The sequence below is a fragment of the Psychrobacter nivimaris genome (assembly GCF_009812035.1).
Classification (GTDB): Bacteria; Pseudomonadota; Gammaproteobacteria; order Pseudomonadales; family Moraxellaceae; genus Psychrobacter; species Psychrobacter nivimaris.
Window position 1 is genome coordinate 124195 of sequence record NZ_VZIZ01000013.1, and the last position, 56241, is coordinate 180435.

Consider the following 56241-nt stretch of genomic DNA (forward strand, 5'->3'; position numbering starts at 1 on the left):
CTCACTATTTGGCACTCTGTGCTACCTTGAGCCAATATTCTTGTTTATCTTCTCAATCGCAATTTTAGATCGCAGCCTACATGATGGTGGCTCCATGCTGATGTACAGCATGATTTTCATCGCATTGCTGATTATGATTGCTGATAGCGCATTAGGTTATATGGCGCGTAAACGTGAAGACCGTTTACATGGCTACAATGAGCCACAAGTAGGCAGTTTTCCACCACGTCGTCGTCTGAAAAATCGCCGTATCAAAGGCGTGCTAATCGCGCATCGATTTCGTCAGATCAAAAAATATCAGCAAAAGATAGATAAAATGACGCGCAAGATTGAAGCATTACATTTAGATTGATGTCAAAGAGTACACCGTCTTAGACAGTATCGATACGGTAGGCATTGTTTTCCATCATGTCTGCCAACTCATAGTATTAAAGAAGTAGAAATTACGCTATTATCGAGAGCAGTAGGGCCGCGATTGAGTGAACATATGGCGCTATATCTGAGATATTATGGCTGATTTACTACAATATATAACTAGGACGGTTTATGTTACATCTTCATCATTTAGCAAACTCGCGCTCGTTTCGTATTATCTGGCTGTTGGAAGAGCTCGGCGTTGATTATAAACTGACTTGCTATGAGCGCAATAAGGCATACCGTGCCCCTGATAGCTTAAAGCAAGTGCATCCGATTGGTAATGCACCGATACTAGAAGCAGACGATCGTGTGCTGATTGAGTCAGGGTTTATCATTGAGTATTTGATTAAGCACTATGATAAAGAAAAGCAGTTCAAACCTGACGATAATAACGAAGCAGCGTGGGAAGCCTACACGTTTTGGCTACACTTTGCAGAGGCTTCATTGATGCCACTGTTGGTCATGCGTTTGGTATTCACCAAAGTAGTGTCTCAATCGCCGATGCTAATCAAACCTATCAGCAAAAAAATCCAAGGTCAGATTGAAAAGAACATGATCAGTAGCGGTTTGGAGAAGATGTTAGATATGATGGAGCGTCATCTACATGAAAATCACTGGTTTGCAGGTAGTGAATTTAGCGCCGCTGATATTCAAATGCATCTTGCAGTCTTGGGTGCCAATGCTGGTGCAGGTTTAGATCAGAGTAAATATACTAATCTCTTGAATTGGCTCAAACGCTGCGAAGAACGAGATGCCTTTAAGCGAGCAGAAAAAAAGGGCGGCCGTCTGAATTTTTAGAGGATACTGGTATAATCCTCTCTCAACGCTTAAGTAGCCATATAGACCAAAGGCTTTGTTTATGAATAAACAAAGCCTTTTTTAGGATAATACTATGACAGATCTAAATACCTCGAATAAAGGTAATCTAAAGCAAGATAGCCTAAATAAAGATGACAATCAGTCAGCAACTCAAACATCACTTAATAAGCAAGATACCAGTATGCAAGAAAATAATAGACAACAGATTAATAGCCAGCAAGTCTCTATCAAATCGTGGTCACAGAAAATTCTAGTGGTAATTCTATGTGCAGCGAGCTTTTATGGTGGCTGGAAATCTTACGAATCGAATATGGTAAACGATTGCACCGCCAATGGTGGACAAATGGTTGAAGGTCAAAAAACCATGATATGCCAACTGTCGTAGCTAGGACATATTCTCCGTTTATCTCATTTCTGTTATCGTTTTAGAATGAAGAGACGTTCTCGTAAGTCTGAGCCAGTATTCCTGATAAATAAAAGGCATCACTATGCTAAAGCTAACCTTTTTGGGCACCTCTGCAGGTGTACCGACCAAACAGCGTAATGTGACCGCATTAGCAATAGAGTGTTTGAATCCGCATACCTCTGGCGTACAGCAAGGAAGTCGTCAACAGAATAATCAGAGTAAGAAATCGCGTCCATGGGTGCTGATTGATTGCGGTGAAGGCACGCAGCAGCAGTTGCTACATACCAAGCTCTCCTTACATCAATTGGCTGCTATCTGTATCACTCATGTTCATGGTGACCATTGCTATGGTCTACCAGGGCTGCTAGCTAGTGCTGCCATGTCAGGACGTCGTGAATCATTGACTTTGATTGCACCAAAAGCAATTGCTACTTTGCTTGAAGCTATTACCGCCACTACAGAGCTGTATCTACCTTTTGCTTTCGATTTTATAGCGATTGAAGAGGTGTTAGCTGAGCAAGATGATACGAACAAGGTCAGTATTAGCTTAAGTGACCAACATCAGCTTGATATTGATATCACGCCGCTATCACATCGAGTTGCTTCTCATGCCTTTGGTATTACTCAGACTATTAGCCGCCGCATCCTTAATACAGATAAGCTTGTGGCAGATGGTATTCCAGCAAGTGCACTATGGGGCAAGTTACAGCAAGGCGAAGATGTCACGACTGAGGGTAATAGACAATTGCGCTCAGTAGATTATGTTGACAATGAGATACAGCGGACGCGAGTGGTGGTGGCAGGAGACAATGATGCGCCAAATTTGTTAAGCAAAGCCGTTATCAATGCGGATTTATTGGTGCATGAAGCTACTTATACGCACGAGGTGCTCAATAAGATTCAAGCTAAAAATCCAGACTATGATCCGATGCATAGTAGCGCCCAATTGCTCGGCGAATTTGCCCAAGGGGCTAGACTCAAAAATATAATTTTGACCCACTTTAGCGCTCGCTATCAGGGTTTTGATAACCCTAATAGCAAGACACCAAACATGGCACATATTCGTTTAGATGCTGAGAGCGTCTACAAAGGCAATCTCTGGTTGGCCGCAGATTTCGACCAATATATGGTCGATGGTGCAGTTGAGTTGGCAAGCGATCAAGAGGGCAGTCAAGAAGAGATGCGCGTGCAGTATATAGGCTCTGCACGCAGTGATTAGAGATCGTTAAGCTTAGATATGATTTAGCGTTAAATATGACCTAGCGCTTACTGTCTTCGATAGCCAATTGTGTTTCACCACTCCAAAAGCGGCTGAACTGGTAAGCAACTCGTCCTGAGCGACCACCACGTTCAGAGGCCCAACGTAGCGCATCTTTTCTGATCTTATCAGGCATAGACTGACTTGCTAAAATGTCCTTAGCATCATTATCCATATCAGCTAAGATTTTCTGCTGCTCTAAACTCAGATAATGCTGAACGATTTGCAGATAAGTCTGCTGATCCATAGGATGGAAGGTGAGGGACAAACCGAATCGATCTGATAATGACACGGTTTCATCAATGGCCTCATAGGGGTTGACTTCATCCGTCTGCCCATTATAAATATCGACATTGTCTTTCATCATCTGCGGTAGCAAGCGACGGCGATTGCTGGTGGCGTAGACCAGTAGTTTGTCTTGCTCAGAGTCTAGCGAGCCATCGAGCACGCTCTTTAGCGCACGATAGCTTTCGTCTTGACCATTAAAAGCGAGATCATCACAGTATACGATATAGCGGCAATGACAATCTGCTGGTAGGGCATTAATAGCAGCACGAATCTTGTCCAATACTTGCAGATCATCGCGGGCAACCTCGATAATACGCAAGCCTTCACTATGATGGGCTTGTAGCAAAGCGCGAATCAATGATGATTTACCGGCACCACGTGTGCCTGACATCAATACATGGTTGGCAGGGTAACCTTTAATAAACTGGCGGGTGTTTTGTACTAACTTCGACTTTTGCGTATCGATACCATGCAAGTCATCTAAGCTCAAAAACAGGTTGACCGACAAAGGCTGCAGGTGACCAGTGCGTCCACCAACCCAGCGATAAGCAAGCTGGCTCGGGTCGATTTCAATAGTTGGTGTGACTCGCTCTTGTAAGTACTGACTGAGTAAGTCTAACAACGGTGCGGGTAGGGCATAAGTAGGTTGATCAGATGGCATGGTCGGGATAGTTGGTTGTGACATAGTGGCTCTAGCAATTAAGGTTGTCTTTAATACCATACCCAAAAATACAATTAACGCTGCTGAAATTTCAGTGCCTACAATCTTAGTACCTAGTAATCGTAGTACTTGTAATCATTATTCGCGCTATTATTATCTTTGGAAATGATACGAATGGGAAGGCAATAATCTCACTATATTATGAGAAACAATACCATGGAAAATAGTGCCAGTAATCCGCCTATTACGCAAGCCTTGCAAGCGCAGGCGATGCAGCTATTGCCTATTATTAACCAAGAACTGGACGCACAAGATTTTAGTGAGATAGTGCATCAACGTATTGCTCAGCAAAGCACAGAACAAACGCAAGGTCAGCATGCGCAAGTTGTTAAAACGCAACATATCGACAAGACTTACTTCCAAGGACTAACACGTGCCCAGCATCCACAATTTGGTAGCGTGATGATTAAATGGCAGTTGAGTGATGGCGCTTATACTATTGCTGCCGATTTAACTCATGAAGCGGATATTTTAGCTGCTGTAAATGCTTCATCGAAAATCAAAGATAATGCTATCGTACCTCCGCTATTGGCTCATCATTGCGTGAACGTTCAAATACTAGAGCAGTTGCAGCAACTAGTTATAGTAGTCATGCCTTATTACCCTAATGGTAGCTTGGCGAGTCAGCTGACCGCTTCAAAACATCTGTCATTGATAGCGTCACAAAAGCATCATTTCATCACTCAGGCTGCATACTTGATAGCTAATTTGCATCAGGCTGGTTGGCTACATAATGATATTAAACCTAGTAATATTTTGATTAAAGGTTCTGATGATGAGTGGCCTGTAGATACCATGAGTAATAGTCTGACCCCTAGATTATTACTTACTGATTTTGCTTTGTCACAACGTATGACGGTGGCTAATAGCCAACCAAATCCTGCTGGCACACCAGCGTATCTCGCACCTGAGCGTTGGCAAAGACAGAGTGCCACTGTACAAAGTGATATCTACGCGTTTGGTGTAATGATGGTTGAGATACTAACAGGGAAACGCCCGTTTCAGGTAAATGCCGACAGCCATGATAAATCAAAAGCGTGGGCGATTCAGCATTGCCAACAACCCATTCCAATGTTGTCAGCAGAATATAGTCACTATCAATGTATTGTCGACAAAGCATTGGCGAAGCGGGTAGAGAGACGATATCAGGAAATAGATAAGGCATTGATAGATTTGAAGTTATTAGAAAATAGCTGAATTTATTATTTTATTTTAAAAAGTGATTGTTTGTAGTATTCACATGTTACCTAGTCGTTGTTTTTTATGTTTGAATGGATATTCAGGCTCATTTTACGCAAAGTCGCTATAAACTAATTTGGGTTCCCGTATTTCATTACAATGTTTTATTACAATACAGTGAGAATATCATGGCTAAAGTACTTATCATTACCGGTGATTTTGTTGAAGACTATGAAAACATGGTTCCGTTCCAAGCGCTTCTAGCGATGGGGCATGAGGTTGATGCTATATGCCCAGATAAGGTTGCAGGTGATAGCATTGCTACCTCAATACACGACTTTGAAGGTGATCAAACTTATACCGAAAAACGCGGTCATAATTTTGTCCTTAATGCGTCTTTTGCTGATATCAATGTAGAAGATTACGATGCTTTGTATTTGCCAGGTGGACGTGCGCCAGAATACTTGCGCTTGAATGCTAAGGTCATTGCAATGATTCAGCATTTCGCAAATACTGATAAACCGATTGCCTCAGTTTGCCATGGGCCACAAATGCTGACGGCTGCTGGCGTATTGAAGGGTAAAAAAGTATCTGCTTATCCTGCGTGTCAGCCAGAAATAGAAATGGCTGACGCTGAGTATGTCAAGTTACCTATGGATGGCGCTATTACAGATGGCCAACTGGTAACGGCTCCTGCATGGCCTGCCCACCCAGCTATGCTGAAGCAGTTTGTTGCCTTGCTATAAGCATTAATTCGGGTCTGTTGAATGTTCAATAGACCCCAGTATCGAGAGAGGATATATGTGCCAACTTTTTATTAGTGCTGATGACAGCTTGTGGAGCTCTAAAACCAAATCACTTCGAATTCAGGGCGTTGTCACCTCAATTCGTTTAGAAGTGTTTTTTTGGGATATATTAGAAGAGTTGTCATTTCGTGATCAAATGACGGTTAATCAACTGATCACTAAGCTATACCTTGAATCTCTCGATGCTGATCATGATATTGGCAATTTCACCTCTTTTTTAAGAGTTTGTTGTTCTCGTTATTTATCCTTAATAGCAGATGGCGATCTTTCTCGCGAAACAAGATTGCCTTTAGAAAAAGTCGATGCGAAAAATATCATTCAACGTGAAGCTCTTCGTAAAAATCAACGTAGTGCCTTATTCAATGATAGTGAGGAAAACCTTTCTATTAATTAGTTCTGTCTATGGTAGGTGCATGAAAGCATTGATTCAGAGGGTAGAGTGTCGCTATTAGCGTATGGATGAAGTGTTAAAGGACTTATAAAGGGTAGAAAAGTAGATTAATACTTTTAATAAGATGTTTTATAGTTCTAATACCAAATTTCAGACACAAAAAAACCTGCTAAAAGCAGGTTTTGATATTTGGTCTAAGATGTACTATCCGAAAATGGTGGGGCTGGAGAGACTCGAAACCTCTATGATTATTAATTTTAAGGTTTTGGGGTTTCTAAGTACATGATATTGTTAGAATGTATTGTCGAATTAAGCAGGTAAGGCTATCCCATAGTAATCCCACGTAAGATATAAGCAGATCGTGAGCGTGTCCAGTGCACCGTCTTATTTTGATGTTTTTAAATTTTTGGGGGTAGTGTGCAAACTAGGTAATATAGGTAATCATATTGATTTTATTAGGTTTTTTATGTAATTTAGAGGTAATTATTAAGTAATCCAATACACAGCTAAAAGGTATTAATCAAGAAACTATAAAATGTATATAAATCATATACTTATACTATAGATGTAATAATAATTACTTTTAATTACTATATTAAGGTATTTATAAATAATAATAATATCAAATACTTATAGCTGATTTATTAAACTATTACTATGATTACCTTATATTGCTACCCCTGTGGTATTTTATTACTTGAACCTATAAATGAGGTATAAAAAAAGCCCTATATTTAGGGCTTTTTGCTGATTGCATTATTGGCTGTTGTCTAGTGCATTGGCTAAGTTGCGGATGATATGGCGCGTGTCACTGGGAATGAACTTTGCATAGTGTTTGTGGATCATGTCTGTATTTACGTGTCCCAGTTGATTGGCTAGCCATTCGGCGCTGATAATGCCTGTCGATAGTACTTGGCTTGCATAAGTATGACGACCATTGTTTAAAGCGCGATAGGGTATGTCGCATTTATCAAGATGGCGTTTCCAACGTTTTTCAAGCTGTGGGTATGTGTAATGGCTACCGGTGCGCGGGTTGTACCAAAGCCACGTAAGATGCTGCTCTTCATAGGTGTGATTATCTCGCTCAAGTACTTTGACTGCTTGAGGGGTTTGATCAGTTAGCGATTGGCGTTGATTGACCAAGGCATTCGCTACGATTGGTAGTAGTTCGATTTGCCGTTTGCGTCGCCGGTTTTTAGTCGCCTTATGAATGCCTTTCACAAAGCCACGTCTGATATATGCTGTTGCCTGATCAAAATCAATATCTTCTACGGCCAGTGGCATCAGCTCATGACTGGATAGACCTGACCATAACATGACCGTCCATAAGTTCCGAAAGGTCGTGTCCGTTTCGGTATTGATGATTAATGCGATTTCTTCACGAGAGAATGGCTCGATGTCTTTGGGATCTTTTGCGTTAAGCTTAATGTACTGGCTTGGATCGTTAGGGTTCTTTTGATGACGTGCCCAATAACTCCATATTGATCGCCATAAACCTAGTATATCGACAATCGTTTTCGGTGATAGATTGACTCTAAGCACTTTATATACCCAATATTCGACATCTTCAGCACTGATTTTGCTTATTTGCTTCTTTTCCCAATATGGCGTGATGTGGTTGGCCACTTTGCTGGTGTAGGTCGTCCAAGTCGTTGGGGAGACTGTACTTTGCTCGGCATTCTCCCAAACTGGGATATAATAGCCAAAATATGATGCTTGTCGCTTTGGTGATGATGGGAATACGGCATCACGGTTGAATATGCCCATTTGTATCTGTTGCTCAACCATATCCGCTATTTTTTGGGCGTTAGCCTTGTTTGCTACGGTTGGTGGTGTGTTTAGTAAGGTTTCGCTGTCTTTTTCACCGTTTATATACCAAATAATGCGAATACTGGTTTTGAGTGGTTCAATACTGGCCACTTTGAATGCTCCTATGACGTCAAATGAATGTAAATATCTCTTAAAAGACTGATATAACTAGCTTTTACACGGATTTGACGCTATAATAAAGGTCTGGTTTGGTAACTATTGAGCCACTTAAAAGTTCTTGGTTTGGGGCTTTGGCTCAAATAATTTGAAGAAGCAGCCCTCACAATTGTGAGGGCTGTTTTTTTGTCCATGGTATAGTCATTTGATAAACCTATCATCAATGATGATTGAGAACGGGTTGTCTAGATCCAGTTTCATTGTTTTTGCCTTTTTATGTGCCAATCTGGTCAGTTCGTCTATATCGTATGGCTTGTTGTTATGTAAGATAACGCTACCTTCTGGCATTTTATTTACTGGGGATTTTCTACCCATGCGATCACGGTTTAGATGCTCATTGACCATACCTTCATCAGTTGCTATGCAAACGCTGTCACGACAACGATATAAACTTAGTGGTAATGGCATGACTACCTCCGTCCCTCTATATTGTTTTGACAATCGATACAGCGGGTGACACCGCCTAAGCGCTGCCGGCGCTCAGGAATATCTTCGCCACAATCGATACACTCTGCCAGTGATGGCTGATCAAAACGTGCAGCCTTGGCTAAGTTACGTTCTAACTCTTCTTGCGCTTGGTCGTTGGCGCGGTCAATAATGTCGCTCATTTAGTTTATTCCTATTTTGATTTCAGTGAGTGATTCAAACTTACGTTCTTGGTAGACTTCGACCTTGCAGCGCATTTCAATCTTGCCTTTGTTGATGCTGTAATGCTTGCCTTGATAGAGGTCTCGCTGTTTGTGCGTTGGGTGCATCGAGCAGTCAATCATCTGACCGCTCAACGTGTCGAAGGTCAGCCAATGTAAAGGGCTTTCACGGTTGTAAGGGAATAGGGCGCGGACTAGGTTCATGACTTAACCCTCATAATTTTTGCAGACTCACTCAATATTCTTTTAACTTCCACTTTCGCGAGGTTAGCGATCGCTTCAAGTTGTTCCATCTCGCCATCGCTAGGCTTACAGTCGCTTTTGAACATTTGCAGCGTTTTATCAGCACTTTTTTGCAAAGTTTTATCGAGAGCGTCTTGATTCACCAAGTCGTTAATCGTAGTCGTCATTATCATCATTCGAAACGTTTCCATTACTTTGCTAGACTCTTGAGCCTGTCTTTGTCTTTCAGCATGTTGTGCGGCGTGTTTCATTAGGTTTTGAATGTTCATTAGTTGATTTCCTTTTAAGTGAGACTTAGGTTTTTAGGCATTTCAAACACCCAGCAACGAATGCTACGGCCTGTGATTTGAGACGCTACGGTCTTGTTTGCTGCCACAAACTTGAACTGTCTAGACTGGCGTAGCGCGTGGTGCATGTCGGATTGTGGCGGTAGGTCATAGCGGTACTCATTCGCAAGCTGATAGATCTCTGGCATACTGATCGCCAATAGTTCTGGGTTTTTACTGTGGTTGATATGCAAGCGGCGAATATGATGACCAGCACCTTCGATTGCGTTGGGCGCTGCATTCAATCGTTCGAGTACATCAAAGAATTGGATATTGAGCGGATGCTCGGTATCAAGCGTCTGATCGCGTTCGGTTGCCATATTGAATACTTCCTGCTTTACCGCACCGTCCAAGCGTTGCAAGTCTGGCAATACCAGTTTCATCGCATCAAACATGGCGAGTATCTGCGCGTGGCAATGAGCAACACGGAAAGCTTTGACACCGCTGTCTTTTAACCAATTCTCATGCGCTATTTTGGTATCAAAAAATACCTGCAGTATCTTGTCTTCCATCTTGAGAATATCGACTAAAAAATGACTGACATCTTCGGTCTGTAAAGCCTCGATGCGTCTGGCTGCTGCTTCAGAATCTCGGGTCTGGTTGTCCAATGCAAAGAATAGGTGGCAGATACGGCTTAGTACTGCTTTGGACGCCACCACGGGCAAATTCTGACTGATGACGATAGTGCCGCGAAACGGTGGCTCATAGACTTCGTTGCCGGCTGATTTGACGCCGCGTGTACCAATCGTGCCACCGTCATATAGGTTTTTTAGTTCGTCCCAATTGAACTGACTGTTGCGACCAGTGCCGGCACCGTCACGGTCAGACTCAATAAAGACACTAGGCATATTTGAGGTTTGTGATAATGAGCGCAGACGACCGGCTTTGGTAGTTTTGTTGGGATCGATACCCTCGTAGCCGTCACGACCTATCAAACGCCAAAAAAAGCTAAGTAGGGTTGATTTACCAGTACCAGGCTCACCAACGATTTCTAGAAAAGGAAAGGACTTTTGACGATCGCGTACTTGCTGGGCAAACAAGCTGCCCATGAAGCCGACCAGACTAATGACGCCTTGCACACCCCAGCCAGATATGATGTCCGCTAACCAGTTAGCTGGATCTTTGGGGCGGTCACCGATTCTGATATTTGGACTGGCAGCGAGTGTCTTTAGGCTTTTATTATTTGGCAGGTCAAAATAATCATCAGCATTGAGCGGGTAGCTCTGACCATGACGGATGGCTACATCGTTAAAAATGTAAGTCTGATGGTCTTTGCTATAACCAATAAAATCGATGGTCTCTACTGTCTTGATGCCATTAATCATGCGTCCTAGCATGACATCTAGCTGCTTTGAATTGCCTTGATAAATGACGCCTGGCGCGACTGATAATAGGCGCTTTTTGAATTCACCCGCTGCAGAGAGTTGGCTACCGGTAAAAGTGTTCTTGGTGTCGCCTTGTGGTGTGCGAATACGAAAAAAATACCACGACTCATCGGTGACAAGGTTTTGCTGATAGTAGAGCGCTTGCGGTTGACAGTTCATGATCTGAGTGACGGTCATGCAAGACTGCATTAGGTCGTCATGCCATAGCTGTACGGCCTCTTTTAATTCTTCTTCAGTATTGAATAGATCCTCTGTCGGTTCGCTGTCCGCGTCCATTTGCTTGGCTTTATCAAAGCTCTCGCTGTCTACTTTTACCCAGTAGGTGCAACTGTTGAAAAACATATAAAAGCTAGTGGTACCATATTGGTTGTACGTCAGTAGCGCCTTGTCTTTTGCTGTCTCAGCAATAAGCAGCTCACCATAAAAGCGGTAGCGTTCAAGGTCTGACTTAGTGAGTTTGCCCGCTTTGTGTAGGTCGTTCCAGTCATCACCGTTAGCGTATTCGCTCGACTGAGCGGCGGTAGCGTCCCAACCGTTTTGACGTGCAGTGGCCACCAGCTTATCAGTGGCTTTGCGTCCGGCATTATCAGGATCTAATGCGATTACTAGCTTGGGTAGAGGCTTGCCAAGCTCAATCATTCGCGCTTTGATCTGCGCTAATGTATGCGCTGGGAAGTTACCAGCGGTGATATTGCTGATAGCATGTAGACCGTTCTCAGTCAGTGCCATGGCGTCAAAGATACCTTCGACTATCCATAGCTCTTTCACATATGACCAGATGCCATGCTGTAGGTGCAGCTTTGGCGGTAACCAAGCATGACCTTTAAATTTAAAGCCTGTTTGCACGCGTGCTTTTTTTATATTTGCGGCGGGTTCTATCAGCCGTTCCCAATACCCTAGAGTTTGCCCTTCGCTGGTGATGTTGAAACGGACACTAGGACAAGTAAAATCAGAATAGAAGTCTTTGAATACTTCTTGGGTATAGCTGCCTTGCCATTTGACAATATCAAAGCCACGTCCCGACTGAAGATAAGCGTCAGCCGTGGCATTTGGGTTGCTGGGTGTTGGTGGGTTTTTCTTCGTCCAATTGGCGAATATGTCTGGGTAAATATCGCGAGTAGATGCTTGGTAATTGCATTTATTAGCGCGGCCACACTGGATCGTCCACGGCGCATCTGCACCGGTGAATAACTCTTTTTTATTACATGATGGGCAGCGGCCATAACGCAAAAACTGACGGTCGCTGGAGAATTTGAGACCATAATCTTGTACGAGGCGAGTGATTAGCTCGCTACGGGTATCATCTTGCATGGGTTGCATAATATTGCTCGTCTGGTTTGGTAGTTTGGTTAGGCATTTGCGCTGATTGGTTTGTCTTTCTGCACGTCTGGCTTGACTATCGAGCGTACATACTCTTGCTGAGTGACGAATATATGTCCGCATTCATCGTTTTTGCAGCTGTGTTCTATATCGCGTAAGTAGTCAGTAATGACGCGGGTACGCAGGATTAAACAGTTGGAATGACAAGCTGGACAGCGCATATATGACCTCTTTTAGTGTTTGACGATGAGTTGTAACTCTTTATCTGTTTCAGCGAGTGCTTGTCTCAGTGCCCAAGCGACAAACTCATCGACGCTTACTCCATGCTCGGCAGCCTTACGCTCAAGTAAGCGCTGCTCTGCAGGGGTTGGGTGGATATAGACATCGTTAGGCATGGCTGGTGACTCCTGAGGTACTGACCGGTGCTTGTGTCATCGCCCAAAAGTGACCTAATGGCATCTCGACTGTGTTTTGTGATGGCAGTATCATAGCGATAGGTTGTTCATGAAATACCAGGTCATGGATCTTGCTCATGGCTAGCTGTCTGACCAGTGTGGCCATCTCGATACCCGAACGCTCGGAGTGGGCTAGTAATATCTGGTAGTCGTAGTGATCGACACTGATTTTGATCGGGTTATCGCGTAGTTTTTTGGTGTTTGGGTTCATGGTTTGGTTTCCTTCTTGGTTTGGTTTTAGTGTTGCTTGGACTGCTCTAGCTGTAGACCAGCCTGATAGCGACGGTATGCAACATAGCTCATGGATCGAACTTCATTACCAGCTGTGCTTACTAGCTCTTCATGTTCATTTGGCGTTAGCCGTAGCTGTATGGGTTTGCGTTTACCATCTTTTAGATGTGGCAGCTCTCCCTTGGGTGTTGCCTGTAATGTTGTTTCAGTCATTTGGTGTTATCCTATAGCTAATTGAAAGCGTGTTAACGTGGTACGGTTTAATAATACAGTCAAATGAACGTATTTGCAATCATATTATACATTCAAACGAAAATATAAGGGGTGTGCTGTGGAGTCAATTGAAGTGGGGAAGCGCTTAGAAGCAGAGCGTCAGCGTTTGGGCCTTATGGCAGTTGAGGTCTATGAAGAGCCAACTATCAGAATTGCTCAAACAACGTATAAGAACTATGAGACAGGCAAGCGTGATATGCCCTCATCACTACTAATTAAGCTATGGAATATTGGGTTTGATGTGATGTATGTCTTGACTGGTCAGCGTTTAGAGGATATTGCGCTTGACGTAAGATCTCATAAGGATCTGCCGTCATATCATCAGAGATTGATCAATCTACCCGATATACTGGATCTAGAAAGCCCTTCAGATAGGCTGTTGGGTGCGATGTATCACGCAGAGGAAGCGTTGGTACAAGCCGGGGCAAATGCCAATGAAGACTATGACTATAAGATACTAGCAACATTAGGACTGGGTTTAATTGATACAGTCAAATGAGGCAATTGATTAAATGGTAGGCACAAAAAAACCAGTCACTCGGACTGGTTCCTTATACTATTGAGCTGTTAAAACGCATTGTCTGACATATCTTTTTGACTGTGTACCAAGTCCAGTAGGTCGCTGCTGGTCATACTGATGCGAGCGCTAGGGTCTGCAACATGCAATGTCTCTGCCATGTCAATAATGATGGTACGTAGCGACTGAATCGTGTCTCTGTCGATGGTTTGCTGCTCATACAGCTCGAATGCTTTGGTTTTCCAGCTTTGTTCTGAGTCTGTCTCAGGCTGCGTTGGCAGAGCAAGATCTACTTGTGACAACTCTTTTGCGAGTTTGTCTGTGCCAGTATTACTGTTTTCTGAGCCTGAACATTTATAAATCAGACGTATCGCAGTGATCCTTTGACCATCCAGTTCTGAATCCAAATGGACAGTCGATGGTTGTAACAGCTGTGGATCTGTTAAATCATATAGAGCATCAATGATCTCCATGTGTGTAATAAGCTTGTGGCAGTGCGTGTTTATAAGCTGCTGCACTTGATAGATATCAATCGTCCTTACATTGGTATCACTAGGACTATGATCGGTCTTGATACCATCTGCTTTGGCAAGTGCCAATGAAAAGAAAAACTCACTGATTATCTTGTCGTGCTTTTTACTGATATCTTTTTTGGTGCGGTGGCTATAAACATTGTCTCTTTCTATTGCTGTACTGGATTTTATTTTCGTTTCTTGTGCTGTGTTATACTTTGACATACTGATTAACTCCATGAGTTATTTGGTTAAAAGAGTTAACTTTAATCAAGTTAATTGTTTTTGTGGTGAAGGCAGACCGAGTACTTTGGCGAGTGCGGTCTGCCTTTTTTATGCGCTGACATAATTGCAGGTGACGATATAGCAACTGCTGACTGCGTAGGTAAGTATTGATCTGCTGGGTGGTGTTAGGTCTATTTAACATTGCCGTCTTCTTTTTGTTGTTTAATCATTGCTTGCTCAAGGTGCATATGCATTTCAGTAGCTAAGGTGCGATAATTTTTAGCTGCATTGTCTTTGAGCCATTGGTGTAGATCTTTAGACATTCTCAATTTGTAGGATGAAGGACGACTGCGATTAACTTCCATAACTAAAACCTTTTTTGAGTAAATTAAAAACATATCCACTGGATATGTTTTAAGATTATACCCAGTGGATATTATTGTCAATACCCACTGGGTGTGGAATACTGACTTTATTTTGAGAGTGTCTATGACTGACCAACATACAACGGTTCAATACCAGCTTCGATTACCTGAAGAGCTAAGAGATAAAATAAAAAAATCCGCAAAGGCGCATAGCCGATCTATGAACGCTGATATTGTTGCCCGTCTTGAATCTAGTTTTGCGATAAATGAAGTATATTTCCCTGGGTATATACCTGGTTATGACAGTGGCGAACGTTATACTATCGGCAATGATTTGTTTGATGAAGCTGGATTAACTAAAGAAGAATTTGTTGAGTTTGTTCGTCTATTCATTAAGAAAGGTCTACATGAAGAAGGGAATAAATAACTGTGATTTACTTTAGGAAAGAATTTTTTGTGGGAGTTTTGGCACTTGGCGTGATTGGCTGTAGTGATCCTGAACCTCAAGTCATCGATATGAACGAGGTTGCCGCAGAAGCTGGACTGTCAGAAGATGATTACGTTGTTCATGAAAATGGGGCAATTGAGATTAAAGGGTCTGAAGATAATTCAACGGCAGAGAACAAGGTTTTATGGTATCAAGATGATTTAAGCGAGCCTGTTGAAACTGTGGGCATGCTTGATGGGAAAGCTATTTTGGCTAGTGCAGGATTAGAACCGGCCGAAGTGGAAGACTCTGTTGATACTGAAGGTAAGCCTAAAAAACTGTACATCATGAATGACGAAAGCCCTCTATCCGCTTGGTTTTCTCATAGCCCAAACAATATCTCATTAAACTGGTATATGTATTCAGACGAACCTAAAACTACTGAGTACAGCCAACAAAGTTTAAAAGATGCTTATAAATTGGCTAGGGCTATGGCAGGTCGTGAGGGTGCGGATGCCGTTATGTACTTGTCAAATGGAGGTAAATACCGTAGTAAACCAGTAGGTGGGCATCCAGCTACCGGCCAATGCAATAATGGGATTTGCTTCATTCATATAGATTTAAAAAGTTAAAAAATATTATGAATTTACAAAATATAATATGGATGACGCTTTGGCTTGAGCACTTTTTGCAAAATGCTGAGTTAGTTGAAGAATTGCCATTTGGCTGGTGTGTCTATTGTGAAGCGGTTGATTGGGACTGACAAAAGTTAAATAGTTATTGATGAAAGCGTGTCACGATGGTACGCTTTAGTAAATAATGGTCTACAACTGTAACTATTCGTCCAAACGAACATATTCTTGTGCTATCCTCATATGTGACAAAAGAAAATATTTAGTAAAATTAACTATTTAGAGTCCATCATGTATAAAAATGACAAGCAAGCAAATAAGAGTGATAAAAGCAATTCAGGTATACCTGAAAACTTTTTGCCGTCTTTTTTGTCTGAATTCAGTGACCGCTGGAAGCGCTTTGATAAAGAATTTGATGAGATGGATGAGCGAATAAAAGAGCGAAAGAAACTAAATGGCAAAGCAACAAACCACGAAATCGATTTATGATTTTATATATCTAGATATAGATAGAATTCATTCTTATTACGCTCAGCTTATGGATGGCGTTCCTAATCAGAAAACATCTTCTAGTCGTGAACAGAAAGATTTTACTTATAAAGTAACAGCTGGTCCTCGCGATATTTTGCATACGGAAGGTATAAAAGGAGATAGTAAAGAAGAGTCTCTTGACCAGTTGATGGATATGCACCATGTTTTACCACGAGATATGATCAACCTCCTTGATGAATACAATCTAATTTCTAAAAAACTAGCTGCCAATAATTTAGGTAGATTAGTCATGATTCAAGGATTAATCAATTTTGCGGATTTTGAAACGCTCGGTAAAAACTCCGATAATGCATTAGATGCTCATAGACAACTTAATCAGGAAGCTGGAGAAGAGTTTTCAGATGAAGAAGAGTCTAATATGAAGACCGTTTTTAATGTCATCAATGCATACCCAATTGGCGTTCAAGCAACTATGCAAGTGAACAGTGGTACAACACAACATGCTTGGATGGCGTTAGATAAAAAATACTTAACATCGGCTCATTTGGTGTCTGCGCTTAAACATAAAACTCTATCTTCGGAAGAGTTCGTAGTTCTAGGTATCTTAGATGCTATACCTGATAGATTCGTTAAAGAAGATGCGAAAGATTTAGAGAAGTTCAAGGGTAATCTAGTTAAAGCAAACCCTTTCTTTCATGCTCTTTTTTCAATGAGCGATGCTTACAAGGAAATTATCGGCAGGCCGGATGATTTTTATGGGATAACTCCGATCTCTATTTTCAGAGTAATGAGAGCTAAAATAGAAAATTAAACCCCAGCCTCACACTTAATACCAGTACTGTAATCGCCAACCGATAAACCATGACTGACCTCAACGACCATCCATTGATGCTGATCGATATATGGTCTAAAGCCTCGCACTGTCGTAGGGCTATCAGCAATAATATCAGGACGCGCTACTGCTAACGTCAAATCAAAGCTCGCCACTTGGCGGGCTTTTTTGTTTGCGCTCGCTTTTTTTAAGGATGAATTCTATTAGATTTTGTTGAACTTAAAGCTTGAATGAACAGAAGTTAAATACTGATTGATGAAAGCGTGTCATAGTGGTACGCTTTATTCGTTATCAATCTATTGTGAGCCAGTTGATACTGGCTCATTTTTTATTTTTGCATACGACAAATAGTGACGAGTCTTACCCTTTCGCTCTTGATGCCAAGCCACATGTACAGGATAATAAATGTCTACCACGGTCGAGTTTTATAAAGTAAGTTTTTTTGAAGAGCCTGAGCCAGATGAGCAGGGTAATACTATAGCAATCAGTGATTGCTTTAAAAAATTACTTATAGGCAATCATAGCTTTCAGGACAGTTATGACCGTGATTTGTATAAGTTCCAGTCAATTGATGAAAAGTATGTATGTGGCGTTTTTAGAAAAGTAAGAACAGGCGAACCCATAAAGGTTGGAAAGGCATGTACTGATGGTTGGGATGTAGCTATGAGTGATGATGAGGGAAAATTTGAAACTAATCATCTGGTTTACATTCCTAATAAGTGTATAGTTGCTTATATTAGGAATCATCATGGCAACCATTACAAAAGACTTGAAGATTGTTTAAATAAAGCATTCGGTGTTCAGGTTGAACTTTCACCCTTATTGACAAAGGGCACTTTGGAAACGCTTTTAAGTAATAAATCTGTCACAAAGCTACAAGCAAATATTCCGGTGAAACCTGACCTGATACCTGAGTATGGAGATAACTGGAGCACAGAAGCTATACAGGCACTGAGTAAGTCTGGAGCAGACACAGTAAGAATCGAAACTAATATCAATCTAAGAACTAGGATGCCAGGATCTATCAGTAATCCCCTGCTTGCTATACGTAATTTTTTAAATCTTGGGGCTACATCTGCCAAAGTAGAAGTGATAAACATAGACGGTGAGAAAGATTGGATAGACCTAATTGCAGATAAAATTGAGTACACTTTTAAGGACTACAAATATTCAAAAGAAACATTGCCCGATAAGAGTGTGTACGAAAAAATAATTAAAGCATATTTGGATAGACTCGATGAGATTAATGAAGCGTATTAAACCTTATAGTTGGCTGCTTTATGGTGCAGTAGCTGGGGGGCTCATATGCTATTTTTTAAGAGGTTTTTTTTTCGCTCAAGAGGCTGATTTTATCAAGGATATATTCAAGGTTTTGATACCTTTGTACGGTATCTTGTTAGGTTTTTTGCTTACGCTTATTGCAATAGTTGTGAGCTTAGTCGGAACTAAGCTAGTTTCCAATCTGATAAAAACAAGTCACTATAATAACTTGTTGAGTAACAGCAAAATTTTAGCTTTGCTTTACTTTTTTACTTTGATTATTGCTGTAGTAGGATTATTTGTTCAAAAATATCAAATTCCTGTATTCATCCTAGTTATTTTTTTATCAATAATGATTATAGTTTATTCATTGCGTACTGCTTATAAGTTTTTCCAAATATTTCATAATGTTGGGCGTTAAGTAGCTAAACTGTTTCGGTTAAACCCGCCTCGCACTTAATGCCAGTACTATAACCACTGCCTGATAGGTCATGTGTCACTTCTACGACTGTCCATTGATGCTCATCGATATATGGTCTAAAGCCTCGCACCGTCGCAGGGCTGTCAGCAATAATATCAGGGCGTGCCATCGCTAACGTCAAATCAAAGTTCGCCACTTGGCGGGCTTTTTTGTTGGCACTCGCTTTTGCCTTGGATACCGCCTCATTTTTTGACTTGGCCGGTTTAGTCAGTACATGAGATTTGTCATTGGGTAGGGCATCTAGTGGTTTGGATTTACCATCCTTAACGCTGATATGCTTAGTCTTACCAGTCTTATCATCATGATAGCTCGATGTCGTCTCGTCATAGTCGCTGGTACGATCGGCGCGACTATAACGATGACTGTCCCCAGACTGACGAGTGATAGTGACTGCTCCCAATGCCGCCCCTGAAGGTGATCTTGCATTGGCAATCGGTTTAATAATCAGCCGTCCCGCCTTAATCGTACACATCAAATCATGGTCATCACAAAGCCTGGTCAATAGATTGATATCACTCTCACGGTGCTGATCGATATGATCGATCATTATTGCTGACACTGCATTATCAATGGCCAATATCAAGTCATGACGTTTGGCCACACTCAAAGCTATTTCACCAAGCTTGTGCTGATGATAGCTGTCACTGCGTTTTACTTTCAGAGATGATTTAAAGTCAGCGGACTTGGCGCGGATCTGCAGCTGGTCAGGTGTGCCACTGTGCTCGGCTTGATCAATGGTAAATGTGCCTTTGTCTATCATATCGCCAGTATCAGGCATCGCGAGCCATAGCCTTATCTTATTACCATTGGTAGGTAAGGGCAGCGCCGCGTCATGATCAGATAGTGTGAGTGATAATTCATCTGCTTCAGTACCCCGCTTGTCTGTCATTGAGAGACTAATCAGACGCTTCTCAACCTGCGCTGTGCGATCAATGCCTTCGATTGTCAGCTTGAATAATTTTCTCATACGTCAGCTCGATCCTGGTCTAAGATGGCCACTTGCTCACGCTCGCTATCATCTGCCAGCTTGAGTGCTAAGCTAAAACTAATTTTGCGAGCAGTACCATCTGATAATAAGTGTGATTGAGTCTCACTGATGTCAGTGATATAGCACATGCCATAGTAGTAACCATTGCCATTCATGAGCGCGTAGGTTTTACCAGTCGCCGCCATATCTCGTAATTCATCTAATGAGACGATGCCCTTCGTGATCTCTGGATAGAGCGTACCTGATAGCGATATGTCGTCGTTATCTTGGCCGATATACTGCATATGCGGTCTGGTACCGACAGCGTTGCCGGTACCAAAACGATAGCCTGATTTGCGCGATATCTCATCAAATGCCGCGCTGGTGGTCTCAAATACAAACAATCCTAAACTGGCTAACATAAAATAATCCTTATATGCCCTTAATCAATATCAGATAAGCGGCTACGCTCACGTGCCATTTGATTGCGTTGCTCACCAGCCAATACGCGCTGGACTTCACGCGCTACGGCTTGCGGATCGGTTGCACCATGAATGTTTATAGTGATATTGCCACTGCTCATACCGCCCATCATCGCCATACTAGACTGACCGCGAGGTGGCAAGATAGATTTTCGGCTGTCGATACTGATCGGTGCATAATCATTGATTTGGCCAGCGATAGATTTGGTTGCACTGACGGGAATACCAGCATTGGATAATATGCCACGTCCTAAGCCTTGCATCATATAACCGCCATAGCTGTCAAAGACTCGGCTAGGGCTGTGAATGTCCATCCCTTTTGAACCCGTAAATGCACCCTTGATACGTCCAACGATATTGCTGATTGAATTGATAACCGCTTGCGCCCTGCCTAAGATGCCGTTTTTTAGTCCTTCGAGCATATTGGCGCCGTACTGCCTAAAAGTAGCTCCTAATCCAGCCAAGTAACCCCAAACGGCAGCAAATGCGGTCATGAATGACGCGACTGGATTGAAATTAGATATGAAGGATCTAAGTGCCTGAATACCCATATTAAATATGGCTTTGATACGTTCCCAAAGCGCCGCAAACATCGGCCCTAGTGTGTCCCAGTTCTTATAAATGGTAAAAGCCAGTACTGCTAATGCTAGGCACAGTGCCAAAATAGGGTTGGCCATTAGCGTGAGCGTCAATGCTCTGACAGCACCACCAATCATACCGAATGCTTTGGCCAACAACCCCAACGGTGTCAGTGTCGTTGGTAGCCCCATCGTGATCAGTGATGCACGTAGTAGTGCCATAGGTCCTAAGATGGTTAGCATGATTGCGCCCAGACCACCAATGACGACTGCACCAATGGCTAACGTGGCGAACATTGTCCCTAGTACTGACATTAGCTGTGGATGAGCATTGGCGAACGCGGTCAAACGTTGGGTCATCGCCGTAATAGACTGAATGAACTCACGTAGCGCACCGCCGTTGGCATCAAAAATAGAGGTTCTAAGGGCATCAATGGCCGACGTCATCGCTTTGTAGTCACCTGTTGTATTGTCGCCCATCGTTTTTGACAATCCAGCGGCTTCTCCTTGAGCGTTTTGCAAGTCAGTGATTAATGTTTGTAACTTGCCATTGCCAGCTTCAGCAACCAAGACAGCTAAAGCGCCACCGGCTTCTTCTCCCGCAATGCCTTTGAACAATTCTGATTGTTCTGCATTACCCAAATTTTTACTTTTATCGTGAATCTCTTTTAATATATCTGGCATTTGGCGCAAGTTGCCATTTGCATCGGAGGTCTTGATACCTAGTCTATCAAGTGCCTCAATCGTCGCTTTTGGGCCTGCTGCCATTCTAGACATAATAGCCCGCATCGCTGTACCGGCCATACTCGCCTGGATACCTGCATCGCCCAACTTACCAGCCATTGCTGCTGATTGCTCTAATGACACACCTAGTAGTGCGGCGCCTGGCGCGGCATACTTCATGGTTTCGCCAAGCATTTCAATATTTGTGTTTGAACGGGTAAAAGTACCTGCTAATACATCACCAAGCTTACTCATCTTAGAAGGGTCGATCTTCATGCCTGAGAGAATATTTGACGCGATATCAGCTGTTCGGTCTAACTCCATGCCACCAGCTAAAGCAAGATCAAGCATCCCCGGCATAGCAGCTTTTACAGATTCAGGGGTAAAACCAGCCATCGCTAAGAACGTCTGTCCAGCCGCGGCATCGGCTGATGTAAAGCTGGTAGACGCTCCTAGCTCTTTGGCTTGTGCAACCAGTGCTTGATACTGTGGACTGTTTTTATCTAGACGGGTGACCGCCTGAACTTTACTCAAGTTCTGTTCCAACTCAATACCGGGCTGAATGAACCGTGCACCGGCATAGGTTGCTGCTGCACCGCCTACGGCCAGTCCCACAGCCTTATTACGCATATCACCCATTTGCTGTGATTGACGTTCAAGCTGTCGAACCTCGCTCATTCGCCGGCGCTGCTCTGCCAGCTGTTGATTGGTGCGCTCGATATTACGCGCAAGATCACGCTCATGATCAGATAGATTATTGGTGCTAATACCTGCATCTGATAAACGACCGCGTAACTGCTGTAAATGCTGCCGTTGACTATCAAGGCGAGTATTCAAACGATGAGACTCACGCCCTGCAGCCTCGAATTGGCGTACCAAGGCTGCGCTAGGATTGGCCGTATCGCGCATTTGCTGCTCTAACTGCTGTAGTCGGGCACGGCTACGCACAGCAGCCTCTGAGGTATCAGCTAGCGCTTGTTTTTGTTGTCTGAAGCTATTAATCAAGCCTTGCTGTGACTGAAGTTTACGCGCTGCTTGTGCTGTCTCACCAAACTGACGACCTAAGCGATCGGCTTGGCTACTGAGTGAGCGCATGGGTGCAGTCATGCGGTCGATAAGTTCTATCTGTGCTCGAAAGCTTAGGTCTGCCATGTATTTGCGCCCACTTTATTGTTGATATCAATGATGCTGATGTTGTCTTGGTTCCCTCATTGGTGAAGGAACCAAGCTATCATTCATCAGGGTTATTACGGATACGCGCTCGTTCACGCCAATCAGCAAGCTCTTCGATCGTCATGTGATACATCGCGTCTGGTGTCCAGCCGAACACCAAGGCGATGTCTGCCATGCAGTCTTCTACGCGGTTGGGATAGCTGCGGTTTCGGTTTCGGCTTGCAACTGATGTTTCGCTTTGGTAAAAAAACCTGCAATAGTTAACCCCACATCCATCAAATCAGCGGCATCCATGTTTTTGACTTCATGCTCATGGATGACTGGATTACTGATACGAGGGAGTACTACGGCTAGGGCATCGACTTTGGCCATTGAAATATCAATCAGTGATTGGCCACGCAAGTCACCACCCATCGGACGACGCAGGGTAAATTCTTTAATCTCTTTTTGCTTGTCGCCAGTACCGCGAATGATAGGGTAGTCAAGTTCGATCGTTGGCATTTCTACGTTGTTACTCATGGTGTATCCTTAATCAGTAATTTTTAGTCGATGTTTTAATCAAATAGGTGTCTGGTTTGGCCACTTAATTTGTATGATCAATTTAGACGGTGGCAAACATTCCCATGGCTTCACGGATCTCTTTTAGTCGGTCTTCGCCATTGACGATACACTTCATGGCCATGGCATCAATTTCAATGATATCTTCACCGTCTACGACCAGCTTGTAATACGCCAGTGCATACTTGAACGACTCTTCTGTGTCGTCGCCTAGCTTGGCGCTACCAGGGTCGATCTCTTCTAAGCGACCACGGCAGTAGATATCGACAGCTGACACACTGCAGTCATCATCACGCTGATAAGCACCTGAATAAGACAAGACGACCTTATCAATACCAGCACGCGCAAAGTCGCGGTACAAATCTGCTTCGTGGCCACCGCATTTGATGGTCATCTCCATCGCTTCTTGGCCCAAATCTACCTTGACCGGCATATCCATACCACCAGCGCGATACTCTTCGAGCACGCGAGTCAGTTTGGGCAGCTCAATCTCTGGGATCTGACCTTGATAGCGCTTTTGGTTACCAAGGCCTTTGTAAGCCATGAAGTTCTTTAATTTACGAGGTAACATAGGGGTTCCTTTTTAGTAATAGGGTCGTCAGGTGGCTATTAGGCCGCTGCTGCTACCAAGTCGGCAAAGTTGACCAGGTATGTATCGGTGATCGTCTGGTTCAGGTTAAGGTTTTCGAGGTTAGGCACTGGGGTAAAGTCATAATCAAGATATAGCTTGCCTTGCATCAAAAGCGTTTCGCTGTTTAGCTCAGTGTTGTACCAACACTTTGCACCGATTAAATAACCGAAGTTAACCATCTCCTGCAGCTTGGCATTGATGGCACGAATGATGTCACGCACAGTCGTTGGTGATAGCGGCTGATCGATAAACTGAAAACAGCCATTGATAATGGTATCGAGCAAAAACTGTGAGGTACGCACGACTGGCTCAAACATATACTCAGGCTGATCAGAGCAAGTATGACTGCCCCAAAATCTAAAGCCGTTATGCTGAATCAGGCTGGTCACGTCATTGGCATTTAAATATCCGACTTCAGTATCAGGATCTTCTAGATCCCAGGTACGTGGATATTTGATGCCACTAACAGTATCAATGGCAACGTTGGACAGCGACTTGACGAAACTATACTGGTGCGTCTTGTCTAAGTGAGCACGTAGAGCTGCGGCCACGGCGATGATAGGGGTTACTTGGGTCATGGTTCTTTCCTTAATACATAAAAATTAATTTAAAATTAGCTATCGCTCAGTCAAACGCCATACAACGCCGCCCGTACACCAACATCGTCGTAATTAGTCGTGCGCGAACCATTGAAGCTGACATCCCAGAAGCCCGAGAGCGCAAAGTTACTCCAATTGCCACCCGACATCGGGCACAGATCGTCAACGCGATTGTTATAAAAACGGTCATGACCAAATAGATCTGTGCCAGACGTACTATTAACGCCAGTAGCAATAGGAATGCCCGCGCATGAGGCTTGCCAGTCTTTACCTGTCATCGCACTTGAGAATACTTGCTGTGTACCGTTGCCCATCTTCATACCGCGAGACGTACCTGTGAGCGCACCAATACTAGCACCCAGTGACTCATAGTTTGCTGCGATACCCGCTGCACCCCATGCGTCATTAGCAAGCGTCGCGCCACTGGTTAGCGCTGACGCCTTAGCAGACGTTTTGAGCGCGTAGAATGTACCCGACAACTGGGTCACGCCTAAGCAAATCTCGTACATATTGCCGTTAAGGTCTGCTACACCGTTGCTTTGTCCGTTATGCGTAGTTTTAGCAAACGGCAACGCCGAACCCGTCTTACCTGCTTTTAGATAGCCTGTGGCTGTGTACTTAACCGTTGCATCGTTAACGTCACCCAACGCGTCGTTGTTACAACCCTTCGGATAATTAGCAACGCCCGTTGGGTCATACCATGCACAGTTATCAATACTTGTTGCTGCTTGCGCGTGTGCCATACTGAGTAATGATAAAGCCCGCTGAACAAATAGCGTTGTAACAAAAAACTCTGAACCCCGCGTCTTAACCGCATCAATCGCCCCCGCGTAAGTGTTCGCTGGTGAGCCTGTTAACGCACTAAATGGGGCATTTGAGCTAGACGATGATAAAGGGATGCCGTTTTTGATTGAGCTAGCAATACCGCCATTATTACTTGCTTGATATTTATCAACAAAAAATCCGTCTTTGATTTGTCCGCCGTCATAAAACGCTCGATGTAGCGCATACCCTGCCGCATTAGCAGCCTCTACGCTATCAAAGTCATACTTAGATTTAACATCGCACGCATTTAGACCGTATTTAGTAGCGCGTGGGCTGTCTGCACCCCCCCAACGATAATAAAACATAGGTATCCAGCACATAATAGAACCATCACTGTGTTGGTAATTACCATAATTTTCATGACCTGCCGTGGTTGTACCTTCCATCTCGCTCATGCCAAGCGGTAGTATGTCCGTAATGCCTACCCCAAATAACGCCGTGCCCTGTATACCGATATTGTTCACTGTTGCATCAACTGCTGGCGTAGCAGGTTGCACGGCTTCGCTTGCTACGCTGGTCGCATTTTCTGCATAACCATCATTATCTGTAAATACTGCCTCAACGGTGATAGCCTTGCCGACTTGTTCGGTTTTTAGAGTGTACGTTTTAGCGGTTGCGCCGGGTATAGCGACATTATCAGCAAGCCACTGATATGCAAAGTTAGCGGGTACGCCGTTTGGGTCTATAGCGGTAGCAGTTAGCGTTTCCCCGACCTTAGCTGTTCCTTCAATGGTAATACTAGCGTTTTCATTACCAGGGGTTTCAGGAACGGTAGGCGGGGTCTCTACTTTCCCGGCTCACCAAAAGCCCCTTCAACTAGCATCAACTCACGAGCAGCGAACGTATCGCGATACGCGGCAATATCTTCTTTGACCGTAATCAACGTGCCGTCTTCAGCTCGCGGTGATGCATACACAAAAGCGCGGCGTTTTTTGGCGATCTCAATCAGCTTACGTGTCATATCTGGCGTATCAATTTCAGGCGCGATCAAGATCTTTGGCGTCACACCAAGGCGAGATTGGCAGCTCAGTAGCGTATCTACTGTCGTCAGATCGACCGGCTCAGATACTCGCAGAACAACGACAGTCGTATTCTGGATAGATTTAATCGTGCGTAAGCATTGATGCAATAACTGGTCATCACTACCTGCGTTAGTGACATCAGTCGTGGTAATGCCGGTCAGTAGTACCGGCGTATCAAGAGGATAAGCGGTGTCATCAGCGTCCGCACTAGTACTGATAAGTGCTATCGTGCTCGTGCTGACGGACTTGATGATCGGTGTGATATTGCTACTCTCAGTAGCGGTAATACCGTGGTGGTACGTGGTTAATGCCATGATTATTCCTTTGACTTGTTGATTGATTAAATTAGCGACCTTTAGTGACGCCGCCTGATAAATTGTTGATAGTGACGTTGCCTTCTTTGATATAACCTGCGAGACCGCCTGTGGCTGAATCTAAAACTTTAAGCATGTTAGCATCTGTTTTTTGCACTTCAGCGCCATTGGCGTTAAAGTATTTGGCGATGTTGCCAGCCTTACCAGACTCACCCAAGTCACCGCCATCACCGCCTTGATTACTCACTATGTCCGATGAAGCAATGACAGTTATAAATCTAGCTCCTTCATTGTCACCTAATTTATAACCACCTACGCCATTGCTACCACCGATGCCACCCTTGTCTATAGTAGCCGGTTGTGACATAACCAAATCGCAACTAATACTTCTACTTTGACCACTGCCATTGTTTACTCTTATTTTGTGCTTTGTGCCTGTAACAGAGGTTGAAGCATAAAATACATAGCGTTTATCGGCAGATGGCGAAGTACTAGCGCCAGTGCTATCTATAGTTGCATCACCACCAACCGAAGAAATGCTGGCACTATTCACAAGGATAGCGTCTAACTCTCCGGTATAACTAGCTTTAACAGGGAATCTATCATCCTGTAGATACGCTAACAAAGATGACTCATTAGGACTGTTTAATCCAAGTGGTGCGCCACCGCCTGAGCCACCGCCACCACCGTTTGTTTGATTGCTATAATTATGGTTTTCAAAATTTTCGTGTACCCACGCGCCCATACCACCACCGCCGCCGCCGCCGCCCGAAATAAGAGAGTAGTTTTCAATATGAATAGCTCGGCTTAGAGATTTGATAGCAGTACCGCCATTGCTACCATCTATAGCCACATCTTGGGCAAACGGTAAATCATACTTATACACACCAAAGATTCGAGCACTACGCCCACCATTACCACCACGGCCTAATATCCGACCATGATTTTCGATAATAGGAATTGCACCTACTGGCCAGTTGTCACCTTCAGTAATTGCTGGTTTTGTTGTATCTGGTGCAATAATGTCAACGCCTTCGTCTACGATAAATCGCACTGTCTCATTAGAGGAAGGATAGCTACCTGATTGGACTCTGTAATACTCAGCTAGATCAATACCATTGATGGTTGATTGACCAATATGCATAACAGTTTCGTGATGGCCAGCATCGTTAATAGGGACATTGATTGACAAATTAGCCGGTGCACCGACAGACAGACGTACGTGCTTTTGTGATTCTTCGGTGTTGTCATCAGATGTGGTTATGAAATTAATAACGGCTTGGCCATTCTGTAAAATAACTGTACCGCTATCTGTTTTCTCAGGCGTAGTAATGTCATTACTACTACTATTCAGAGCACCTTCTTTTACTGACCAATTAAGAATCTGGCCATCAGGAAGATTATTAGCCGTTACGGTAAAGCGGACAGTATCACCTTCATTGATTGAATTTTTATCAGCAACTACTTTCCAGACTGTTTCAATGACTTCATCTGGATTGTAGCGTTCAAACTTATGTGAAGTTTGCAGTGGATAGACGTGAGGACGCTGCGCATTGGCAAGTTCAGTCATACCTAGTTGACCTAAGATCACGCTGTGATCTTTGATAGCATCATCATTCGGATCAGTGGCCAACATAATCTTGCCGGTAATGCGCCGCCAGTAAGTAGCGATGCCTAACAGCTCATCGAACATAGGCTTAGGGTTTGTAGCCGTGTGAGTATCATACTGATAGCCAAATGGTATCAGCGTCCGCAGTAAAAACTGGAAGCGTTCATTCACCCAATCACGAGTAGCACTAACTACATTGCCGTCCATCTCAATAACGACAGTGGCCAAATTATCAGCGGTAATAGTAAATACCAGCTCCATATCACCACCAGCGCCCTCTGTCAGCGTTGGGCGATAGCCACCATGAAAGTTACCAATGTAGACAAGCTTGCCGCTGCTATCCGTGATACCAACCTCATGCAGGTTAAAGCCGCCTACGTTGGACGGTACAACTGCAGATACTTCAGCGGTCGTGTTATTGATAACTTTGACTGATGCAACTGGCAGCTTTGATGTTTGATGGACAAGCTTTGTTTGATTTAATCGTGATTCGGGCAGATATGGCTGATCATTAGCATCACCTAGGACAACGTGAGTTAGTGCAAGCTGTGAGTTCGCTTGTGCATTGGCAATAAAGGATTTGCCATGGTCAGTGAGTAATACATAATAGTTGGCCATTATTAATACCTAAGTGTTTGGAGTTGATAGATAAGTAGTATTGCCAGTCCGACAGGCCCCAGCGATAAAGAAATTCGTGGTAGTAACTACGCTTGCATCGATAGAGAATTGATCACGCGCTGACTTGACGCTATCTAGTGCGGTATAGATCTCTTGTTGCTGTTGAACGCTCACGCGACCGCTAGTTATTTTTACTGTAAAGGTATAAGGCGTGCCTTTTGGATATAGCTCATGCCATGCAAGCAAACTATGACCTATTCCTAGGTTTTCCATCGCTTGCGTCAGTGTGTTTTTAGTACCGCGCTGCGCGTTAAAAGCTCTTGCGCCTTTCACAACGTCACGCTTTTTAGCTTCTGTCCATTGACCGTCCCAATATTCGACACGGCGTGACCAAGCAAGCCACGGTAAAAAAGCTTCAGGGCAGCTATCAGCATCAATCAAACGAGCAAAGGTAACAGGTAACGCATCAATACGCTGAGTTTGAGTATCAAGCGCTTGCTCAAGCTTGGTACTGTTTTTTGGTAATAGCGCATTAGACATCACGGTACTCCACAGCACTGATCGTCACGTCGATACAGTTGGCATATTTGCCATCTGGCAAACTGATATCAGCAGTAGGTTGTAAGAGGCTGACACGTTGGACACCCGCTTGATGTAAGGCGTGATATAAACCAGATAGCGTGACGTCATAACCCAAGTAGCGTACTTGCTCGATATATTTATCAAGCTGTGCACGGGCTGCAGCAATGACCACGTCTTTGTCTGGGCCCGGATAGAGTGTCAGTTCCGCTTGTAAGCTCCAATCCTCTGGCTGACCAGCCGCAATACGCACGCTATCGGTAAAAGGCCGGCGCTCATCCGTATCAACGGCCAGTCTTACTTGTTCACGTAGTGCATCGCTAGCGATCGCATCATTATGGCTTTGAACATAGACCGTCACGCGACCAGGGGAGGCGGTAACGACACTTGCATCACGAACATCGCCATCAGCAGACAGTGCCCAAAATAAATAAGCGCCTTTACTACCTGCAGAGGCTCGTTCAGGTTCTAATTGGACACGGCGACGTAAGGCAGTATCAGATTCCATGACATCAGGGATCGGTGGGACAGCATTAGGATTACCAGGCTCAACCAATAGACGAGTCACACCAACACCAGCGGCAAGATGATCAAGGGTTGTACCAGTGGTATAAGCAAGCAGCATTGATTTCGCTGTCTGGTTAATATGATTGGTCTTAGACATCAGACGATAAGCAAACAGCTCAAGGATCTTGGTCAATGGCTCGCTTTCAAGCGTTAATGCAGCGGCAAGTTGTGGATCTTTGGCTGTCAATTCAGCTTTAAGGTCGGCAAGCTCTGCTTCAAAATCTAAAGGCGTTAAAATATCAGGGGCAGGTAGGCCAGATAGATCAATACGGCTCATAGCGCACCGCCTAATGACAGATAAGTACGTTCAATCTTTTTACTAATCACATAACGATATTCAATCATCAAACTGGCAACGCCTTGTGAGGCACTATCGTCAGTCATCAGCTCAATGCGAGTTGGTGTGACACGAGTTTCCCAGCGCATGAGCGCATGAATGACGGAGGCGCGAAGCTGCATAATAAAATAGGCATTAATAGGTGCGTCAATTAAGAACGGTAGCAATGAGCCGTAATCGCGGCGCATGACACGACTACCGATAGGCGTCATCAATATATCGCGGACGCTTTGTAAGATATGATTGGTCTGGTCAATACGCTGACCAGTACTGCGTGACATGCCTTTGACATTAATCACAGTGACGTTGTTATCTTGATTAAGCATTAACGCCCCCAGTAGTGTCTGAGCCAGACTTAACGTTTTTATGACCGTGGTCTAAATACGGTTGGTCATTAATAATTAATTTTCCGTTTTGATTGATGGTTTGACCATTTAATTTGTAATTGCTACAAGAAACCTCATAGTTATCACTAGCCACACGATAATTAGTGCAATGAACACCAATATCGATAGCAGACAATAAAATGTAACTTGAATTAATATTTGTAGTAGATTCATCGGGTAGGCTCACTGATAAGTTATGTGTAGCATGGTTGTAGGTAAATGTCGCGCCATCGTCGCAATGGATCTCAAACGTATCAGCATTGGCAGACGGCATTGGCTGATCATCATAATCAAACGATGTCGTTACCAGTCCAGTCGACAGCTCACCAGTCTCGCTAATAACGAGAACTTGCTCACCAACACACGGTGGATTCCAAATTTTGACCTTACCGATGCGAGCTGCTGAAAACTTTAGCCAGTCGGTCTCTAACCCATCTATCTGCACCCGGCAACGAGCATTAGCATGATCGACGTCTGTGACAATGCCTCGATTGATAAAACTTTGGAGCCGGCGCTCGTTTTCGATAGGGGATGTATTCATGACGTTATCGTCACTCATTGCGATTCTTGATACAAAACAAAAAAGCGTGGATTGAGTAAATACACGCAAAAAAGAGCAGGGCATCTAATCAGCGGTTAATGACTCGCGTAGTACTCGAATAATGATATGTCTGTCAGCACGAGAGATACCGATCAGCTCGCGTTTGGGGTAGGGGAACTTCTTAGAACTATCAGGACGGACAGTACTGCGTTGGCCCTCGTGATGGATGCGTGCGATCTTAGCGGCACTACCTTTAAAACCAATTTGGGCATAGCGACTGGTTGCGTTAAATTTAAGATGGCGTGCCTTGGTCAGCTCGCGAAACATGGGGTTGTTAGAAGCTTTCAGTGGATCTACAAAATCGCTACCATCAGGATCAGTTTGTGCGCGGATACGCTCTCGATTGACTGCTCGCATTTCCATAGCTAGAGTGCGATTGACTTTTTTTAACTGTTTATTATCTAGCTGACTCGCTATTGCGGTCGCCCATTCAGGTAATGCAGTGGCTAGCTCAGTTAAATCGCTCATGATTATAGGTTTGGATTATGTAAAGGTTTTGGCGGGTGTAGGATTGGACGTGGACAAGCATTAAACACGTAGTTACCAGTGTCATCAGTAGATACCTGGACAACTTCTTCTACTTTAATAGTAAAGACTACTGTGGTTGTGTGGTTGCTCAACACATAGGATTCAAATTCAATCGGTGATGGCCCATTTGGGGGGACTGGATCTTGATTCTCTTGATACCATGCCAAAATAGCGACAATGACTAAATTGGCGTCAATGCTCTCAGGGAACTCATCAACCTCGACTAGCAATTGATAGTGTTGACGGTGGCTCAATGATTGACCAGTCCATTTCAGTGAGCCCTTTTCCACGCTAATGATTAACCGGTCAGGGTTCTGGGCAAAGAACTCGACTTTATCAGTTAAAAATTGGCGTAGGCTGTCATCAAATATCATGCGGCAAGCTCTCTATCCCAGTATTTCTTGCGATCGCGCATTTTAGTATCGTACTGGTTCTTTTTATAACCAGGCCCATTGTATACTTCAGCGAATAGTGCCCAATCACCAGTGCGAATGGCATTTAATAAACGAGCATCAGTTTCTATAAATCTGACAAAAGCTTCTAACTGTTCAGGCTCACCTTTGGACAGCGTTAGCACAAAATCAACAGCTGACTTATAGCCCAGTCGTTCCCAGTGAAAGCCCATAATCTGAAACATGCCCCAACTTGCTGACTCTAAGCCTAGGTCTTTATCAATGCGACGCGCTTTCTTTAGACGGTCGTGCTCAGCAGTACCACCACTATAACCACCAGTACGAGTATTGACCACATCGGGGCTAGTACGAACATGATCAAGCGCTTTGTCACGGCCAAATTTTTTGTCTAGCAATCGATACATAATATGGCGCTCAAACAATATTTTAATACGCCATTTTTTGTCATCTTTATCGAATAAGAACCCAGCACCGTGTGACTCTACGTCACTAACAGAACGTATAGAAGACTCGTCACAACGTAAACGGCGAGCAGCGACTTTATAATCACAGTCAATCAGTGTCATCGGTTGGGTAGTGCTCATACAAGATTATCCTTTTTTGATTGATTAATAGCGCTAATGAACACGCCATAACGTGCCCAAAAGGCTCTTAATTTAAAATAAGTAGTAGCGGTTGCAGCAGCAGCAAGCATACGAAATATTGGTAGGGCCCACACACCGTCCCGACCAGTGGTCTCATCAAATGCCAAGCCGACACAGCTCAGCGCGAAAAATAAAATAGTGAGCGTAACCAGTGAGCCAAGCTCGCGATGATATTTAATGATTGTCATAGCACAAACGATGGCAATGACAATGATAGATAAAGTCGATAACGTCTCAAGAATGATCATGATTGTCCGCCTCGTTGGCTGGTTTATCTTTGAATAAAAAAGGGAAAAAATGACGCAAAGCAGACATTAGAAGGGGCCGTACATTGTCATTCACAAAGTCATAAAATGTGACAAACAATTCTCGTCCGACCATGCCATAAATGATTGCGTAGCCAGTGGCATAGTTACCACCTGTTAATAATTTTGCAGTAATTTCTGATAGCATCACTGCAAGCAATACACCCGCAGTCGCATTTTGAGATCGCATCCAAAATGGCTCGGCGCGGATCAACAAGAGACGGATGCAAGCGCCACCAGCAGCGGCCCATATAACAGGCAAAGTAATCAACAACCATTGCAGATGGTTACTCATAACATCATCGATCGTTAATACCTGAATTTGAGTTACGTCCATAATTGAATGACCTGCTTTTGTGTACGTTCGGGCGCGTCTGGCAATTGGATATCAACACCGGTAGGCAATACAAGATCGTAACCAACAAGATGCGGATTGAGATCCATAACTTGTTCAGTAACGCCGCCAGTGAAGCTGAAATAGCGTAAGCAGATCAAATCTACTGTGTCGCCTTGCAATGTCGATACAATACGCATCAGATAAGCTCAATGGTTGAATGCGGCTCATCTTTGATATCAGCAATTGCATTGCGTGCATTGCGATAGCACGTATCGATTTGCGGTGTGAGCTCTTGAGTACGGGCAGTAGCATCTTTGCCTGTGTCATAGTCACGATAGTGTTCAGTCAGTTGTGCCTTTGCTAAGTTATAGACGGCCTTTTTGAAGCTAAAACACTTGTCTGTATCATTAGTCAGGTCGTAATCTTCTAAAGTAAGAGAGCCGTGCTGGTGTAGCGCATTGGCCGTCCAAGCTTTTAACTCACGACAGACGCTATTTGCAGAATCAGTCAACGCATATTTCATTCGCGCTGGTGTTACTGTGCCGTCAAGCTTCATGGCGTCAGCGAAGTCTTTGACAGAGATATCAGGCATAAATGCAGGAGTAATTACTATGTTATCTACGACTGGATTGACAGCACTAAAACCCATAAAAACTCCATATAAATAAAATAGGGGAATACTAGGAATGATTTGTCTCATCATCCAGATGGTCGTCGCCTTGGTGCGCCTGAACTCAGACACGCATTTTTTGAGCTGTCACCTCACCAACTAGCTTTATCACCTTTTTTAGTATTCATTTGACAGTTGTAAAATAGGTTGAGGCGGTGGTCATATCTGTCATGTGCAGTATCAACTGAATGCAGTTATGAGCCGCCTCGGCTCGCGGCTACGAGTTGTTGTCGCCTACTAGTTCAGGCGAATCTGGTTGATTTGATTTTTCTAGCTTTTCAGGTTGTGGGGCAACAGGTTCTAATTGAGTCTCGGGCTGTGCATCTTTTAGCTGTTTTTCAAGGCGTTTGATAGAGCCTTTTACACCACTATTTTCGTCAAACTTTAGAGCGATTTGATATTGTTCAAGCGCAAATTCTGGCGTACTAGCTTCGGTCAACTCACCCACTTGGCGTGCCAATTTGGCATATACTTGGTCAGGCATATCAGCATGAGCGGTCATAGTCGATGCACGTAGCACTTGCGCGATTTGCTCATCGGTGATTTCATCGCTAGTCTTCAGCTTTTTAGCAGTCTCAGCAATCTCTTCAGCGACGACAGTAGCGAGCGTACGTTGATGCGCGTCTGGCATTTTTAGATCATGCTTCATCGCGTATTCAGCGATATCAAGCGCACGCCAAAACCGACCAATGTCGATATGCCATAGCATTAAGGTAGTCAAGAGATTGTCTTGATCGCCTTTACCGGCTGTTAAAGTTGCATTGATCCATTCGTCATAATGACCAACCAATTCGCGCTTCAGCTCAATTTTGGCTTGGATCGATTGCTTAGACTTTAATGCCTGCTTATCTTCACGCAATTTTAGTTGCAACATGCGATAGGCTTGATTGGGTCCCGCAGTGATATTGGTTACTTCTTTTTGTGATAGAGCCTTTTGGCGGTGTCGAGCCGCTGGGGTTGTTTTATCAGTCATGATTTCATCCTTCATTGAGTCTTTTGGCTACATTAGATTGCGAAACTGCTGTACTGGTTAGACCAGTACAACGTTTTCGATTAAGCAACCGGCTTTGTAGTCTTCAACAACATAAGCTTCGTTGTCTGACTCGTAGAATGCGACACGATCATACTCAGGCTCATCTTTATGATGGCGACGGCGGCTTTCATCTTGATAGTAGATAGACAAGTTGTCTAATGGAGTAATCAGGATGGCATCAGCTGGGAAGTTCGGAGGGGTAGACTCAATTTGCACGCCACCGACCTTATCGAGCATTAATAGGCTGTTTACTGCGATGACTTCGCTTGGCGTGTTGTTGTCGTTGACCATATTAAAGTCACGCGAATCATGCAGATCTCGACCTAAAATGACACGTAACGCACTGTCATCACGGACGATAGGATCAATCAATTGATTGCGGCAGTCCTTGACTAGAGCATCGAGGTTTTTGTAGTGTTCGGCATCCGCACCAACAGACACTTTACCTGTACCGACTTCTGATTCAGTCATGACTGATTCAGGTGCTTTGGTACGCCATTTCTCTAACCAGCCAATATTCACATCTTGCAATAGTGGGTTTGCTTCGATATCAGTATCGGCGGCGACTTCGGTGCCATTAAAGCCAATCGTAATGCGATCAAGACCTTGCTGCTTGACGACAGCATCACGGATTTTCTCTTGGAACTCAGGGACACGGGCCCAAGCGTCAAGCTTGCTATAGTTAATCGCTGTGTCAAAGTTAGTTTGTTCACAGACGTAAGTATAAATAAGACCAACTTCGCCAACGTTTTTAGGGTCGCGGCGTTTGCCACTTTTAGTATTGGTACGGCTTGCGATACCACCGCTGATACCTAGACCAAGTGCCTCACCTTTTTGATCAGTTACAGGGATGATATTAATCTTTTTCAAGAACTCGCTAGATTCTTGGATTCGCACTTCAACTTTTTGTTGGACTGATGGCACGACAGTATATTGATCAGTCGCATTGGGTACACCGTTCAGCTGTGCTTGATTTGCCAAATAGCCATTAAACTGTTGACGGGTAATAGTTTTCATATAGTGATGTCCTAATGTGTGTAGTAGTCAGTTAAGTATTGCTATTAGGTAGTATTAGCAGTCAGATTTGACGTAATCAGATGAGCCGGTTGCAGCTGGACGCTGGGTATAATTATCTTCAGGCGTATTATCAAGATTGTCTTGCACGCTCTTCAAAGACGTTTCAACTTCGTTTTGCTTTTCAGCAAAATCAGATACCGTCGTGTTTAAATGCCCAACAGAGGCGTTGATCGTGTCAATAGAACTTGCCATTGTTTGCATAACATCTTGGAAGCTTTTGATGGTTGCCGGCAGTTCAGCAAAAGCTTGTGCGGTGGCCAGCTCTTTATCTTTATCTGTTTTAGGTGTGACAGGTGCGGCAAACATCTCTTTGACAGTTGCAAAGACTGATTTTGGCTCATCTTTATATTCCCAAGCGCTTTCCGCTGTGGAAATGTAAGTGTCAGGGTTTTGTTTGCGAGCAGATAAAGGGCTTTCATCTGGATGCTGTTGGCAAAACTTCATATAGCTGGTGCCAAGCGAGGCAGGGCTATCGGTACAAGCTAAACCAACCATATAGGCTTCTTTGGTATCAGCAAATTCTGGATAGAACTCAATAGAGAAATAAACTTTTTGCTTCGACTTGGCGAGTGCGATTAGTTCAGGGGTTGGATCAACTTCTGCCAATAGATATAAATGATCATCAACTTCTTCAGTCGATAGCGATATCACATCGCCATAACAGCGAAAGTCAGAGTTTGGGAACATTGCACGGTAATGTTCTAAATTCACCCGTGCGCCGTATACTTCTGGGTTATAGCCAGCGGCCATTTGAGTAATGTGGTCACGAGTAATTTCACGGCCGTCTGTAGTTTGGCCAGCTCGTGCAACTCGAAAAGTCTTGGTAGTCATAGACGGTCCATGATGTAAATAATGAGAGTTTAGGGGTCGTAATTTCAAAGCTTTACTTTGACCTATTGCGACAGGCAAAAACAAAACAAAAAAGCGTGGATTGAGCGAATACACGCAAAACAAGCATGATATAGAGAGGCTGATAAACCAAAGTAGCGTCATACCCTTATGAGCTGCGTTAATGTCTGCCCTTATCACCCTACCGACTGGCGAAAACCCAAAAACTGTTGCCCGTGGTCTCTATTGGCAAGGTTGGAGTATCAGCGCGATTGCAGAAATGGTCAGTACGCCGCGCACGACCGTAGATGGATGGAAAAAATCAGACGGTTGGGATGAGGCAAAACCTCTAGATCGAGTGGAGTCCACGCTTGAAGCGCGTATGGTTCAGCTGATTAATAAGGACGATAAATCAGGTAAAGACTTCAAAGAGATTGATCTGCTTGGTCGTCAAGTAGAGAGAATGGCCAAGATCCATAAATATAAAGAGTCTGGCAAACAGTCGGATCTCAATCCCAATCTATCTAATCGTGGTCGCAAGCAGGGCCAAAAGAACCCTTCAAACGTCATTCAGATTGATGACATCGATAAATTCAAAGATTCATTCAGAGATTGCTTGTTTGATTATCAAAAGGTTTGGTACAGCGCAGGTCTCACTAATCGTATCCGTAACCTATTAAAATCACGCCAAATTGGTGCAACCTGGTACTTTGCGCGTGAAGCTTTTCTTGATGCCATTGAAACTGGCCGTAATCAAATATTTCTATCCGCATCCAAGGCTCAGGCGCGTGTATTTCGCGAATACATCATTGCATGGGCGATGGAAACTGCAGGGATAGAACTGACCGGTGATCCGATCACGCTAAACATAGAAGGGCCCGAAAAAGACTACAGCGCGACCTTATATTTCTTAGGCACCAATAGCCGCACTGCACAGTCGTATCACGGCAACGTATACATGGATGAATATTTCTGGATTCATAAGTTTATTGAATTTAGGAAAGTTGCATCAGGTATGGCGATGCACAAAAAATGGCGTCAGACATACATATCGACACCATCATCCAAGCAACATCAAGCATATAAATTTTGGACTGGCCAACTGTATAACCGTGGCCGTAAAGGTGACGATCGCATCGAAATAGATGTGACGCCGCATAATCTGAAGAATGGCAAAGTCTGCGGTGACAAGCAGTGGCGTCAAATCGTCAATGTGTATGACGCGATGAAAGGCGGTTGTGATCTATTTGATATTGATGACTTGCGGATGGAATACAGCGAGGACGAGTTTAATAACTTGCTGATGTGTGAGTTTATTGATGACACGTTATCCGCTTTCAGTGTCAGCGAACTACAGTCATGCATGGTCGATACGTTAGAGATATGGGATGACTGGAAGCCTTATACGCCAAGGCCACTTGGTAATCAGCCAGTATGGCTTGGCTATGATCCGTCATTGAGCCGTGATAGCGCTGGACTTGTGATATTAGCAGCACCAAGTACACCAAACGGCATGATACGCGGTATAGAGCGTTTGCAGTTTAAAAACCCAGATTTCGAAGCACAAGCAAACGTCATCAGAGAGATGACAGAAAAATATAACGTTGAATATATAGCGATTGATGTGACCGGCCTTGGCATTGGTGTTTATCAGTCAGTGATTAAGTTTTATCCGCAAGCTGTCAAGCTGCATTACAGCCCAGAGTTGAAGCAGCAATTTGTCCTAAAGACAAAGGACGTTATCAAAAAAGGCCGCTTAACTTTTGACCACGAATGGACGGATGTAGTAGGCGCGTTTACTTCGATACACAAAACAATCACTAGCAGCGAAAAAGCGGTCACTTATAAAGCCGATCGCAATGAAGATACTGGCCATGCGGATCTAGCATGGGCATTAATGCACGCACTACATAGAGAGCCTTTGGCAATTGCTCAAGGTGAAGACGAATCCGCACTGGAGATATTTGAATGAATGAAACAGAAAATCATGCAGTGGTAGAAATGCCGGGCATGGAGGCTTTTACCTTCGGCGATCCCATCCCAGTGATGGAACAATGGCAAACTTTGTACTGGGGCGAATGTCATAATCATCAACTATGGTATGCGCCGCCATATGATCCAGATGCTTTGTCTAAGACGATGAGAGCATCACCACATCATAGTAGTGCTATCTTTGTGAAGCGCAATATCTTGGCCAGTACTTTTATACCGCATCCGTTATTATCCCATCGTGATTTTAGCCGCTTAGTCTTGGACTATATGACGTTTGGCAATGCCTACATTGAACGCGTTACCTCACGCTCCAAAAAAACCATGAAGCTGAATGTTCCACTCGCTAAGTACATGCGCGTCGGTGTTGACGCTCAAAGCTACTACTTTGCAACGCACAGCTGGGCCGAACCGCATAAGTATAAAGCCGATAACATCTGTCATCTGATTGAACCAGATATCAATCAAGAAGTGTATGGTGCGCCTGAATATTTGTCCGCATTGAATGCAGCATGGCTTGATGAGTCAGCGACCTTATTCAGACGTAAGTATTATTTAAATGGCAGCCACGCTGGGTACATCTTATACATCAATGACCCAGCAACGAACAAAGAAGACATAGATGCAATCCGTAAAGCTTTGAAAGATAGCAAAGGCCCTGGTAACTTCCGCAATCTTTTTATGTATTCGCCAAACGGTAAAAAGGATGGAATCCAAATCTTACCGATCAGTGAAGTCAGTGCCAATGATGACTTCTTTAAAATCAAAGAAGCGAGTCGAATAGATATTGCAGCTGCTCATCGAGTACCACCTCAACTGATGGGAGCATCACCAACTAATGCGGCGGGCTTTGGTGATCTAATCAAAGCGGCCAGAGTTTTCGCAGTCAATGAGCTTATGCCTTTACAACAGACCATGCTACAGATTAATGATTGGCTAGGTGAAGAAGTCATCAGATTCAAAGACTACTCGCTACTCAAAGATGAAGATTAAATAACCAATTTTAAGATCAATATATCCGCTCTAAATCGAGCGGATTTTTTTGGCTTTCAAAAAACGCAATCGAAGCCCCGCCTCGCCCACGATAAAAAAACATGGTTTTCGACGACCATGACGATCATGGCGGTGGCTTTGCCGTAACTAGGGAAAGGGCAGATAACCAGCTGTTTGAAATGACGAGATATGACGGATATTTATACTCAATCCCACGCTAAAATATCTGGGATGTAGAAGTTAAGGCGCTGTACGTGAATAAAAACAAGGTTTGCGGGTGATAGGTCAGTTCTGTGCAATCCCACGATCTATCCCATCGTGGGATTAGACTCAAATTGCAGACATAAAAAAACCTGCTCGAAAGCAGGTCTAGTATAGGTTTGAGAACTTTTATCACTATCCGAAAATGGTGGGGCTGGAGAGACTCGAACTCTCACACCTTGCGGCGCCAGAACCTAAATCTGGTGCGTCTACCAATTCCGCCACAGCCCCATTTTCGTTACTCTATCATCAAAAGCGATTAAACTCAAACGCTATCTAGACAGTTAACTGATTCGGTAGTGCGTCTCAGTGGTTGGCTATTATATAGAGTTTTAATTGTTTGGCAACCCCTATTTGCAATTATTTTTAATTATTTATCATTTATTTTTGATATTAATTTTAAGTAGTTGATATTAATAATAATTTATTATCGTTTTTTATTCTTTAGTTGGTACTCTCGGGGCAGAAATATCCAATTGTTGTAATTTGCGTGTCAGAGTATTGCGTCCCCAACCAAGTAAGCTCGCTGCCTCTATCTTTTTGCCGCCACTATGATTGAGTGCTGCTGTTAATAAAACACGCTCAAACTCAGGGGTTGCTGTTTGCAGAATATCAGTTTCACCCGTGCTTAACGACTGCTCAGCCCAATCAGCCAATGCTTGTTGCCAACTCTGGTTTTTAGGCAAAGGGCTACTTCGCTCATTTTGATGACTGTTTAACGCACTACTATTTAATACATTGCCACTTTGTACCAAGTTCTCTTGAGCGTCTTCCTGTGATGCGCTATGCTCTTCATAAAGCACCGTATTAGGTGAGATGTTTTCAAGTAGCTCTGGTGGCAGATCTGTCGCCATCACAGTATCACCAGTAGCCATAACCGTGAGCCACAAACAGACGTTTTCTAATTGACGCACGTTACCACGCCAGTCAAACGTCTGCATAATTTGCAATGCGGCAGGATGTAGATGCTTTGGAGAGGTGTTCATTTGCTCTGCAGCAGACTGCATAAAGTAGAGGGCTAATGCAGGAATATCTTCAGGGCGTGTACGTAGTGGTGGTAGGGGTAAACGAATGACATTGAGGCGATAAAATAAGTCTTCGCGGAATCGGCTTTGTTTTACCAGCTCTTCTAAGTTTTGGTGGGTGGCTGCGATGATACGCACGTCGACCTTGATTGGCTGCTGACCACCAACACGATAAAACTCACCATTGGCCAGTACTCGTAACAGCCGTGTCTGAGTGCTAAAAGGCATGTCACCGATTTCATCTAAGAATAAAGTACCACCGTCTGCCTGCTCAAAACGGCCTTGACGCATCGTTGTTGCACCAGTGAACGCGCCTTTTTCGTGACCGAATAGCTCAGACTCGATCAAGTCATGCGGTATGGCTGCCATATTAAGTGCAATAAATGGTTGCTGTTTACGCGGGGAGTGCTGATGTAGAGCACTGGCCACCAACTCCTTACCTGTTCCAGACTCACCAGTGATTAAGACGGAAATGGGGGATTGAGCCAGTCTGCCAATAGCACGAAACACCGTTTGCATGGCTGGTGACTGTCCAATAATGCCGCTAGGGTTCCCGTTATCTTTGGTTACGCTGGCACCTTTGTTCTTATTGTCTTTGGTTGTCTTACTAGCAGGTGTTGCTTTAGGTTTTATCAAGTTTTCAGTGGAAATATCAGATGTTGTATTGGTATTGGATTCATCTGAAAGGGGGACAGAAGTTGTTTCTAAATTGGGCTGATAATTGATGGCTTTATAAATCGTTGCAACCGCGTCATCTAAATCAAAAGGCTTGGGTAGGTATTCAAAAGCACCAGTCTGATAGCTATTGATAGCAGAGGTCAGGTCTGAGTGTGCCGTCATAATTACGATTGGCATTTTAGGAAAGTGCTGATGGACCCAGTCGCTAAAAGACAATCCATCCATCATTGGCATACGAATATCGGTCAGTATGACGTCTGGTAATTGCTCGGCTGACTCTTGCTGTTTTAACACATCATTAAGGCGAGTCCATGCTGCTTGTGCTTGAGTAAAACTGATAACGGTCAATCCAGCATCTTCAAACGTGTCTGCCAACACCATACGTAGAGCTGCATCGTCATCGATTAACCACAATGTGGCAGGGTGGTCGCTGGGTGCATTATTCACAGTTACTATTTGTGATTGTGGTGATTGATCATCGCTTTTAGGTTGGAGGTCGTCGCTATATTCAGTCATGTATTGGGCCTAATCAGCAATTATTGATGGTAAGTTAGGGATTGGGAGTTAGCGTTATGAAACTTAGCAGCCTTTAATTCATAAATTCATAATTTTTTTTATGTCTCAGTGATGGGTTGAGTAAATGGTAGATATAGCGTAAATCGGGTTTGCCTATCTTCTTGTTCTTTTGTCGAGCTCACATCAATCATACCATGATGATGACTGATAATATCTTGGACGATGGATAATCCAAGACCTGTACCAGCTGCACGGCTAGTGACCATTGGGAAAAATATCTGACCAATCAGGGCTGGATCAATACCTGAGCCATTATCAGTAATAGTAACTTGCATCACTTGCTTGTGCTGCTGTCCGACGATTGTATGCTGAAAAGCAACCCGCGTTTGAATATTCAATGTCGGTTGATAATTAGAATTGCGCTCAGTTTGCATGGTAACTTGTTGTAATTCTTGAGACTCTGAGATTTTATTCTGCTGTAGTGTTTGTTCGAACTCAGTCATCGACTCACAAGCATTATTAATAAGGTTTAAAAACACTTGAATCAGCTGATCTTTGTCAGCGCACAACTCTGGCAATGATAAATCATAATCACGCTGTAACACTACCTGTGGATACTGATTGGTCACTAAGGTTAAAACATGCTCTAGAGGCTCATGGATATTGAGCGTTTGCCAGTTTGGTAGTTGATTGGAACCCAGAAGCTGGCCGATAAGATGGGTTAATCGATCAGTCTCTGAAATAATAATGTCCGTATAGTTACGCAGCTTTTGATTCATTTTTTGCAAATCATGCTGAGTGTCAGCGTTGGTAGTTGTCAAAACATTATCAGCGCTAGAGGTGCTAGTAGTAGATGCGTCGCTGAATTTAATAAACTGCCGTTGCAACAGCTGGGCTGCCCCGCGAATACCAGCAAGAGGGTTTTTTATTTCGTGTGCCACCGAGCGTAGCATATGACGGGCAACTGTATATTGCTGCTGTTGACGCTGCTCCTCAGAAATACGACTTTGACGATCTTTACCCCACATCTCGATAATAAAATAAGGCTGCTGTTCATAGATGACTGGCGTGACGCTATAGTCGACTGACAATGATAAATTACCATTTAGTGGTGTTTTTATGATGTGGTCATGATCGATAAAAGGCTGCTGATAGTTCTGTGCTTGCACAAAGCGCTCGGTCAACGAGTAAGCTGGCTCGCTCGAAGGCTCGTTTTCATTTGTATCATTACTATCATTATCTATAGATAAAGTATCTTTAGTCTTTAACTCATCAGGTGCTAGCAGGGTTAAGATGGATTGATTGATTAGTCTGCCACTACTAATGGCAAGTAGCTGCTCGGCTTGAGCATTCAACCGTGTGATTGATAGCTCATCGTTGACCCATAAAATAGCGGTGAATAAATGCTGAGATATAAATGCGAGGTCAGGGGTTGTTTTGGCGGTTATAAAATCAGCGTTCATCGGTAGGGCCCAAAAAAGTCAGATGCTTGAGATAATATTTAACCACAAATCAAGACTATAGAGCGGCAAAACTGGTGATTTTTGCAAAAAAAACGTACAATGCGCTCAGCCAATTTATCTCTAGCAAGGTCAGCCATGTCCAAAACTTCTACCGAGTCAGTGAATACGACAGCAACAGCTCCTCTATCTGCCGTAAAAGACACTGCCACTATCTTCAATCCTGCCGCGCCTACCATAGTACAAGCGCAGAGTCAGGCAGATGTCAGTCAAACAGATACTAAACAACCTTACCATCATAAAGCCAACCACAATCAGAACCGTAGTGTCGGCCAAAGCAGCGATGCTACTTCAGCCTCGACTGCAAATGCGACTGCTACGATGCCAGTTAGTGCAGCGCCAAAGATTGGTTTTGTGTCACTAGGTTGTCCAAAAGCATTGGTAGATAGTGAGCGTATTATCACTGAGCTAAGCCGTGATGGCTATCAAGTAGCCAGTGATTATGACGGTGCCGACTTGGTCGTGGTAAACACTTGCGGCTTTATTGAATCAGCGGTACAAGAGTCACTTGATGCGATCGGCGAGGCCATTAGCAAAAACGGTAAAGTGATTGTCACTGGTTGCTTAGGTAAAGAGGCGGACAAAATCCGTGAGATGCATCCAGCTGTACTAGCAGTGACGGGCGCACATGCCTATGATGAAGTGATTACGGCAGTAGCGCAGCATGTGCCTAAGCCAAATCGCAGTCAGGACGCCAACTATGATCCAAAAATAGATTTGATTAATGAAGCGGGTATCAAACTGACCCCAAGCCATTATGCCTATCTAAAAATATCAGAAGGCTGTAATCACCGTTGTACGTTCTGCATTATTCCAAGCTTGCGCGGTGATTTGGTATCGCGCCCGATTGATAATGTGATGAATGAAGCGCTAGCGCTCAAAAAAGCTGGCGTGAAAGAATTACTTATCATCTCGCAAGATACCTCGGCATATGGTCTTGACCTAAAGTATAAAACTAGCTTTTGGAATGGTATGCCGCTCAAGTCTAAGTTTTATGACTTATGCCAAGCATTGAACGATTTGGGCATTTGGGTTCGCTTGCATTATGTCTATCCGTATCCACACGTAGACAAAGTCGTTGAGCTAATGGGTGAGAAGAAACTGCTTCCTTATCTAGACATTCCGTTCCAGCATGCCAGCCATCGCATCCTAAAAGCGATGAAACGTCCTGCGCATAGCGAAAACACCTTGACCCGTATCAAAGCGTGGCGTGATATCTGTCCTGATATCGTGATTCGTTCGACCTTTGTGGTTGGCTTCCCTGGCGAGACAGAAGAAGATTTTCAGTGCTTGCTTGATTGGCTAGTTGAAGCACGTCTCGATCGCGTGGGCGCATTTACTTATTCAGAAGTAGAAGGCGCAGTGGCCAACGACTTGCCTGATCATGTGCCTGAAGACGTCAAGCAGTCTCGCTATGAGCGACTAATGGCGCTACAGCAAGATATTTCAGCGCAAAAGCTACAAGAAAAAGTCGGCAAGACTTTAACGGTATTGGTTGATGAAATTGATAGCGATGAAAATATTGCTATTTGCCGTAGCTATGCTGATGCACCTGAAATTGATGGTCATGTCTATGTTGATGACATCAACGCTCAAGTCAAAGTAGGGCAGTTCTTAACAGTGACTATCGATGACGCTAGCGAATACGATCTGTTCGCCAGTTATCAAGGCTAGATATCCAATAAGATATGCGAGTGAAAATTGCCCAATGGCGGGCAGTTTTTGCTACAATTAGCGCAATTTAGCCTTTTTAATACGCTTAGCTGTAAGTGTAGCGTTGTGGGCAAACTCGATTTGTATTTTACCGATAATTTTCTTTATAATTTCATGATAACAAGGTGACCTCATGTCTGACAAAAACCCGCGTTACGCTCGTATCTTGCTGAAACTCTCCGGTGAAGCCTTAGCTGGTAGTAAAGACATGGGTATTGATACCGAAGTGCTTGATAAAATGAGCTTGTCTATCGCTCACTTGCGTGGACTTGGTGTCCAAGTTGGTATCGTGGTCGGTGGTGGTAACTTATATCGCGGTGCGCAGTTACAAAAAGAAGGCCTGGTTGGTCGTGTTACTGGTGATCAGATGGGCATGCTAGCGACCGTTATGAACGGACTGGCGATGCGTGATGCGCTTGAGCGTCGCAACATCAAAACGCGCTTGATGTCAGCGTTACCGATTGGTGAAGTCACCGAAAGCTATAGCAGTCGTAATGCGATTCGTTATCTTAAAAACGGCGAAGTTTGTATCTTTGTGGCAGGTACGGGTAACCCATTCTTTACCACTGACACTGCTGCATGTTTGCGCGGTATCGAAATCGAAGCTGGTTTGATTTTAAAAGCGACTAAGGTCGATGGCGTTTATGACAAAGACCCAAGCCTACATGATGATGCAGTCAAATATGACGGTTTGACTTTTGATGAGGTACTAGAGCAAAAGCTAGGCGTCATGGATTTAACGGCTATCGCATTGTGCCGTGAGCATAACGTACCGCTACAAGTGTTTGATATGACAAAGCCTAATGCATTATTGAATGTCATTATGGGTGAAAATGAAGGCACACGAGTTTTTCATTAATTAATGCGATACTGGCAACTAACGCCAGTAAATAGCTAACGATTAGCAACACATAATTAATATCCCAATAGCAAATAAAAAATTTGTCGGTAACGATAAATAAGGATACACAATGATTAAAGAGATTAAGCAAGACGGCGAAGCACGCATGCAAAAAACGTTGGAAGCGCTTGAAAGCACTTTCAGTAAAGTTCGTACTGGCCGTGCGCATCCAGGTATGTTGTCAGGTGTGATGGTCAGCTACTACGGTTCTGATACACCATTGAACCAAGTAGCAAGCGTGAACGTTGAAGATTCACGTACCTTACTGGTTCAACCATTTGACCGTACGATGGTGCAAGCAGTAGACAAGGCTATTCGTGAAGCAGATTTGGGTCTAAACCCAATGTCTGCTGATGTGATTCGTGTGCCAATGCCAGCATTGACAGAAGATACCCGTCGCGATATGCAAAAGCTTGCACGTGGTGAAGCTGAGAGCAGCCGTGTTTCTATTCGTAATATTCGCCGTGACATGATGAATGACATCAAGGACTTGGCAAAAGAAAAAGAAATCTCAGAAGATGATGAGCGCCGCGCTAGTGATGATATTCAAAAAATCACTGACAAGTATATCGAAACAATCGATGCTCGCTTGAGTAAGAAAGAAAGCGATTTGATGGAAGTTTAATACTGATATACTTGCTATTTGTAGCAAGAATCAGTTCGGTGGATTATCTGTAATTGAGCAGCCAATACTTTGTAGCTATTGGCTGTTTATTATTGTGTAGACTGATATAGTCAATCCTTTATAAAAGAGCTACAGTGTTAACCTCGCTTAAAGTATCACAGTTACATCTGCACTCGGTTGTCCTGTCTCTCTTTTAAACTGAATCAACTGTATGAAGCCATATCTAAAGCAAGCCAAAGGTGTGGTTGATTGAACTGGATCCATCGCATTCTGAGCACTAAAAACTAACAACGCAATTGTGATAAGTTAGTGAATTATATAAATGGCGCTTTTTAATCGCTGTTGCACACGTTATTATTATTTTACCTCAACAATAAGCAAGTTCGCCTATGTCCACTTCAGCCGTTTTGGTGCCCGCTATTCTTCCTCGTCATATCGCCATCATTATGGATGGTAATAATCGCTATGGTAAGGCCAATGATTTGGGCCACGGTCAAGGACATGTGGCTGGCAAAGATGCACTCGATCCTATCGTTGAGTATTGTGTCAATACAGGCATTGAAGTGCTGACTGTATTTGCGTTTTCTAGCGAAAATTGGCAGAGACCGCCTAGTGAAGTGGCACTGTTGATGCAGCTGCTCACATCGACGATCCATGAGCAAATGCCGCGCATGAATGAGTATCGTATTCGCTTGCGTTTCATTGGTGATCGCAGCCAGCTTAGTGAGTCATTGCAAACGCTAATGGCTGACGCAGAAGAAAAAACGGCGAAGTTTGATGCGATGACGCTAGTGATTGCGATTAGTTACGGTGGGCAGTGGGATATTGCAAATGCAGCACAACAGCTGGCTCAGCAAGTGCAAGCTGGCGAATTAAAAGCTGAAGATGTCAGCGAAGAGTTGTTAGGTAACTACGTACAATTAGCCGATACCCCAGCAGTAGATATGCTGGTGCGTACGGGCGGCGAGTATCGTATTTCTAATTTCTTATTGTGGCAATCTGCTTATGCTGAGCTGTTTTTCACTCCTACATTATGGCCAAATTTTGCAGCAGAAGAGCTAGCTTCGATGATCGCAGAGTTTGCTAAACGTCAACGTCGCTTTGGCAAAACCAGCGAGCAGGTAGTGATAGAGCAGCAAGGTCACTGAGCAGTGAGCTGATAGATAAGTTTAGTCGGCTCAGTTCAGTTAGTATTGTATAACTGGTCAATAGGGTTGGTTTATGCAATGATAAACGGCTTGAATGAGCATTGAATGCTATCACTAGGCCATCGTTAGTTAGCTGCTATAATGCATTTTTTGACCATCTGTTCTTCATTATTATAAGGCTCGATAAGTATGTGGCAACGAATTAAGACGGCAATTGTTCTCGTTATTATCGTTGGTATTGCAATGTTTGCGAGCCAAACGCCTATTTTATTTGCACCACTGTTGGCCATTGGGGTCATTATCGCCGCTCATGAGTGGGCTAAATTGATGCCTAAATGGCGCCAGCCTGTGGTATTCGTTCTATTGATTTTAGCGCTTACTATATTCTCACTGATGTTCAAGGTAACTTGGTTGTTTTGGTGGGTGGCGTCACTCATTATATGGCTGATGGCGCTGTCTTGGGTTCGAGTCTTCCCAACACAGACGAGATGGTACGGCAACCAATTAGCAATGATGGGCGCGGTTATTTTGACGGCATCTATTACGGCGATGTTCTATCTCTGGCAGTTATCTGCGTGGTGGCTGCTGTATGTGTTCTTATTAGTATGGTGTGCAGATAGTGGCGCATATTTCGTTGGACGCAAACTTGGTCGCCGAAAAATGGCACCCAATGTCTCACCCAATAAGAGCATGGAAGGGTTGGCTGGTGGCCTCGTCACAGGGCTGTTAGTTGTGGTAGCCATTAGCGTCTTTAAATTACAGCTGACCGGTGTACCGTTAATCGCATTTGTAGCGTTATCGGCCATCACTATTCTTGCCTCTGTACTTGGGGACTTGTTCGAGTCGATGCTCAAGCGCCGTGCGGATGTAAAAGATTCAGGCACTATCTTGCCAGGTCACGGTGGTATCCTTGATCGTATCGATTCGCTGCTGTCTGCTACACCGATATTTGCCCTTGGCTTTTGGGCGATACAGCAGTTTGGTTTGATAGTGGTGTAAGGTTTATAGTTAATAGACGATATTCTATTTTTATTATTTTTAAGTATCATGGGCATTGATGGTTATGACGCAACGCATCGCCGTACTAGGCGCGACAGGCTCGATTGGCGATAGCACCTTAGCAATATTGGCGGCGCAACCGCACACTTACGAAGTCTATGCTTTGTCAGGCTATCATCGCTTAGATAAGCTATTTGCACTCTGTCAGCAGTTTTTGCCGAAACGCGTCAGTGTGCCGACGTCAGCCGTAGATGATTTTGCTCACAGGCTTAAAGCCGCGGGGATTGATAGTGAGGTCGTAGGGGGTGAGGCAGGATTGGTAGATATTGCCACTGACTCACAGACTGATACGGTTGTAGCGGCGATTGTAGGGGCGGCAGGGTTGCCGTCTACATTAGCAGCAGCCCGTGCAGGTAAGCGTATCTTATTGGCCAACAAAGAAGCCTTAGTCATGGCAGGTAAGGTCATGATTGATGCGGTCAAGAAGCATAAAGCCACTTTGCTACCGCTGGACTCTGAACACAATGCCATTTTTCAATGCTTGCCACTTGCTATTCAACAAGACAATACGCAAATCCATCAGTCAAATCATGGTGTTCGTAAACTATGGTTGACAGCCTCTGGCGGGCCATTTTTGCAGCAGTCGTTTGAGCAAATGCAGCAGGCAAGCGTCGCAGAAGCGGTCAAACACCCGAATTGGTCAATGGGTCAAAAGATATCTGTCGATTCGGCGACGATGATGAATAAGGGGCTTGAGCTGATAGAAGCCTGTCACTTATTTGATTTGCCTGAAGATAAGATAAATGTGGTCATTCATCCACAAAGTATCATTCACTCAATGGTAGAATATAGCGATGGCAGCTTTTTGGCGCAGCTGGGTAGTCCAGACATGAAAACGCCCATTGCGCACGCGCTTAGCTACCCTGATCGGATTGATAGTGGCTCGCAGCCGTTAGACTTATTTGCACTTAGTGGTTTAGAGTTTATTGAGCCTGACTTGCAAAAATTTGCCTGTTTGCGTTTGGCTCGCCAAGCTATGCAAGCCGGAACACAAGCCACAATTGTGCTTAATGCGGCAAACGAAATTGCAGTAGCGGCGTTCCTCGATGGGAAAATTCGTTTGACTGATATTGCTAATATTAACGAACAGGCCTTAAATGGCATACAGCTGCCCCCATTAAACGAAACTGCTGACATAGAAGACATATTGGCAATCGATAAGATTGCACGCCATCTGACTGATAAGTTGGTAGCAAAGCTGACATAATCGTAGCAAGCGTCTCTTAGCTGATACATGATATTGATAAACGATATTAGCGAAGATGTTGATGAAAATGCTGAGAGACAATACTGAGAAAAAATCATGACGTTTTTACTAACACTTCTTGCCGCTATATTTGTCTTAGGCCCGCTTATTGCCTTACACGAGTGGGGACATTATATTGTGGCGCGGCTTTGCGGTGTCAAAGTGCTAACGTACTCTATCGGTTTTGGTCCTAAAGTTTTTGGTTGGACCAGTAAAAAGAGCGGCATCGACTATCGTATCTCAGCATTGCCACTCGGCGGCTATGTAAAGATGCTGGATGAGCGTGAAGGTAATGTCGCAAAAGATGAGCAGCATCTTGCGTTTAATCGGCAGCATCCGCTAAAGAAAATTGCTATCGTTGCAGCTGGCCCTATCATGAATTTTGTCATCGCTATCGCGCTATTTTGGGTGCTATTTATGACACCATCTGAGCAGTTGGCGACTAAGATTGGACAGGTACTACCAGATACGCCTGCTGCGATGGCACAGCTGCCAGTCGGTGATAAGATTGTTGCGATTGATGGGCACGATGTGCAGACATGGGAAGGTATTAACTATCGCCTTGCAGGACGTATGGGTGAGACGGATAATGTCAGCATTACCTTGCAGTCAGATGCCCAAACCGGTCAGTCGACTAAAACCTATCAAGCCCCCGTCACGCAGTTTATGCAAGGTGAAGCTCAAGGCAAAGACGCACTGACCAGCTTTGGTATGTTGCCATGGCAGCCGCAGATTGCGCCGATTGTAGGTGGTTTGGCTCCCGATGGTGCCGCTAGCCGCCAAGGTCTAAAGGTTGGTGACCGCATTACTGCTATTAATAATGAGTCAATCGAAGATTGGATTACTGCGACGCGTATCATTCGTGATAATCCTGAAACGCTGTTGAACTTTACGGTGTTGCGTGATGACAAGCCTGTACAGTTGCAAATTATGCCCCAAGGCAAAAAAGACAACTTGGGTAATGATTACGGACAGATTGGTGCGATGGTGGATCAGACTGAGATTGTGATTCCTGATGATTACAAGACTACCGTGGTCTATGGCCCTAGTGAGTCGTTAGTTAAGTCGTTTGAAAAGACTGAGCAGCTCGCAGTAATGACCGTAAGTTCGATGGGAAAAATGCTGTCAGGTATGATTGGTTTAGACAATCTATCAGGGCCAATTACCATTGCCAAAGTCGCCAAGCAAAGCTTTGATATCAGTTGGCAGATGGTATTATCGACAGCGGCGCTTATTAGCTTAAGTCTTGCCGTCTTAAACCTTTTGCCGATTCCGGTATTGGATGGTGGACATATTGTCTATCATTTTATTGAGCTGATTCGCGGTAAGCCACTGTCTGAAGGTGTGCAAATGGTCGGTCTAAATATCGGTTTACTCTTACTGGCAGGTTTCATGGTGTTAGCAATTGGTAATGACATCAGCCGGCTATTTTAGTCAGCTGATGAGCAATATGGCTGATAAAGCACGATATACTAATGGTTTTACGCCTATTATAGGCTGATTATTGTTATGATGTGCATGCTACTCTGTGTCGCAGCCTCTGTACTAATCGTAATTTTTAGTTTATTTTGTGATGCAATTTATATAAAGTGTTCTGAGTTACCCTTGCATGGGTTTATAACCTTATGCGCACGGGTTAGACAATACGTGCCTTTTAACTTAACTTAAGCAATTTTTTTATTGACGGATAGTGTTTATGCGTACGCCTTTAATTATGAGCGCGGCTGGGTTGCCGTTAGTTGTAGCGATGATGAGTATGCCAGTACAGGCTGCAGAATTTGTAGTAACTGACATCGGTTTTAATGGCTTACAACGCCTAACCCCTGATAGCCTCTATCCGGTCTTACCTGTTACGGTAGGCGATACGGTGAATGATAGTAGCTTAGCTGCCAGTATTAAGGCGCTATATGCAACTGAGAACTTTGCTGATATTCAAAGCCGTGTCGAAGGTGGCAAGCTAAGATTTGACGTCATTGAGCGTCCAACGATCGCTGAAGTAACCTTTGAAGGTAACAAGCTCATTCCAAAAGAAGGGCTTGAGCAGGGATTGAAGAATGCTGGCCTTTCTGCTGGTGACGTGCTCAAGCAGTCTACTTTGCAAGGTGTGGCCAATGAGCTACAACAGCAATATATTAGCCAAGGCTACTACAATAGTAATATCGAAGTAGATCAAACGGTACTTGATGGTAACCGCGTGAAACTTGACGTGCGCTTTGTAGAAGGCAAGCCTGCTAAAGTTGTCGATATCAATATCATTGGTAACAAGCACTTTAGTGATGAAGAGATTAAAGACGTTTTCGCGGTAAAAGAATCTTCATGGACGCGTCTATTATCTAAGTCAGATCGCTACGCCAAAGAAAAACTAGGCGCAAGTTTAGAGAACCTAAAAGCGCTGTACCAGAACGATGGTTATGTGCGCTTTAACGTTGACAACGCCATACTCAATATTAGTGAAGATAAAAAAAGCGTCTTTATTGAAATCAGCTTAACCGAAGGCGACCAATACCAGTTTGGGGATATTAGCTTTTTGGGCGATCCCAAATTCGATGTCAATGATCTAAGCGAGCTTGTGACCTTTAATGCTGATGAGCAGTACTCGCAAGCTAAGCTTGATGCAACAACTGCTGCGCTCAAAAGACGCTATGGTAACGAAGGCTATTATCTAGCTCAAATCAGACCAGTACCACGTATCAATGACGATACTAAAATGGTCGATGTCGATTACTATATCGACCCTGCGCGTCCTATCTACGTTCGCCGTATTAACTTTACGGGTAATATCAAAACGCAAGACGAAGTATTACGTCGTGAAATGCGTCAGTTAGAAGGTACGCTGTCATCTAATGATAAAATTCAGCTGTCACGCACGCGTTTGATGCGTACTGGCTTCTTTAAAAATGTCACTGTCGATGTTAAGCCAGTACCTAACCAACCGGATCAAGTCGATGTGAACTATACCGTTGAAGAACAACCCTCAGGTAGCTCAACGATTGCCGCTGGTTACTCTCAAAGTGGCGGGGTAACTTTCCAATTGGATCTGACTCAAAATAACTTCATGGGTACCGGTAACCGTGTAAAGGCTGCGCTTTCTCGTTCAGAAACACGCGACTCTTATAGCCTAGGTTATACCGATCCGTACTTTACAGAAAACGGTGTCTCTCAAGGCATCAGCGGTTATTATCGCAAAACCAAATATGATGACGACAACGTTAGTAACTATGTGACCGATTCATATGGTGCGACGCTGAATTATAGTTATCCTATTGATGAAACCAAACGTCTGAGTGCGGGTCTGAATGTGGACAACACAAAGGTTCGTGGTGGTCGTTATCTGGGTATATCTAATGTTCAAGAAATTCTAGACGAGGGCGGTACGAAAACGCCTGAAGTTGATACTGATGGTGTTGCCACTTTCAAGAATGACTATCAGACTTACAATCTATTGTTTGGTTGGGACTACAGCACTTTAGACCGTCCAGTATTTCCTACCAAAGGGATGAGCCATGCGGTTGATGCAACCATCGGTCTTGGCGATGCCAACTACCAAAAGCTAACTTATAGCGGCAATATATATTACCCTATTTATAAAGATGTGATCGCACGTGGTTATACCAAGCTTGGCTATGGTAATGATTTGCCATTCTATGAAAACTTCTATGCTGGTGGTTATGGTTCGGTTCGTGGTTATAAATCATCTACTCTGGGACCTAAATCACAAGTCTATTATGATGCGGTCAATGATCCAGACAACCAAACCTTTACCGCAGAAGAGGTTGGTGGTAATGCACTAGCAACGTTTGGTGCTGAACTAATTTTACCAATGCCGTTTAAAGGTGATTGGGCAGATCAAGTACGCCCAGTATTGTTTGCTGAAGGTGGTCAGGTCTTTGACACGTCTGATAAAGAAGATCGTACTTTTAATGATTCAGATGTTCCATTACTGACCCAAGATAATGACTTCCGCTACAGTGCGGGTGCTGGTATCACTTGGTATACGCCTATCGGACCTATTTCGATCAGTTATGCGGTACCTATTGGCGACAAAGAAGACGACAAGACCGAAAAAGTCCAGTTCCAAATTGGTAATACATTCTAAATTAATGACATCATTCTCATCTATTTGAGCAGTTTTAGAGATTGTCTCAAATAGACGGAAATATCATTAGAGCTTAGTAGGTCGTCAAAACGCATTGTTATTTTGGCGACCGTTTCATTTATAACCATATTTTATTAATAGTCATTATGATAACGATTGAGCAACTCATTACTCGAATTGAGCAGCGTCAGCCTATTATTAATAAGGCCGAGATTGATACTGAGCAATTGTGTCAACCATTCAGTAGCGTCGGTAGTTTGACGACAGCCAGTCAGCAGCAGTTAAGCTTTTTGGCAGATCCTCACTATATCTCTAGCTTGGCTAGCAGTGACGCAGGCGCGGTGTTGGTAACGGAAGCATATCGTGACCAAGTGCCTACCTCAGCGATAGCGCTAGTCGTCTCAAATCCATATTTGGCTTATGCCAGTGCCAGTCAGCTGTTTGCACGTCATTCTTTATCTAACGGGATTCATCCTAGTGCTGTGATTGCAGACAGTGCTGTTATTGGCGAGAAAGTTAATATCGGCCCTTTTTGCGTGATTGGTGACAATGTGCAAATAGGGGCGCGTAGCTCACTCGATGCTCATGTTGTGGTTGAGGCCAATACCAGTATCGGTACCGATTGTGTGGTTAAGTCGCAAGTCGTTGTCGGGCCTGAGTGTGTCATTGGTAATTACGTTAGATTGCATGCAGGGGTAAGCATCGGATCTGAAGGGTTCGGGTTTGCCCCGACTAAAGATCCTAGTAACACAGGTTGGGAACGCATTGCCCAGTTAGGCCGTGTCATTATTGGTGATTATGTACGAGTTGGTAGCCAGACGTGTATCGATCGTGGCGCTATCGATGATACCGTTATTGGCAATCACGTGATTATTGATAATTTGGTACAAGTTGCCCATAACGTCCGTATTGGTGACGGCACTGCTATTGCTGCTCAAACTGGCATTGCGGGTAGTACTACGATAGGTAAGCGCTGTATAATAGGCGGCGCTGTCGGTATCACAGGACATATCGAGATTACAGACGATGTCGTTTTGTCTGGCATGACCATGGTCACCAAATCCATTAAAACCGCTGGCTCATATTCATCTGGTACGGCTGCAATGCCAACTGCTAATTGGCGACGTGCTGCTGTACGTTTTCGTCAGCTAGGCAATAACTAATGCAAATACA

At 43.9% G+C, this 56241-nt stretch carries 66 protein-coding genes and 1 tRNA gene (1 of these 67 only partly in view); 26 read left to right on the plus strand and 41 right to left on the minus strand.

Annotated elements, in window-relative coordinates; all coding sequences use genetic code 11:
- From rarD to FQV37_RS05635, 4 genes are all read left to right on the plus strand, one after another.
- Positions 1 to 352, plus strand: partial view of an EamA family transporter RarD gene (rarD, locus tag FQV37_RS05620; protein WP_160021617.1) — the final stretch only. The gene continues 719 nt to the left of window position 1, outside the view; 352 of the gene's 1071 nt are visible here — the last part of the coding sequence; the start codon falls outside the window, past its left edge; it ends in the stop codon at positions 350 to 352.
- A 194-nt stretch (positions 353 to 546) separates the two neighbouring features.
- A complete protein-coding gene (locus FQV37_RS05625) occupies positions 547 to 1215 on the plus strand; it encodes a glutathione S-transferase (protein WP_102094352.1) in 669 nt (222 codons plus the stop codon).
- A 94-nt stretch (positions 1216 to 1309) separates the two neighbouring features.
- Complete coding sequence (locus FQV37_RS05630; RefSeq protein WP_102094353.1) at positions 1310 to 1621, plus strand: hypothetical protein; 312 nt, start codon at positions 1310 to 1312, stop codon at positions 1619 to 1621.
- A gap of 103 nt (positions 1622 to 1724) precedes the next feature.
- Complete coding sequence (locus FQV37_RS05635; RefSeq protein WP_160021618.1) at positions 1725 to 2861, plus strand: ribonuclease Z; 1137 nt, start codon at positions 1725 to 1727, stop codon at positions 2859 to 2861.
- 40 nt (positions 2862 to 2901) lie between these two features.
- Here the strand turns inward: FQV37_RS05635 and FQV37_RS05640 are convergent, their stop codons facing one another.
- Entirely contained in the window at positions 2902 to 3873 is a 972-nt protein-coding gene (locus FQV37_RS05640; protein ID WP_420876983.1) for an ATP-binding protein, read from the minus strand.
- A gap of 192 nt (positions 3874 to 4065) precedes the next feature.
- Between FQV37_RS05640 and FQV37_RS05645 the strand changes: the two genes are divergently transcribed.
- From FQV37_RS05645 to FQV37_RS05655, 3 genes are all read left to right on the plus strand, one after another.
- The gene (locus FQV37_RS05645) at positions 4066 to 5106 is read left to right on the plus strand and encodes a serine/threonine protein kinase (RefSeq protein ID WP_160021619.1); all 1041 of its coding nucleotides are present in this window, start codon (positions 4066 to 4068) and stop codon (positions 5104 to 5106) included.
- Positions 5107 to 5273: 167 nt separating this feature from the next.
- Positions 5274 to 5834, plus strand: a complete 561-nt coding sequence (locus tag FQV37_RS05650; protein ID WP_277342684.1) for a DJ-1/PfpI family protein — start codon at positions 5274 to 5276, stop codon at positions 5832 to 5834.
- A 55-nt stretch (positions 5835 to 5889) separates the two neighbouring features.
- Positions 5890 to 6288 carry a ribbon-helix-helix domain-containing protein gene (locus FQV37_RS05655; RefSeq protein WP_102091996.1) on the plus strand — a complete coding sequence of 133 codons (399 nt, stop codon included), beginning with the start codon at positions 5890 to 5892 and terminating at the stop codon, positions 6286 to 6288.
- Between the two features lie 753 nt (positions 6289 to 7041).
- Here the strand turns inward: FQV37_RS05655 and FQV37_RS05660 are convergent.
- The 10 genes from FQV37_RS05660 to FQV37_RS05705 all read right to left on the minus strand — a co-directional run bounded on the left by FQV37_RS05660 (position 7042) and on the right by FQV37_RS05705 (position 13091).
- Positions 7042 to 8205: a tyrosine-type recombinase/integrase gene (locus FQV37_RS05660; protein WP_240990958.1), complete on the minus strand. Its 1164-nt coding sequence runs from the start codon at positions 8203 to 8205 to the stop codon at positions 7042 to 7044.
- Between the two features lie 207 nt (positions 8206 to 8412).
- Positions 8413 to 8679 (minus strand): hypothetical protein, encoded by a 267-nt coding sequence (locus FQV37_RS05665; protein ID WP_160021620.1) that lies wholly within the window; start codon positions 8677 to 8679, stop codon positions 8413 to 8415.
- Positions 8680 to 8681: 2 nt separating this feature from the next.
- The gene (locus FQV37_RS05670; protein ID WP_160021621.1) at positions 8682 to 8879 is read right to left on the minus strand and encodes a TraR/DksA C4-type zinc finger protein; all 198 of its coding nucleotides are present in this window, start codon (positions 8877 to 8879) and stop codon (positions 8682 to 8684) included.
- Complete coding sequence (locus tag FQV37_RS05675) at positions 8880 to 9122, minus strand: hypothetical protein (RefSeq protein ID WP_160021622.1); 243 nt, start codon at positions 9120 to 9122, stop codon at positions 8880 to 8882.
- The gene (locus FQV37_RS05680) at positions 9119 to 9430 is read right to left on the minus strand and encodes a hypothetical protein (RefSeq protein ID WP_160021623.1); all 312 of its coding nucleotides are present in this window, start codon (positions 9428 to 9430) and stop codon (positions 9119 to 9121) included. Before FQV37_RS05680 ends, FQV37_RS05675 begins: the two co-directional genes overlap by 4 nt.
- Positions 9431 to 9444: 14 nt before the next feature.
- On the minus strand, positions 9445 to 12192 hold the full coding sequence (locus FQV37_RS05685; RefSeq protein WP_160021624.1) for a toprim domain-containing protein: 2748 nt from the start codon (positions 12190 to 12192) through the stop codon (positions 9445 to 9447).
- A 29-nt stretch (positions 12193 to 12221) separates the two neighbouring features.
- Complete coding sequence (locus FQV37_RS05690) at positions 12222 to 12413, minus strand: ogr/Delta-like zinc finger family protein (RefSeq protein WP_160021625.1); 192 nt, start codon at positions 12411 to 12413, stop codon at positions 12222 to 12224.
- Positions 12414 to 12425: 12 nt separating this feature from the next.
- Positions 12426 to 12587 (minus strand): hypothetical protein, encoded by a 162-nt coding sequence (locus FQV37_RS05695; RefSeq protein WP_160021626.1) that lies wholly within the window; start codon positions 12585 to 12587, stop codon positions 12426 to 12428.
- Positions 12580 to 12858, minus strand: coding sequence for a hypothetical protein (locus tag FQV37_RS05700; RefSeq protein ID WP_160021627.1), 279 nt, complete (start codon positions 12856 to 12858; stop codon positions 12580 to 12582). Before FQV37_RS05700 ends, FQV37_RS05695 begins: the two co-directional genes overlap by 8 nt.
- A 26-nt stretch (positions 12859 to 12884) precedes the next feature.
- Positions 12885 to 13091 (minus strand): hypothetical protein, encoded by a 207-nt coding sequence (locus FQV37_RS05705; RefSeq protein ID WP_160021628.1) that lies wholly within the window; start codon positions 13089 to 13091, stop codon positions 12885 to 12887.
- Positions 13092 to 13209: 118 nt separating this feature from the next.
- On the opposite strand from FQV37_RS05705, the gene FQV37_RS05710 reads away from it, so the two are divergent.
- A complete protein-coding gene (locus FQV37_RS05710; protein ID WP_160021629.1) occupies positions 13210 to 13650 on the plus strand; it encodes a helix-turn-helix domain-containing protein in 441 nt (146 codons plus the stop codon).
- Between the two features lie 68 nt (positions 13651 to 13718).
- On the opposite strand, the gene FQV37_RS05715 is transcribed toward FQV37_RS05710, so the two are convergent.
- Together FQV37_RS05715 and FQV37_RS05720 are read right to left on the minus strand one after the other, a co-directional pair.
- A complete protein-coding gene (locus FQV37_RS05715) occupies positions 13719 to 14405 on the minus strand; it encodes a hypothetical protein (RefSeq protein WP_160021630.1) in 687 nt (228 codons plus the stop codon).
- A 191-nt stretch (positions 14406 to 14596) separates the two neighbouring features.
- Complete coding sequence (locus FQV37_RS05720) at positions 14597 to 14770, minus strand: hypothetical protein (RefSeq protein ID WP_160021631.1); 174 nt, start codon at positions 14768 to 14770, stop codon at positions 14597 to 14599.
- A gap of 124 nt (positions 14771 to 14894) precedes the next feature.
- Between FQV37_RS05720 and FQV37_RS05725 the strand changes: the two genes are divergently transcribed.
- From FQV37_RS05725 to FQV37_RS05740, 5 genes are all read left to right on the plus strand, one after another.
- Complete coding sequence (locus tag FQV37_RS05725; RefSeq protein ID WP_160021632.1) at positions 14895 to 15197, plus strand: Arc family DNA-binding protein; 303 nt, start codon at positions 14895 to 14897, stop codon at positions 15195 to 15197.
- 29 nt (positions 15198 to 15226) lie between these two features.
- Entirely contained in the window at positions 15227 to 15829 is a 603-nt protein-coding gene (locus FQV37_RS05730; RefSeq protein WP_160021633.1) for a hypothetical protein, read from the plus strand.
- Positions 15830 to 15837: 8 nt separating this feature from the next.
- Positions 15838 to 15960 (plus strand): hypothetical protein, encoded by a 123-nt coding sequence (locus FQV37_RS14295; protein WP_277342683.1) that lies wholly within the window; start codon positions 15838 to 15840, stop codon positions 15958 to 15960.
- Between the two features lie 160 nt (positions 15961 to 16120).
- The gene (locus FQV37_RS05735) at positions 16121 to 16318 is read left to right on the plus strand and encodes a hypothetical protein (RefSeq protein ID WP_075106277.1); all 198 of its coding nucleotides are present in this window, start codon (positions 16121 to 16123) and stop codon (positions 16316 to 16318) included.
- Positions 16284 to 17132: a DUF6414 family protein gene (locus tag FQV37_RS05740; protein WP_160021634.1), complete on the plus strand. Its 849-nt coding sequence runs from the start codon at positions 16284 to 16286 to the stop codon at positions 17130 to 17132. Before FQV37_RS05735 ends, FQV37_RS05740 begins: the two co-directional genes overlap by 35 nt.
- Here the strand turns inward: FQV37_RS05740 and FQV37_RS05745 are convergent.
- On the minus strand, positions 17129 to 17308 hold the full coding sequence (locus tag FQV37_RS05745) for a hypothetical protein (protein WP_160021635.1): 180 nt from the start codon (positions 17306 to 17308) through the stop codon (positions 17129 to 17131). The two genes, FQV37_RS05740 and FQV37_RS05745, sit on opposite strands and share 4 nt — an antisense overlap.
- A 250-nt stretch (positions 17309 to 17558) precedes the next feature.
- Here FQV37_RS05745 and FQV37_RS05750 point away from each other — a divergent pair, with 250 nt between their 5' ends.
- Both FQV37_RS05750 and FQV37_RS05755 read left to right on the plus strand, forming a co-directional pair.
- On the plus strand, positions 17559 to 18413 hold the full coding sequence (locus FQV37_RS05750) for a hypothetical protein (RefSeq protein WP_160021636.1): 855 nt from the start codon (positions 17559 to 17561) through the stop codon (positions 18411 to 18413).
- On the plus strand, positions 18400 to 18834 hold the full coding sequence (locus FQV37_RS05755; RefSeq protein WP_205962057.1) for a hypothetical protein: 435 nt from the start codon (positions 18400 to 18402) through the stop codon (positions 18832 to 18834). Before FQV37_RS05750 ends, FQV37_RS05755 begins: the two co-directional genes overlap by 14 nt.
- 4 nt (positions 18835 to 18838) lie before the next feature.
- Here the strand turns inward: FQV37_RS05755 and FQV37_RS05760 are convergent, their stop codons facing one another.
- The 24 genes from FQV37_RS05760 to FQV37_RS05875 all read right to left on the minus strand — a co-directional run bounded on the left by FQV37_RS05760 (position 18839) and on the right by FQV37_RS05875 (position 37301).
- Entirely contained in the window at positions 18839 to 19861 is a 1023-nt protein-coding gene (locus FQV37_RS05760; RefSeq protein ID WP_160021638.1) for a contractile injection system protein, VgrG/Pvc8 family, read from the minus strand.
- Positions 19858 to 20283 carry a phage tail protein gene (locus FQV37_RS05765; protein WP_075106271.1) on the minus strand — a complete coding sequence of 142 codons (426 nt, stop codon included), beginning with the start codon at positions 20281 to 20283 and terminating at the stop codon, positions 19858 to 19860. The genes FQV37_RS05760 and FQV37_RS05765 overlap by 4 nt, the downstream gene beginning before the upstream one ends.
- A gap of 20 nt (positions 20284 to 20303) precedes the next feature.
- Complete coding sequence (locus FQV37_RS05770) at positions 20304 to 22796, minus strand: phage tail tape measure protein (protein WP_160021639.1); 2493 nt, start codon at positions 22794 to 22796, stop codon at positions 20304 to 20306.
- Between the two features lie 79 nt (positions 22797 to 22875).
- The gene (locus FQV37_RS05775) at positions 22876 to 22992 is read right to left on the minus strand and encodes a GpE family phage tail protein (protein ID WP_075106269.1); all 117 of its coding nucleotides are present in this window, start codon (positions 22990 to 22992) and stop codon (positions 22876 to 22878) included.
- A gap of 8 nt (positions 22993 to 23000) precedes the next feature.
- Positions 23001 to 23336 (minus strand): phage tail assembly protein, encoded by a 336-nt coding sequence (locus FQV37_RS05780; protein ID WP_160021640.1) that lies wholly within the window; start codon positions 23334 to 23336, stop codon positions 23001 to 23003.
- A gap of 82 nt (positions 23337 to 23418) precedes the next feature.
- Complete coding sequence (locus tag FQV37_RS05785) at positions 23419 to 23946, minus strand: phage major tail tube protein (RefSeq protein ID WP_160021641.1); 528 nt, start codon at positions 23944 to 23946, stop codon at positions 23419 to 23421.
- Positions 23947 to 23984: 38 nt separating this feature from the next.
- Positions 23985 to 24584: a phage tail sheath C-terminal domain-containing protein gene (locus FQV37_RS05790; RefSeq protein WP_160021642.1), complete on the minus strand. Its 600-nt coding sequence runs from the start codon at positions 24582 to 24584 to the stop codon at positions 23985 to 23987.
- A gap of 50 nt (positions 24585 to 24634) precedes the next feature.
- Complete coding sequence (locus FQV37_RS05795) at positions 24635 to 25927, minus strand: hypothetical protein (protein ID WP_160021643.1); 1293 nt, start codon at positions 25925 to 25927, stop codon at positions 24635 to 24637.
- 287 nt (positions 25928 to 26214) lie between these two features.
- Positions 26215 to 26766, minus strand: a complete 552-nt coding sequence (locus FQV37_RS05800; protein ID WP_160021644.1) for a phage tail sheath protein — start codon at positions 26764 to 26766, stop codon at positions 26215 to 26217.
- Between the two features lie 31 nt (positions 26767 to 26797).
- Positions 26798 to 28993, minus strand: a complete 2196-nt coding sequence (locus FQV37_RS05805; RefSeq protein ID WP_160021645.1) for a phage tail-collar fiber domain-containing protein — start codon at positions 28991 to 28993, stop codon at positions 26798 to 26800.
- A 9-nt stretch (positions 28994 to 29002) separates the two neighbouring features.
- Positions 29003 to 29533: a phage tail protein I gene (locus tag FQV37_RS05810; protein ID WP_160021646.1), complete on the minus strand. Its 531-nt coding sequence runs from the start codon at positions 29531 to 29533 to the stop codon at positions 29003 to 29005.
- Positions 29526 to 30416: a baseplate assembly protein gene (locus FQV37_RS05815; RefSeq protein WP_160021647.1), complete on the minus strand. Its 891-nt coding sequence runs from the start codon at positions 30414 to 30416 to the stop codon at positions 29526 to 29528. The genes FQV37_RS05810 and FQV37_RS05815 overlap by 8 nt, the downstream gene beginning before the upstream one ends.
- A complete protein-coding gene (locus FQV37_RS05820; RefSeq protein ID WP_160021648.1) occupies positions 30413 to 30802 on the minus strand; it encodes a GPW/gp25 family protein in 390 nt (129 codons plus the stop codon). Before FQV37_RS05820 ends, FQV37_RS05815 begins: the two co-directional genes overlap by 4 nt.
- Entirely contained in the window at positions 30795 to 31421 is a 627-nt protein-coding gene (locus FQV37_RS05825; protein WP_160021649.1) for a phage baseplate assembly protein V, read from the minus strand. The genes FQV37_RS05820 and FQV37_RS05825 overlap by 8 nt, the downstream gene beginning before the upstream one ends.
- 66 nt (positions 31422 to 31487) lie before the next feature.
- A complete protein-coding gene (locus tag FQV37_RS05830) occupies positions 31488 to 31931 on the minus strand; it encodes a phage virion morphogenesis protein (protein ID WP_160021650.1) in 444 nt (147 codons plus the stop codon).
- 2 nt (positions 31932 to 31933) lie between these two features.
- On the minus strand, positions 31934 to 32365 hold the full coding sequence (locus FQV37_RS05835; protein ID WP_160021651.1) for a phage tail protein: 432 nt from the start codon (positions 32363 to 32365) through the stop codon (positions 31934 to 31936).
- Positions 32362 to 32988, minus strand: coding sequence for an N-acetylmuramidase family protein (locus FQV37_RS05840; protein WP_205962058.1), 627 nt, complete (start codon positions 32986 to 32988; stop codon positions 32362 to 32364). The genes FQV37_RS05835 and FQV37_RS05840 overlap by 4 nt, the downstream gene beginning before the upstream one ends.
- On the minus strand, positions 32985 to 33296 hold the full coding sequence (locus tag FQV37_RS05845; RefSeq protein ID WP_075106257.1) for a hypothetical protein: 312 nt from the start codon (positions 33294 to 33296) through the stop codon (positions 32985 to 32987). Before FQV37_RS05845 ends, FQV37_RS05840 begins: the two co-directional genes overlap by 4 nt.
- The gene (locus tag FQV37_RS05850) at positions 33283 to 33690 is read right to left on the minus strand and encodes a hypothetical protein (RefSeq protein ID WP_075106256.1); all 408 of its coding nucleotides are present in this window, start codon (positions 33688 to 33690) and stop codon (positions 33283 to 33285) included. Before FQV37_RS05850 ends, FQV37_RS05845 begins: the two co-directional genes overlap by 14 nt.
- Positions 33681 to 33887 (minus strand): tail protein X, encoded by a 207-nt coding sequence (locus tag FQV37_RS05855; protein WP_075106255.1) that lies wholly within the window; start codon positions 33885 to 33887, stop codon positions 33681 to 33683. Before FQV37_RS05855 ends, FQV37_RS05850 begins: the two co-directional genes overlap by 10 nt.
- Positions 33887 to 34339 (minus strand): head completion/stabilization protein, encoded by a 453-nt coding sequence (locus tag FQV37_RS05860; RefSeq protein ID WP_075106254.1) that lies wholly within the window; start codon positions 34337 to 34339, stop codon positions 33887 to 33889. Before FQV37_RS05860 ends, FQV37_RS05855 begins: the two co-directional genes overlap by 1 nt.
- Positions 34340 to 34577: 238 nt before the next feature.
- The gene (gpM, locus tag FQV37_RS05865) at positions 34578 to 35333 is read right to left on the minus strand and encodes a phage terminase small subunit (RefSeq protein ID WP_160021652.1); all 756 of its coding nucleotides are present in this window, start codon (positions 35331 to 35333) and stop codon (positions 34578 to 34580) included.
- A 57-nt stretch (positions 35334 to 35390) separates the two neighbouring features.
- Positions 35391 to 36410: a phage major capsid protein, P2 family gene (locus tag FQV37_RS05870; RefSeq protein WP_160021653.1), complete on the minus strand. Its 1020-nt coding sequence runs from the start codon at positions 36408 to 36410 to the stop codon at positions 35391 to 35393.
- Positions 36411 to 36464: 54 nt separating this feature from the next.
- The gene (locus tag FQV37_RS05875; RefSeq protein WP_160021654.1) at positions 36465 to 37301 is read right to left on the minus strand and encodes a GPO family capsid scaffolding protein; all 837 of its coding nucleotides are present in this window, start codon (positions 37299 to 37301) and stop codon (positions 36465 to 36467) included.
- A 181-nt stretch (positions 37302 to 37482) separates the two neighbouring features.
- Here FQV37_RS05875 and FQV37_RS05880 point away from each other — a divergent pair, with 181 nt between their 5' ends.
- Positions 37483 to 39270, plus strand: coding sequence for a terminase large subunit domain-containing protein (locus tag FQV37_RS05880; RefSeq protein ID WP_160021655.1), 1788 nt, complete (start codon positions 37483 to 37485; stop codon positions 39268 to 39270).
- Positions 39267 to 40280 (plus strand): phage portal protein, encoded by a 1014-nt coding sequence (locus FQV37_RS05885; RefSeq protein WP_093071469.1) that lies wholly within the window; start codon positions 39267 to 39269, stop codon positions 40278 to 40280. The genes FQV37_RS05880 and FQV37_RS05885 overlap by 4 nt, the downstream gene beginning before the upstream one ends.
- Before the next feature lie 407 nt (positions 40281 to 40687).
- Here the strand turns inward: FQV37_RS05885 and FQV37_RS05890 are convergent.
- The 3 genes from FQV37_RS05890 to FQV37_RS05900 form a co-directional block, all read right to left on the minus strand.
- Positions 40688 to 40772 (minus strand) — tRNA-Leu (locus FQV37_RS05890).
- Positions 40773 to 40978: 206 nt separating this feature from the next.
- A complete protein-coding gene (locus tag FQV37_RS05895; RefSeq protein ID WP_160021656.1) occupies positions 40979 to 42760 on the minus strand; it encodes a sigma 54-interacting transcriptional regulator in 1782 nt (593 codons plus the stop codon).
- Between the two features lie 98 nt (positions 42761 to 42858).
- A complete protein-coding gene (locus tag FQV37_RS05900; RefSeq protein ID WP_160021657.1) occupies positions 42859 to 44223 on the minus strand; it encodes a two-component system sensor histidine kinase NtrB in 1365 nt (454 codons plus the stop codon).
- Positions 44224 to 44358: 135 nt separating this feature from the next.
- Here FQV37_RS05900 and rimO point away from each other — a divergent pair, with 135 nt between their 5' ends.
- The 9 genes from rimO to lpxD all read left to right on the plus strand — a co-directional run bounded on the left by rimO (position 44359) and on the right by lpxD (position 56231).
- The gene (gene rimO / locus FQV37_RS05905) at positions 44359 to 45954 is read left to right on the plus strand and encodes a 30S ribosomal protein S12 methylthiotransferase RimO (protein ID WP_160021658.1); all 1596 of its coding nucleotides are present in this window, start codon (positions 44359 to 44361) and stop codon (positions 45952 to 45954) included.
- A 172-nt stretch (positions 45955 to 46126) separates the two neighbouring features.
- A complete protein-coding gene (pyrH, locus tag FQV37_RS05910) occupies positions 46127 to 46852 on the plus strand; it encodes a UMP kinase (RefSeq protein ID WP_057759121.1) in 726 nt (241 codons plus the stop codon).
- Positions 46853 to 46964: 112 nt separating this feature from the next.
- The gene (gene frr, locus FQV37_RS05915; protein WP_057759123.1) at positions 46965 to 47519 is read left to right on the plus strand and encodes a ribosome recycling factor; all 555 of its coding nucleotides are present in this window, start codon (positions 46965 to 46967) and stop codon (positions 47517 to 47519) included.
- A gap of 389 nt (positions 47520 to 47908) precedes the next feature.
- Complete coding sequence (uppS, locus tag FQV37_RS05920; protein WP_160021659.1) at positions 47909 to 48667, plus strand: polyprenyl diphosphate synthase; 759 nt, start codon at positions 47909 to 47911, stop codon at positions 48665 to 48667.
- A 189-nt stretch (positions 48668 to 48856) separates the two neighbouring features.
- The gene (locus FQV37_RS05925) at positions 48857 to 49666 is read left to right on the plus strand and encodes a phosphatidate cytidylyltransferase (RefSeq protein ID WP_160021660.1); all 810 of its coding nucleotides are present in this window, start codon (positions 48857 to 48859) and stop codon (positions 49664 to 49666) included.
- Between the two features lie 58 nt (positions 49667 to 49724).
- A complete protein-coding gene (gene ispC, locus FQV37_RS05930; RefSeq protein ID WP_160021661.1) occupies positions 49725 to 50933 on the plus strand; it encodes a 1-deoxy-D-xylulose-5-phosphate reductoisomerase in 1209 nt (402 codons plus the stop codon).
- A 96-nt stretch (positions 50934 to 51029) separates the two neighbouring features.
- Complete coding sequence (rseP, locus tag FQV37_RS05935) at positions 51030 to 52406, plus strand: RIP metalloprotease RseP (RefSeq protein WP_160021662.1); 1377 nt, start codon at positions 51030 to 51032, stop codon at positions 52404 to 52406.
- Positions 52407 to 52668: 262 nt separating this feature from the next.
- Positions 52669 to 55068, plus strand: coding sequence for an outer membrane protein assembly factor BamA (gene bamA, locus FQV37_RS05940; protein ID WP_160021663.1), 2400 nt, complete (start codon positions 52669 to 52671; stop codon positions 55066 to 55068).
- A 146-nt stretch (positions 55069 to 55214) separates the two neighbouring features.
- A complete protein-coding gene (gene lpxD, locus FQV37_RS05945) occupies positions 55215 to 56231 on the plus strand; it encodes a UDP-3-O-(3-hydroxymyristoyl)glucosamine N-acyltransferase (RefSeq protein WP_160021664.1) in 1017 nt (338 codons plus the stop codon).
- The last annotated feature ends 10 nt before the right edge of the window (positions 56232 to 56241 follow it).

Bases quoted from the DNA above. Each gene is read 5' to 3' on its own strand.
- FQV37_RS05625 (WP_102094352.1), top strand. From the start codon at position 547: ATGTTACATCTTCATCATTTAGCAAACTCGCGCTCGTTTCGTATTATC.
- FQV37_RS05630 (WP_102094353.1), top strand. From the start codon at position 1,310: ATGACAGATCTAAATACCTCGAATAAAGGTAATCTAAAGCAAGATAGC.
- FQV37_RS05635 (WP_160021618.1), top strand. From the start codon at position 1,725: ATGCTAAAGCTAACCTTTTTGGGCACCTCTGCAGGTGTACCGACCAAA.
- FQV37_RS05640 (WP_420876983.1), bottom strand. From the start codon at position 3,873: ATGTCACAACCAACTATCCCGACCATGCCATCTGATCAACCTACTTAT.
- FQV37_RS05645 (WP_160021619.1), top strand. From the start codon at position 4,066: ATGGAAAATAGTGCCAGTAATCCGCCTATTACGCAAGCCTTGCAAGCG.
- FQV37_RS05655 (WP_102091996.1), top strand. From the start codon at position 5,890: ATGTGCCAACTTTTTATTAGTGCTGATGACAGCTTGTGGAGCTCTAAA.
- FQV37_RS05665 (WP_160021620.1), bottom strand. From the start codon at position 8,679: ATGCCATTACCACTAAGTTTATATCGTTGTCGTGACAGCGTTTGCATA.
- FQV37_RS05670 (WP_160021621.1), bottom strand. From the start codon at position 8,879: ATGAGCGACATTATTGACCGCGCCAACGACCAAGCGCAAGAAGAGTTA.
- FQV37_RS05675 (WP_160021622.1), bottom strand. From the start codon at position 9,122: ATGAACCTAGTCCGCGCCCTATTCCCTTACAACCGTGAAAGCCCTTTA.
- FQV37_RS05680 (WP_160021623.1), bottom strand. From the start codon at position 9,430: ATGAACATTCAAAACCTAATGAAACACGCCGCACAACATGCTGAAAGA.
- FQV37_RS05685 (WP_160021624.1), bottom strand. From the start codon at position 12,192: ATGCAACCCATGCAAGATGATACCCGTAGCGAGCTAATCACTCGCCTC.
- FQV37_RS05690 (WP_160021625.1), bottom strand. From the start codon at position 12,413: ATGCGCTGTCCAGCTTGTCATTCCAACTGTTTAATCCTGCGTACCCGC.
- FQV37_RS05695 (WP_160021626.1), bottom strand. From the start codon at position 12,587: ATGCCTAACGATGTCTATATCCACCCAACCCCTGCAGAGCAGCGCTTA.
- FQV37_RS05700 (WP_160021627.1), bottom strand. From the start codon at position 12,858: ATGAACCCAAACACCAAAAAACTACGCGATAACCCGATCAAAATCAGT.
- FQV37_RS05705 (WP_160021628.1), bottom strand. From the start codon at position 13,091: ATGACTGAAACAACATTACAGGCAACACCCAAGGGAGAGCTGCCACAT.
- FQV37_RS05715 (WP_160021630.1), bottom strand. From the start codon at position 14,405: ATGTCAAAGTATAACACAGCACAAGAAACGAAAATAAAATCCAGTACA.
- FQV37_RS05720 (WP_160021631.1), bottom strand. From the start codon at position 14,770: ATGGAAGTTAATCGCAGTCGTCCTTCATCCTACAAATTGAGAATGTCT.
- FQV37_RS05725 (WP_160021632.1), top strand. From the start codon at position 14,895: ATGACTGACCAACATACAACGGTTCAATACCAGCTTCGATTACCTGAA.
- FQV37_RS14295 (WP_277342683.1), top strand. From the start codon at position 15,838: ATGAATTTACAAAATATAATATGGATGACGCTTTGGCTTGAGCACTTT.
- FQV37_RS05735 (WP_075106277.1), top strand. From the start codon at position 16,121: ATGTATAAAAATGACAAGCAAGCAAATAAGAGTGATAAAAGCAATTCA.
- FQV37_RS05740 (WP_160021634.1), top strand. From the start codon at position 16,284: ATGGCAAAGCAACAAACCACGAAATCGATTTATGATTTTATATATCTA.
- FQV37_RS05750 (WP_160021636.1), top strand. From the start codon at position 17,559: ATGTCTACCACGGTCGAGTTTTATAAAGTAAGTTTTTTTGAAGAGCCT.
- FQV37_RS05755 (WP_205962057.1), top strand. From the start codon at position 18,400: ATGAAGCGTATTAAACCTTATAGTTGGCTGCTTTATGGTGCAGTAGCT.
- FQV37_RS05760 (WP_160021638.1), bottom strand. From the start codon at position 19,861: ATGAGAAAATTATTCAAGCTGACAATCGAAGGCATTGATCGCACAGCG.
- FQV37_RS05765 (WP_075106271.1), bottom strand. From the start codon at position 20,283: ATGTTAGCCAGTTTAGGATTGTTTGTATTTGAGACCACCAGCGCGGCA.
- FQV37_RS05770 (WP_160021639.1), bottom strand. From the start codon at position 22,796: ATGGCAGACCTAAGCTTTCGAGCACAGATAGAACTTATCGACCGCATG.
- FQV37_RS05775 (WP_075106269.1), bottom strand. From the start codon at position 22,992: ATGGCAGACATCGCCTTGGTGTTCGGCTGGACACCAGACGCGATGTAT.
- FQV37_RS05780 (WP_160021640.1), bottom strand. From the start codon at position 23,336: ATGAGTAACAACGTAGAAATGCCAACGATCGAACTTGACTACCCTATC.
- FQV37_RS05785 (WP_160021641.1), bottom strand. From the start codon at position 23,946: ATGTTACCTCGTAAATTAAAGAACTTCATGGCTTACAAAGGCCTTGGT.
- FQV37_RS05790 (WP_160021642.1), bottom strand. From the start codon at position 24,584: ATGACCCAAGTAACCCCTATCATCGCCGTGGCCGCAGCTCTACGTGCT.
- FQV37_RS05800 (WP_160021644.1), bottom strand. From the start codon at position 26,766: ATGGCATTAACCACGTACCACCACGGTATTACCGCTACTGAGAGTAGC.
- FQV37_RS05805 (WP_160021645.1), bottom strand. From the start codon at position 28,993: ATGGCCAACTATTATGTATTACTCACTGACCATGGCAAATCCTTTATT.
- FQV37_RS05810 (WP_160021646.1), bottom strand. From the start codon at position 29,533: ATGTCTAATGCGCTATTACCAAAAAACAGTACCAAGCTTGAGCAAGCG.
- FQV37_RS05815 (WP_160021647.1), bottom strand. From the start codon at position 30,416: ATGAGCCGTATTGATCTATCTGGCCTACCTGCCCCTGATATTTTAACG.
- FQV37_RS05820 (WP_160021648.1), bottom strand. From the start codon at position 30,802: ATGCTTAATCAAGATAACAACGTCACTGTGATTAATGTCAAAGGCATG.
- FQV37_RS05825 (WP_160021649.1), bottom strand. From the start codon at position 31,421: ATGAGTGACGATAACGTCATGAATACATCCCCTATCGAAAACGAGCGC.
- FQV37_RS05830 (WP_160021650.1), bottom strand. From the start codon at position 31,931: ATGAGCGATTTAACTGAGCTAGCCACTGCATTACCTGAATGGGCGACC.
- FQV37_RS05835 (WP_160021651.1), bottom strand. From the start codon at position 32,365: ATGATATTTGATGACAGCCTACGCCAATTTTTAACTGATAAAGTCGAG.
- FQV37_RS05840 (WP_205962058.1), bottom strand. From the start codon at position 32,988: ATGAGCACTACCCAACCGATGACACTGATTGACTGTGATTATAAAGTC.
- FQV37_RS05845 (WP_075106257.1), bottom strand. From the start codon at position 33,296: ATGATCATTCTTGAGACGTTATCGACTTTATCTATCATTGTCATTGCC.
- FQV37_RS05850 (WP_075106256.1), bottom strand. From the start codon at position 33,690: ATGGACGTAACTCAAATTCAGGTATTAACGATCGATGATGTTATGAGT.
- FQV37_RS05855 (WP_075106255.1), bottom strand. From the start codon at position 33,887: ATGCGTATTGTATCGACATTGCAAGGCGACACAGTAGATTTGATCTGC.
- FQV37_RS05860 (WP_075106254.1), bottom strand. From the start codon at position 34,339: ATGGGTTTTAGTGCTGTCAATCCAGTCGTAGATAACATAGTAATTACT.
- gpM (WP_160021652.1), bottom strand. From the start codon at position 35,333: ATGACTGATAAAACAACCCCAGCGGCTCGACACCGCCAAAAGGCTCTA.
- FQV37_RS05870 (WP_160021653.1), bottom strand. From the start codon at position 36,410: ATGAAAACTATTACCCGTCAACAGTTTAATGGCTATTTGGCAAATCAA.
- FQV37_RS05875 (WP_160021654.1), bottom strand. From the start codon at position 37,301: ATGACTACCAAGACTTTTCGAGTTGCACGAGCTGGCCAAACTACAGAC.
- FQV37_RS05880 (WP_160021655.1), top strand. From the start codon at position 37,483: ATGTCTGCCCTTATCACCCTACCGACTGGCGAAAACCCAAAAACTGTT.
- FQV37_RS05885 (WP_093071469.1), top strand. From the start codon at position 39,267: ATGAATGAAACAGAAAATCATGCAGTGGTAGAAATGCCGGGCATGGAG.
- FQV37_RS05895 (WP_160021656.1), bottom strand. From the start codon at position 42,760: ATGACTGAATATAGCGACGACCTCCAACCTAAAAGCGATGATCAATCA.
- FQV37_RS05900 (WP_160021657.1), bottom strand. From the start codon at position 44,223: ATGAACGCTGATTTTATAACCGCCAAAACAACCCCTGACCTCGCATTT.
- rimO (WP_160021658.1), top strand. From the start codon at position 44,359: ATGTCCAAAACTTCTACCGAGTCAGTGAATACGACAGCAACAGCTCCT.
- pyrH (WP_057759121.1), top strand. From the start codon at position 46,127: ATGTCTGACAAAAACCCGCGTTACGCTCGTATCTTGCTGAAACTCTCC.
- frr (WP_057759123.1), top strand. From the start codon at position 46,965: ATGATTAAAGAGATTAAGCAAGACGGCGAAGCACGCATGCAAAAAACG.
- uppS (WP_160021659.1), top strand. From the start codon at position 47,909: ATGTCCACTTCAGCCGTTTTGGTGCCCGCTATTCTTCCTCGTCATATC.
- FQV37_RS05925 (WP_160021660.1), top strand. From the start codon at position 48,857: ATGTGGCAACGAATTAAGACGGCAATTGTTCTCGTTATTATCGTTGGT.
- ispC (WP_160021661.1), top strand. From the start codon at position 49,725: ATGGTTATGACGCAACGCATCGCCGTACTAGGCGCGACAGGCTCGATT.
- rseP (WP_160021662.1), top strand. From the start codon at position 51,030: ATGACGTTTTTACTAACACTTCTTGCCGCTATATTTGTCTTAGGCCCG.
- bamA (WP_160021663.1), top strand. From the start codon at position 52,669: ATGCGTACGCCTTTAATTATGAGCGCGGCTGGGTTGCCGTTAGTTGTA.
- lpxD (WP_160021664.1), top strand. From the start codon at position 55,215: ATGATAACGATTGAGCAACTCATTACTCGAATTGAGCAGCGTCAGCCT.